This is a genomic window from Jeotgalibacillus marinus, assembly GCF_040801915.1.
GTDB classification, from domain to species: Bacteria; Bacillota; Bacilli; order Bacillales; family Jeotgalibacillaceae; genus Jeotgalibacillus; species Jeotgalibacillus marinus.
Genome location: NZ_JBFMIA010000002.1, coordinates 346030 through 403700, shown reverse-complemented (window position 1 = coordinate 403700; position 57671 = coordinate 346030). Strand labels below are relative to the sequence as shown.

Here is a 57671-nt window from a genome sequence, read left to right as displayed (position 1 = left end):
TTTCGTTAAGTGACTATCACGGAAAAAAAATCATGTTGAATTTCTGGGCTTCATGGTGCGGACCTTGTATAGCTGAAATGCCGCATATGCAGGAATACTACGAGGACGAAGCCGATAAGGACAACGTTGAGATTTTGGCTGTGAATTTAACGAGTGTAGAAAATGGCATCGGTCGAGTTGAGTCGTTTGTAGAAGATTTTGGCCTAACATTTCCTATCCTTATGGACGACGAAACTGGCCAGCTGGGTAACCAGTTTCAAGCCTTCGCTATACCAACAACCTATATTCTGGATGAAGATGGAATAATCATGAAAAAAATCATTGGTGAGATGGATCGAGAGATGATTTCGAATTTGATGAAGGAGTAGTGGCGACAACTGTCCCTCTAAAATTGAAACAAAAAAGTAAGGTAATTTCACTTGACCTCAACATTTGACGTAGAAAAGACCACAATCTAATTAGTAGAATGTGGTTTTTTGTGTGTTGGAATTGAATTTTTTGTGAAAATGAGCGTTTGTGTACGTTATGCTTGCGAAATATGATTATGATAGAGGGTGAGATTATATAGATTAATATTTTGAATCACGTTTTCTATAACGAAAGGGGATGTAACCATGATTAAACGAATTCTCGCGCTCATTTTAGTTGTAGGGTTAATAATTACTTTAATCGTAAATGTTGTAAACGATAAACAAGAGAGACAAGAGGAATTAGCGCGCCAACAGGAATATGCAGTGATGCCATCTGACAATTCCTCGGCTCAAGTTGTTACCTCTGGAGGAGCACTCAAAGAGGGTCAAGCAGCACCAGACTTTCAAACAACAACTTTGGATGGAAGCATTGTTTCATTAAGTGATTATCGCGGAAAAAAAATTATCTTGAATTTATGGGCTACGTGGTGTGGCCCTTGTATAGAAGAGATGCCGCATATACAGGAATATTATGAGGAAGAAGCTGATAAGGATAACGTTGAGGTGTTGGCGGTGAATTTAACGAATATGGACAACGGTATTGACCGAGTTGAATCGTTTGTAGAAGATTATGGCCTAACATTTCCTATCCTTATGGACGAATCTGGCCAGCTAGGTGATCAGTTTCAAGCCATCGCTATACCAACCACCTATATCCTGGATGAAGACGGCCTGATCACAAAAAAACTTATGGGTCCGATGGATCGAGAGATGATTTCGAGTATGATGAAGGAGTAGTGAGGACAGCGAGAGAGGGGACGATTTAAGATCTGAAAAGGATGGTTAGCCCTATCATCCAAACCTGGAAAAAAGATCGCTGTGGACGGTCTTTTTTTCAATCAACTTATTAAAAAATACTAAAATCCCATTCAGTAGAAATTTGTCGTAATAACATTGTGCCTGCAGTGCTGTTCCCATTCGCATCAATTGCCGGACCAAACACTGCAATGCCGCATCCTTTACGAAATGCTTTTTCATCAGAATGCCATTTAGGTGGAACGGCAGCAATAATTCCACCAGATACGCCACTTTTTGCTGGTATCCCAACGTGCGCTGCGAATTTGCCTGATGAATTGTACATGCCGCATGTTACCATCAAGACTTTTGCGATGCGAGCCACATCATTGCTGAATATTTGTCTTTCGGTAATTGGGTCGTAACCGTCGTGTGCAATGACAAGACCAATTTTTGCTAAATCCTCTAATCCAATGCAAATTGAACATTGGCGAATGTAAATATCAAGCGCCTCTTCCACATCCAAATCAAGTAGGTTTGACTCTTTTAAGTAATAAGCTAGTGCTCGATTTCGGTGAGCTGTTTTCCACTCCGACTGGTATACGTCCTCATCTAAATGCAGTCGATGACCAATCATGCCTTCAACAAAGGCAATGAATCGCTCGTATTTTTCATCAACAGTATCACCAGGTAACATAGAGGACACCGTAATTGCACCGGCATTGATGAGCGGATTAAATGGTTTACCAGGACGATGAATTTCAAATGGGATAATTGAATTAAACGATTCACCCGTAGGCTCCACATCCACTTTATCCAACACAAAATCCAATCCTTTAAAATGGCATAACGCGATAAAACTGATGATCTTCGAAATGCTTTGAAGTGTAAAAGTAACTTCGGTATCGCCCGCTTTATACGTATCTCCATCAAAATCCATAATACAGATTCCAAGTTGGTTCTTATCTTGTTCGGCGAGAGCCGGAATGTATTTTGCTGTTTCACCAAGCATCGTGTGGGAGTGGTTTTCCTCAACCCACTGCTGTAAACATTCCAATACCTCTTCAATTTTCATATCGTACGCTCTCCTTTTACTTCAATAAGTTGCCTCCATCATGGAGGGTTAGTGAGGAGTTGTCAAGGGAGAGACGTTAAGAGGGGAATAAAAAGCACTGATCATAAAATATGATCAGTGCATACTGGTTACTTGTTTGAAATGATTATGACCGCACCACAATGAGAGATGGGGTGAAATTCGCATAGGCAGACGTCTTTCAATGCAGAATATAGTTCATTAAATGCAAAATAAAACTCGTCATCATCCCAATAAGAAATGTTCTTTTCCCTACATAAATCAAGATCGTCACGTGTTAAAAAAGCAATATCTCCTATAAAAATTTTCCCTGTTTCTGAAAGAAAGGGGAGTAAATATTGGATAAAAGATATTTTTTCTCTATCAGTGAGATGATGCAGTGCATACGTACTTACAATAGAGTCATATTTTTTGGAATGAACATTACTTGGAAGATCGTTTGTAAAATCCCATTCAATTAGTTGAGCATTAGGCATTTTAGCCTGTGCGATGGCAATCATTTGTGTCGAAAAATCAACCCCATCTAGTCGATGTCCATGTTCATATAGCTTTGTAGTTAAAATCCCCGTGCCGAATCCAATATCTAGAACAGTTGATTTCTTTTTTTGCATCACTTCATTAAAAATCGTATTTAAAATCGTTTTGTAACCAGCAAACGGATATAAATCATTTTCTGCATTTACCTGAACCGTTTGATCGTAATCATTTGCCCATAAATCGAATCCTTGTTTGTTTAGCATGAATGCCCTCCTAATTGTCAAACGAGCGATCGAGCATTCAGCTTAATAAGTTGAATCGCTCGATTAGCTGTTCTTTATTTCTCCACTGTTTTTGAAATGGATGATGTTAACGTTTTTCATCTCAAATCGCCACCTTTCATAAGTATATTAATTATAGCATGAATTTTCTGTATAATAGATTGAAAAGATAACCTTAATCGACAAATGGATAAAAATTTCTTTGTAATTTTAATTGTTTTTCATCTAATTTTCATCTTGGGTCCTTATACTATGAACTATAGAAAATCGTAAAAGAAAGGATGATAAATAAATGGGTTATTACGACGATCATGAAGAAAGAGAAACGAGATCAAAAAAAGGTAGCAAGGGAGGGTATTTCGTATCAAGTTTATCTGGTCTTATCATTGGTGCGCTTGTAGTTGTGCTGGCATTACCGATGATTTCAGATTACATTTTTACTCCATCAAATAATGATACATTAGGCCAAATGGACGAAAACGGATCACTGCCACAAACTGAAAATGTTTCGTATGATGTCACATCTGATGTCACACAAGCAGTTGAACGAGCGGGTGACGCAGTGGTTGGCATTACCAACCTCCAAAGTGGTGGTAACATGTTTAACCAAGACCAAGAGTCACGAGAAGCTGGAACTGGCTCTGGTGTCATTTATAAAAAAGAAGGTGGCAGTGCATTTATCGTGACGAACAATCATGTCATTGAAGGTGCGGAGGAAGTAGAAGTTACACTTACTGATGGTACGAAGCTTCAAGCGGAAGTTCGCGGAGGCGACCCTTTGACAGACCTAGCTGTACTAGAAGTTGATGGAACTGATATTGAAACGGTTGCTGAATTCGGTACTTCTTCTTCATTAACACCAGGTGAACCGGCTATTGCAATTGGGAATCCACTTGGACTGCAATTCTCAGGATCTGTTACAACAGGTGTCATATCAGGTGTTGAACGTACAATTCCAGTGGACAGTAACCAAGACGGTCAAGTCGATTGGCAAACAGAAGTTATCCAAACAGATGCTGCAATTAACCCTGGTAATAGTGGGGGTGCACTTGTAAATATCGAAGGACAGGTTATTGGCATTAACTCCATGAAAATTGCTGAATCATCCGTAGAAGGAATTGGACTTGCCATCCCAATTGACATGGCAGTGCCAGTCATAGAAGACCTTGAGACAAAAGGTGAGCTACAACGTCCAACAATGGGAGTACAGCTCATTGACCTTGCAAATGTACCAACTATGTATCGGGGAGCCGAGCAATTGAAACTACCTGAAGAAGTGACATCAGGTGTTGTTGTCGATAATGTCGTACAAAACTCGTCTGCAGACAAAGCAGGTCTTCAAAGCATGGATGTGATCGTCGAAATGGATGGTCAAAAAATCGATAACATGATCGAACTACGTAAGCACCTTTACACTGAAAAAAATGTCGGAGATGACATGCAAGTGAAAGTGTACAGAAACGGTGAATTGCAAGAGTACACCCTCACCCTTATAGATGATGCACAATTGTAAAGGGTGAGTTCACATATATTGCAGGCAGGAACCTTAATGGATTCCTGTCTCTTTTTTTGATTAAAGGATCCTGTGGCTCCAGGGAACAAAAAAACCGTACGTACACGATTACGTTCGATTAGAAATAAAGAGGGTGAATTAACGAAAAAGTAAAATATGCTACAATAAATGAAATTTAAAAATGAAGGAGCTAGTAAAGATGAAGATTTATTGTTGCAAGGAACATATTGAACTTGCAATCGATGTGTTTGTGGATGAGCAAGAAACATTTCCTATTTTAAATACAGTGGATAACTTGCAGGTTTTGTCCACAACTTGTGAATATTGTCGAAAGCAACCGGTATATCTTGTGGCGAACGAATGATCTCATACGACATGTGGATAGAGAATGTGGATATGTGCATAACTTTTGTGGATAAAGTGTTTATAGGAGTGGAATAACTTTTTTCGACAAACCTTGAAATAGATAAGATTCTTGTGAATAATGCACCTGAAAAAGACAGAAAGCGGATGGCAACAAGTATAATTAAGCCTTTCTTCGACAAAAAAATGATATCGCTTTCAATAATGTAGTGCTATATCAGACGGAATTCGATATCCACAATGTGAATAACAAAAGCAGGGTGGCAAAGTATAAGACGACCACGGCATAAGTTTGCATGAGTGTGTTTCAGGTCAATGCCCACTGAACGAGCGAAAAAGCCAAGTGATACCATCGCTTGGCTTTTCGTATACCCATCATTTTGTATTCTTCTAGATAGAACAAATCGTTTTGCGATGTGCCTCGTTATCTGGACGACAGAATGGACCCGTTTGTCGTTGTTAATTTAATCAAGTGGGGACAAGATCTTGTAATTGAGGAGGTGGTTCTTAGACTTTTTGATACGAAAAAATGATCAAAATCCCTCAGTGACTCCCGTTTCCTGTACAATAAACACATACCAAACACGGAGGACACACCATGAAAATATCTATCATTACAGTCGGCAAACTCAAAGAAAAATACCTAAAACAAGGCATCGCCGAATACACTAAACGCCTCGGCGCATACGCCACCATCGACCTTATCGAAGTCCCAGACGAAAAAGCACCTGAAAACTTGAGCGAAGCCGACATGACCATCGTTAAACAAAAAGAAGGCGAACGGATTCTATCCAAAATCAGCCCAGACACCCACGTCATCACCCTCGAAATAGGAGGAAAACAGCTCACCTCCGAGCAACTTGCCAAACAACTTGACCAGCTCGCCACCTACGGAAAAAGTAAAATTGCTTTTGTCATTGGAGGATCACTAGGGTTAAGTGAAAGAGTAATGAAGCGAAGCGACTTTGCATTGTCATTTTCAAAAATGACCTTTCCTCATCAATTGATGAAGTTGGTGTTGTTGGAGCAAGTTTATCGGGCGTTTCGGATTAATAGGGGTGAACCGTACCATAAGTAAGTGAGGTTTTTTATAATTTTTCTACCATAATGGTAATTAGGATAGTATGTAGCAGATAGACGCTAAATACTATCCTTTTTTATTTAGCGACTACAGGCTCAATATGTTATTCAAAAAAACATCAGAAATAGAGTTGGTAGTAAAAATCTACATTAAGAGAATAGGAATACAAAGCTATCAAACTCCATTACTGGGAAGTATACGTCATTAAAAGAAAAAGGGCATGTGTAAAAAATGGAGGGGTCAGTATGTACAATTATAACGTAGATGATTTTAGAGTTTTTATGTTAACGCAATACGGCATTGAAATTGACGAGAAATTGGTAGGAGAAGAATCGGTTCTTTTACATAAAGATGAGTTGGACGACAACCTTGTGTCAGAGCAGCTGTTGGATGCTACATCTGAGAAGGTTGTAGTTAATACCTGTGTATATGAAACAGAAGAAAATGAGTGGATGTTTTGTGTGGCGTTAGACGCTGATACGAATCATCTACTCTTTTTAATTTGCCTGAAAGATGGGGAAAGGGTGTATGGGGAGATATTAAAAGATGGTGTGCCTCTTTTAAAGAGCAGGAGTCAGAGGATATAAAGTAAATCAACCAAACCAATTATAAAAGGATATAGATGTTTAACTACCGACATCAATATCCTTTTTCTATTTTCAAAAGGGTGTTGATTTCATGACATTTAGTTTATTGGGACTAGGATTTGATGAGCTTTCTAAATTAACGTTGACCTAAAGTGTTTAATAGTTCTTCAGCGTCTTTCCCTTTGCGTAGGTAGATGATCAATGTGTCACCATCCACTTGTACATGAGATACTACTGCAGCATAGCCTTGTTTAAGGTGATGAGCAATTTCTGATGATTTTCCATCTTGCACTTTAATATGATGAACCGACAGGTCATTGTCAAAAGACGTTACATGATCCTGAACCAATTCTGTTGCTTTGTTTTGATGGATTTGTTTTTTTGTGCGACTGACGTATTTGTACACTCCTTCTCTTTTCTCAATACCCAAATATTTAAAATCTCGTGTCAAGGTGGCTTGACTTAAATTCAGTTGATGTTCTCTTTCTAAAATGTCCTTTAACTGATCCATATTCACAAAGTTGTTTTCTTCAATCAAAGTGAATAAGGAACTAGATATGAATAAAGACAATAGCTGTAACAGCTATTGTCTTTTTTTAGTTCACTTTTAAGGTAAGGGGGTAAGTATGGATAAAATAAAAATTAGTTTCAAGGGTTTTAAAGCTATTTTAATAGAGAATAATTGAAATATGAATAAAAAATACTATCAAAATGGAGTGATCTTTATGTTAACAGGGTGGACAGAACGGGCAAATGCAATAGATCAATATATCGATAATGGTGGAAAATCCTCTATTAGTTCAAAGCAAATGCTTTTGTTTATGGGACAACCACAGGAATTGCCGGTATACAAGATCCCGATTTCCTTACTCAGCTTCAATGTTGATAATGGACGCTTTGCCGCAGAGAAACGCTTGAAGGAGCAGGAGATCGGTTTCGAATTAGATAATCGTAACCCTGCCCATGAATCTTATTTTATAGACCTTTTGATTCCTAAGAATGCCAAATCCGAACGTCTTTTAAATGACTTGGAGAGTTACGGTCAGCTAAGTCCTGGCGTTATAACGCAAGATGGCTTTCTGGTGGACGCAAATCGTCGATTAGCCTGTATGAAACGTCTCAACGAAAAATCCCCACGTTCATGCTATCAGTATTTGCTGGTTCACCGGCTTCCGGCGAATGTGCCTGCAAAAGAAATCTATAAGTTGGAAGTCCAATTCCAGATTAAAACTGATTTAAAGGAAGAATATAACCCTATAAATGATTTATTAAAGATTAAAGAAGGATTGGAGCACATGAGTGAGCAGGAGCTACTTGAAACACTGGACTGGAAACCTAAAAAACTTAAAGAATATCAAGACCGCCTTGATTTAGTCGATGGTTTTTTGCATTCTATCGACCAGCCGGAGAACTATACGATCTTACTGAATTTAAACGAGCATTTTGTTGAGATTCAAAAGGAAATCGCCGCGCTGAAGAAGCTTGGGTTCAATCCTTTCGAAAATGAGAAAGTGATTGACATTATGTACCGTATACTTGAAGTGAATTTAGATAAAGACTTTGACAAAACGATTACCCAACGTGACCATATCCGGAATCTCAGAGAGGCATTCGTCGACGACAAGATATTTAAGGTGCTTACGAAAAATATGTTCAAACAGGACAATGCTACTTCTGAAGAAATTTTCAACGACGTAACAGCTGCTGCGGAAATGTCTAGAATGCAGCGTAACAACGATCGTTCAGAAGAACTACTAAAGAAAGCAATCAATCTACTGACACAGATTCAGGACGATAGCGATGCTTTTGCTAAGAAGGATTTTAAAGTCTTATTTGAGGAGCTAGATGAACTAGTTTCCACAATAAAGGAAAAAGTGAAGGAGTAATTTTCAATGGTGAAAATCGAATACGACTGGAATTTGCTAACTGTTGATGTAACCAGGTGCCCTGAGTTGTATGTTGGTCAATATTCACTTATGTTTCGGGAGCAAGGATTTGTGAAAAGTGAGTTTTCGAAAAATTATGTTATGGATGACCTAATTAAAATTAGAAGTACTGTTGAAGATCTAAAGTCATTCTTTAGGAGAAAAAAAATCCCTTTTCAGGTCAGCGGAAATGTTGATCTTCTTAGCAAAAAGATTGGTGATGAAAAGCAGATCTTTGAAGATGCATCCAAACTGGGACTAGCTGTGAAAGAGGAAACGGGTGATGTTGAAGCACTTATTTTACCTGGGTTTAAGAGGGAATTAAAATCCTATCAAAAGAAAGCGGTTCGTCATATGCTAGCTGTTAAGAATACCGCCAACTTTTCTGTACCGGGTAGCGGGAAAACAACGATGCTATATGCTGGTTTTTCGGTTTGGCAAGAGAAGGGTGAAATAGAGAAAATTCTAGTGATAGGTCCTCCGAGTGCTTTTATGGCATGGGAAGAAGAATTTGCTGCATGCTTCGGTAGATCAGTAGTAAGTTACCGCCTTTTAGGAACGGATCGAGAGAAGAAATACAAAAATCCTGATCGTGCCGACCTTTTTCTGACAACCTTTCAAACGGCTGCTATAGACGCAGTTAAGCTGATTGAACTAATGAAGCGGTATCGAATAATGCTCGTTGTTGATGAGTCCCATTACATTAAACGTTTTGAGAATGGAACATGGGCGAATGCACTTTTAAAGTTGGCGCCATACGCCCAACGAAGAGCAATAAGTACAGGAACTCCGATGCCAAACGGATTGTTAGACCTTTATTCACAAATGACGTTTCTGTGGCCAGGGAAATTTTTATTGGGTGAGCAAAATCATTATAAAGCTGAAGTGAAACGTAATAAAGATGATGTTGAGTGGATTCAGAAAAAAATCAGTCCTTTCTTCTTCCGAATTAATAAGAAGGATCTGGATCTTCCTCCCTTTGTGGTTGAAAGGATTACCGTGCCGATGTCGTTGTTACAGCAGAAGGTTTACGATATAATAGTCGCCCGTACTATTGAAGAATTAAAAGAGTTTTCATCACGTGAGATTACTCAAATGGCTCGATTCAGGCGTGCAAAAATTATCCGACTCCTGCAAACTGCTTCAAATCCGGCCCTTTTGGGTGACTTCTCACAAGAGTTTGAGATACCACCACTTACTTACGATGGGGGAGATATGGTAAAACTCATTGAGAATTATCCACTATATGAAAAGCCAAACAAGATACAGAAAACAATTGAACTGGCGAAAAAATTAATTAATCAAGGTCATAAAGTGCTATTGTGGAGTACATTTGTTAACAATATTTTTCAATTAAGAAAGGATTTTATACAGCTTGGAATCACGACCTACCTTATCTATGGTGGCGTACCGAAAAGTGATGAAGATGATGAGGCGTTCAATCGAGAGCAGCAGATCCGTCAATTCAAACAATCAGACAAGCCGTGTATTCTTATTGCGAATCCTGCTGCATGCGCGGAGTCTATTTCCTTACACAAAGATTGTCACCATGCTATTTATCTAGACAGGAGTTTCAATTGCGGTCAATATCTCCAGTCTCTCGATCGCATTCATCGGATCGGATTGTCGGACGAACAAACTACAACTTACTATATTATTGAGAGTGAAGCAACGATCGACGAGGTAATTCATCAGCGTTTGCAGGAAAAAGCATTGTTAATGCGTAGTGTTTTAGATATAGACATGCCTATCGGTACGTTGGATTTGGTTCAGGAAGGTTGGGGTCAGGATAATGAGCTTCAAAAAGATTTTGATACGGTAATTCAACATATCCAGAGCATGAAGCCATGAAGAAGTTTTGTGATTTACTATGGGTAATTCGCACTGTAAAGGAATTCGAAAATAAGTATCAATGCCAGATAACTCAAAGTTATCTTTTTCGATTATTGGAAAGTTCTTTTCTTGGAGGTAGAAAAACAAAAGCGTCGAAACCAGTATTAGAACTTCTTCTTTTTTTAAAGTTGCTTGGAATTGATGATAAACATCAATTGTTCATAAAGCCGAGAGGCCATCGTTTATGCGATTCAGGGAGTGAAGGTTGCTATGATCTGAACATCAAGCAGAAAAAGCTGATGGCGTCGTGGTATGTTTCGTTAGAAGATGCGACAAACAAGCAGTGGATGAATTATTTTTGTTTTAATGATTCAGGTAAAAGACAGGCTATGCGTTCAACGATCTCTAAATCTCTCCAACAGTGGACAGAAGAGATGATTTATCTGGGTGTTGCAGTTCAGTCTGATGATCAATTGGAATTGTTGGGTGAACATGCATGGGTACGAGATCATCAGCCACCTATTACAAAGGAAGAGTTACATGCTATTTTGGAACTACAGGCGCGAAAGGGTAGAGAAGCGGAAGAGTATGTTCTTTGTTATGAAAAACGACGGCTTCAGGAACAGGGGCTTATTGCGGAGGCTGATCGTGTAGAATGCATATCGGACAGTTTTGTAAACGCCGGTTATGATATTTTATCATTCTCTACTTCAGGGTTAGAGCCAAATCGTTTTATTGAAGTGAAGAGCGTTAATCCAGACGGTCCCTTCTATTTGTCTGATCATGAATTGAAAATTGCTAAGGTATTAGGCAGTCTATACTATTTGTACCTTGTAGATCAGACTAATCAGATTGAGCCAATCAAAATAATCAAGAATCCCTATTCCTTCCTTTCTTATCATGCAAATTTGGAGCCAATCCAATATAAAGTGTCATTTGAGGGAGGTAGTAATAAAAACAGGTGAAAAATGTATAGGTAAAATTACGAAATTGAACAAAAAAAGAGGGGCTTAGTGCTCCTCTTTTTTATATGGACAAAGTGGATCTGGTGCCAATGGGAGAAATTGAGTTTGCGATTCTAAATCTTGTGACGCTGTACTAACCCTTGCGTATCCATATTTCACGATTTTCACCCTCCATTTATGACCCTAACATATGACACCTTCATAGGTCTTGATATTACTACACCTTGAAAGTAGTATCAAATCTTTTAAGTTATGGAACCAAACAGTGTAAAAAAATGGAATAACCACAACAAAGTTGGTGGTACCCCTTGTATCACGTCTTTAAACATCTCTTTTAACATTTCTTGTGCGTCCTTGGCTGTTTTGAGATCCTTCTCTTAAATTAATTCTCTTATTTGTTTTTTGACAAAATAACTATAGAAAAATCCTCCTCAGTTTCTTGTTTATTTAATCTTCTACCAGAATCGGTTATAGGAATGTCTCTGACAGAACAATTTTTGCACCAGAAGGGTCCATAAAAATATATTAACTACAGACATTCATCTATCCACCATAATCCAATGAAGCATAGAGTATATAGAGTGCTTAAGTGCATCTTAATTTACTTGTTGGGGGGGTGAAATGTATGAGTGGTAGTAGTGGCGGTTATGTATACGGCGGTGGCGGTGGTTCTGACTCTGGATGCAGCTGTTTTATCTTAATTGTTGTGCTTTTTATTCTATTAATTATCGTGGGTTGCGCATGTTTAGGTCATTAGTAGAAAAAAATAACTCAGTTCAAGGTAGTATAAACTATTTTGTGTATAGAGAATGACACAGGATGTTAGTCCTTCTCATAAATCCTTCAATTTATTTTAGCTATATAGTTCCTCTAATCCGTAATACCTCCTTCCTTCTAGGGGTACCGCCAACATTTTAACGGAAATATACGCTAAGACAATATTTGGAGTAAAAAAGCCGAATTTCCCTACGCTAAGGGAAATTCGGCTTTAGTTATGTTCAATGACGGTAAAGACTGTAAACTAGTTTTACTAATGTAAATCGAACTTGTATTCACCAAGGAAATTAATATGTTCCCATGCCAGAGGTGATACATGAGGTAACAATTCTCATCTAACGCCCCATTTTGTTTTAAATGATTAGTGGCTTCAGTGAGATAAACGGTATTCCAAGCTTGGCACGGTTTAAACGGGGCTGATCATAGACCTTCACCACTACAATTTTTGGTAGAGTGAGACTAAAAAAAATATGGTAGTTAAACTACCTGCTGCAATCAGCGTCATCATTTTACCTGTATTTTTTTCTTTATCTTTTGACTCACGTATAGATTCTCGGGAAACCATGACCCATATGGCCATAGACACTACCGTTAAAATAAAAAGCATAGTTGAATTCATCTAATACCTCCCAATATTGTAATCCCCTAAATTATAACATCAAATATTGGTTATTTTCTTTAGGAACATAAATCGTTTTTTTCCACTGTTCACTAGCAAATGAAAGATCAAAACCTATTTGTAGATTTTCAATTTACAAAACATTTAGGGATGCTGTTTGATGAATCCCACTTCACATCAAGTAATACGCAATTCACATCGATAGTCCACAAAACGTTTTACTGTTGCATTTAACACACTTTGAATTAAAGACGGTTTTATGGACAACATAAATGGCTTTTCCTTAGGTTTTCATGATCGTTTAAAAAAGTCCATAATACGATCGTTTTATGCACAATTATTTTCATAAAAAAAATAGAATAACCACAATAAAGTCATACCGGTTGAAAAAAAGTTGCACCGTTTTTACTCCTTTAGATATGATTGTCTAAAGGGGTGTTTTAATGTCCAAAAGAAAAAGAACATCTAAAATTGAGAAGTGGATTAAAGAAGGTCGTGTCTCTGGTATTGGTGTGGAATATAAACCATGGTTAAAGATTTAAGATGTATCTTCGTTAGGTCGTTCTACTCGCTTGAGAGGAATAAAGACAAACAATAGTTGATTTATTAAACTCTAAATCTATGGAGGCTTTTTAAAATGGATATTGATATTTTTGATTCTATGTCTGATTGGAAAATATACATTCCCGAAAAGAATATATACATAATGAAAGACCATTCATGGGCTTTTGCAGCTTGGGAATTAGAAAGATTAAAAGGTACTATAAAAGAAAATTCATTTCTCTTTCACATTGACAATCACTTAGATGATGTGCCAGATGGGTTAGATGTAGATGGCGTTATGACTGCAAATTCAAAAGAAGAATTATTCAAAATAACAAGAACTAAGAAAGAATTATATACCGGTGAGGAATTGGAACCAAAAATATATATAGACAATTTTATATGGCCCTCTTTCGCTAGGGGTACTATCGACTCTATGTTTGTCGTAGCTCAGCAAGATCAGATAGATTTTGCTACTTGCATATTGACAGATTCTAGCGAACTTTATGGGGGTATTGTTGACAATAAACAAATAGTTGAGTTAATTCCTCTTGAGAAATTTAAAAAAGTGCGGAGATTTCACCGACATTTGGCACTCTAACAGTTTGGTAATATAGTCGATGCTGTGGAAAACCAGTTTGATGGTAAGTAACTATCACAGTACCGTCCCATGAAGTTGTTAAGGAAGGATTATGACCTTTTTCAAAATCAACAGGTCTTGTCCAATACATCTTACCATCAAGATACTCTCCTAATTGAAAACCTAAATCACCCAAACGGTCTTTAACAGCTAATACTAATCCATTTTGTAGTACCGTTATTGCAGAATCTTCTCCCCAAGCATAATTATTGTCTGGATCTACTTCGTCAATATTTAAGTATTTTAATTCTGGGATTTCAATTGGTATTTCAATATTCCAATCAATTTTTCCGTCAGTATATTCACCTACGTCATAATAAAGAAGTCCATCCTCTTCTCTTACTGCTGCTATATGTCCATTATCAAGAACCGTTACAGAAGGGTTTTCACCCACGCTATAGTGAATCGGTTTATCAGACCAATTTATAACACCCTCTTCAAACTCTCCTAATTGATAATAGATATTATTACTCGTTTGATCTTCGTACACGTTTACTAGTTGACCGTCATCAAGAACCGTCAATGAAGGATTATTCCCATCAGCGTATTTCGTCCATGACCGATCAAACCATTCAAGTGTTCTTCCGCCATTGTAAGTTCCTACTACATAATAGAGTTCACCCGAAGCACTTTCTTGAGAGATTAATATTCCCCCATCATCCATAACGGTCACAGATCGATTAACTGCCATCTCTTCATGTGGATTACTACTTACGCTACTTATCGCAGTAAGTCTACCATCTTTGTATTCATCTAAATTATAGGTAAGACGGTCTGTGGTATCTGATATATATACCGTTAATACCACTCCATCATCCAGCGCAACAATAGATGGTTTTTCACCATTAGAATGATATGAATTATTTACACTATACCAATCAATTTCTCCATCTTCATAACGACCTAAATTATAAGTAAAATAATCATTCGATATATTTTCATGCATTTCTATTATATCTCCATTATCAAGTACAGTTACAGTTGGACTTGCTCCTCCTGTCCCGTATTTAATCGGATCACTATACCAATCGATATCATTGTCTATTTATTGACCTAATCGATACAATAGATCATCGCTTGTTTGATCTTCATACACGTTTAAAATATGACCATTATCAAGTGTGGTTACGGAGGGATTACTTCCGTCAGAGTAGGAATGATTGGAAGTTCCTTGTATGTCCTCCATATCCTGTGTAGATGCAGACGCTTGATATGGAGCAACCACACCAATAAACATGATCATACTTAGAATAATCTTAGAAAACGCTTTCATTTTTAATCCTCCGTTTCATTATGTATGCAACCAACCGCAATGTGGTCAGCTGCATTGTTTTCTTTGGTGCTGGTTGATATACTTACTTTTCCTATGTGGTTATTTTTCAACCGGAGCCTTTGTTGTTAGCGCAACATAGGCTCTTTTTCTTTCTTCTGATATTTCTACCTCCGCTCTCATCCAAAGCGTAAATTGTTTAACCCTCCAAACATGTAAACACTCCTAAAATTTTAAGATTTCCCACCAAACAACCTCGACCAAAAACCACCCTTTTTTTCCTCAGCAGCCACAGCAATCTGTTTTCGTGTCTCTTGAGATTCTTTCAACGATTCCGACAAAGTGTCCTTCCTTCGTTTTTTCTTGGTGCTGGTAGGTTCACTTTTCCAGTTGTCGAAGAAAGGTTAAACATTATTCAACTAACAGTAGAAGCTACTTTTATTATTTTAGTTAGAGTATGTTTTATTTATAGTAGCTTAGTAATTTAGCCTTAGTTAGCTCAATGTCACAGTCTTTTAGCCTTTTAATTCTACTATTATATAATTTTTCAATTAATGACTTTATGTCTGTGGATGTAGCATGGTGTAGTTTTTTATGACAGCCTACACATAAAGAAACTATATTTGCCTCTACATCAATGCTGTTAGTAAAATCATCTTGATATTCTACTGGAATCAGATGATGTGCCTCAACATAGTTTTTGCCTGTGACTCTTGAAATAAAGTCCTTATGGATAGCATCAATTTCACATTTATATTTTGCTGTAACAATTGCTGTCTTGGATATTCTTGAGTCCCTTTTATATGAGCTAGTACCATTTCCTAATGTTATTGATGGTTTATTTTTAGGTATGTCTTCTACTGTTACATCATCAGGCACATTCTCTTGTTCTGCCTGATATTGAAAGTTTGTCTCTGAGTTGCTAAGAATTTCAATTAATAATTTTTCCAGTTTTTCATCAATATTTACTAAGAAAACAGAGCTAGAATTTTTAATTGAAAGTATCTCTTTTCCGTTACTCATAAGTTTGATATTGTCTAAATAGTTGGAGTCTACTTTAAAGAAGGTAGTAACATCCACAAATAAATTATTGTCATCAGCAGAAGTACCAACTCTTGAAGCATAATAGCTAGGAATAAAATTTGTTAAAGGACTATCAGCAGATATTTCTCCCTTATCATAGATGTTAACCATTTTGCCAACGTACAATTCTCTCTGATTGTTGTTGTTAGCTAAAAAGAAAGTATATGTATTAATATCTTTTTTTATCTGTTTCTTAATTATTTCCCTGTTATTTTCAGCAACACCACTTGATTTTCTTTGTGAGCCTTGTCCCCATATCAATCTGTTTTATGACTCACATAACTGTTTATGTTCTATGATTGTATTGGTTTCTTTACCACCAACATCAAGTAACTTATTTGGAAACTTAAGAATTAGGTGCAATGGTTTAGCCATATTATTCATCCCCCGTATTTTCTAGTTAATTTTTTTTGTAAATGTAACTACCAACTAAATGAGTTAATTAGAATAATTTGAGCAGATTCGGTAGGGTTGAACATAGCCTGGTACTTCCTTGGAGCATCATAAGTATATCTTATGAGTAGAATAAAATAAAAGTTATAAAAAACCGCACTTACACCCAATACGGTGAACCGTATCATAAGTAAGTGCGGTTTTTTCTTCTTCATGGGGCCCTTTCCCCGTAAAGAAACCCCCGCTTCTTTCGACCTTCTGGCCAAATGAAAGTGAGGGGTTTTTACTATGATTTATCGGATGGTTGAATGGTCTCGGTGTATTCCATCGATGGGGCGGGTCCTGTTGGTTCTGTAGGTTCACCTGGTGGGTCATAGGTCACGTAAGTTCCAGCGACCAAGTCGTGAATTGAGCGTTTATCTTTGCGCGCTCCAACCATAATTGCGCTAATTAACGCGACCGCAAATGACCCAAGCACACCAAAAAAGAGCAGCAAAAGAGCAATCAAAGCAGAATCACTATCGACACCGATTTGTTCGTCGATTTGTTCTATATATCCCTCGAAAGTCCAAGAGTTGAACTCTTCAATATTCCCCCACAAGATTAAAATTGAAATGATTAAAGCAAAAAGAAATGGCCCTCCATATATTAGGGTGCCAAAAATATGACGTTTAATCATGGTCCAAAGGGTCACATTTTCTCCATTTACTTTCACTATGCGTATCTGACACGCGTATTTTCCGATCGTGTATCCGCCCCATAAGACCGGAAGTAACAGCGGGTATAAAAATCCAATCACATCGAAAATACCCAGAATAAATCCAAACGAAATAATACCAAAAATAAAATACAACGCGATAAACATAATAGACTCAATGAGGTGTGCGCCTATTCGAATCCAAAAACCTGCTGGATTCCGAACCATGTACTCACTTCCCTTCTGTATGTACTTTCTTATATGAAATATCAGACCCTACCGCTTTATCCAAAAGCTTTGAAAGGGGATGAGACAAAATATACCTTTGTTATTACGTGAATCGAACTCTATCATCCCATAGAAACTAAATGCCATCAAGAAAAAAATGAATGTTTTGGAAAAATAGGATTTATATTGTTTTTTGGAATGAAGGATGTCTCTCGTCTTCAAAATGTATGAAAAGAGATGAAGGATTAGAAGAGTTTGTTGTGTCAACATCTGTCAGTTTGCATACTGGATTTAAAATAAGGAGAAAAGTTGTGGCATTATTCAATAATATGAAAGGAAGATACCAAATTAGTGCCAAATCCATTGGCTTGCTTTATTGTAAAAGAAAAAAAGTAACTCCTTCGAAAATGTCAGAATATAAAGTTGGGGTTTAGTCAAAATAGACGCAAACACTTCCTAAATAAAAGTAATAATAGAATAACCGTACAACTTTAATTAAGTTTGAATTTTAAAAGTGCCTGTTATAAAACGAAATTGTCTTACCATTATAGAATTCGAAAATGACAGGCACTTTTTTACTGTAAACCTTATTTAGCTACACTAATGTGAACCGTATCAAATAAGGTTTTTTTGTAAAACGTTCCACGTTCTAATCGAAGGTAATAAAGCCAAAACCATTATGTTCCATTGAAGGATTTTCAGTGTATCTCGCTTACAGTCAAAAACAAAGGACTAAGGGGAATTATCCACTTCCTTTGTTTTTAATTAGTTTGGATAGTAATATGAATCTACTTCATGATCAGATGGACGTAAATTCAGGGTACAATCATCCATTTCATTATCATTAATGATAATAGGATTAACTGACACAGCATCAATCGTTTTAATTGCCATTAGTGTTTGGTGATTAGTACTGAAAGTATTTCTAGCAATAACAAGTCTAGTCCCATTAAAACTTGAGGGTACATCAATCAATGGAGATACGGCATAATAGTTCATATCATTACCTTGAAGAAGATTATCCTGAATGATTCCATTATCTATGTCCTCAATCTTAATAGCATACCTGCTTTTTCCACTAATAGTAAACTCATTATCAATTATTTTTACATTGGTTGCATTTTTAATTTTTAACCCACCATTAGTAGCTAGGTTTTTAAACATACAATTCTTTACAACAAGTTCACCTCTTTGCCCTTGATTATAAACATTTCCCTCTAAATCAAAGAATTTACAGTTTTCATATGTTCCATTAGGTAACGCCAATCCCTTGGTTTTATGGAAAATAACTCCGTCAAAAATGTATCCGCTTCCAACATCGTTCATGACATGAGTAGGGCTTAAAATTTCATCTGTCCCTGTAAATACACAATCTTTCATAATGACTGCTTCGCCTAGGAATCTAATTTTGTAATACATGTTTAATAGCTTGGCATTATTATTTGTGGTAAAACGACAATTTGAAATAGTAGAAGTGTACGGAGTATCAATGTCTAGTACAAGCCAGGAATTTTCAAATATACAATTTGAAATCAACTTCTCTTTCCCTTTAGTTAGTTGGAGATAGGAGCCATAAAAATAGTTAGCGTTCATAATCATTTCACCAGCAGCCAGCATGCGACTATCTTGGAGGAATTTGTTACCTGTCCAATAGCTATGCTGAACATTATTATTTGTTGTACAAGTTGAACTAAATACGTTATCTTTGACTGTAATGTACACTCCAGAAAATAAAATTAAATCATAAAACCCGTTATGGTGGCATACGTTTCTTTCAAAGTGATAGTGCTGATTTGTCCAGTTACCATCTTCAACATCAATGGCACATTCTGGAGCAGCCCCTGATACATGATGGATCTCATTGTTTTCAACAATTACTTGTCTACAATATCCCAGAGCCATTCCTGTTCTTCTTGTGTGATGAATATTATTGTTGCGAATGACAGTAAATTCAACATTCGATTGTGTTCTAAATTCTGCAAATCTGTCACCCTCTATTGAATCTAGGTCGGGCATAGGTTGATTGATTGAAAAATATACATGATCTGCATTTTTAGGAAAGTATATTGGCGTATTCCATATTACGTTTTCCTCCACTGAAATAAAGTTACCATCAATGTCATAAAAATAAGCATTGTAGTGTTTAACTTCAAAGTACCATTTTCCGTAACCATTTCCATATAGTGCAATATAACCGTTTGATTGAATTTGTGAATCTGTTAAACTGTAACTTCTATTGGTTCTAATCCACTCATCTGATGTTTCTATAGTACCAGTATCAGTGTTAATAAATCCTTCTACAATATTAGTTTTATAGACAACGCCTTTTTGATTATAAGCTCCACTAGTAATAATTCCATCACCAGTCGTTTCATAAATCTCGCAGTTTTCAATAACTGTAAATCTGCACAACCCTTTTAATTCTATACCGGCTCCCCATTCATGAGTACCACTGTGAACAGCTGTCCAAATAACGGAACCATCATTGACGGTATTCCCATCTTTTATAGGCTCTGATTCCCATATAGGTTCTGTTGTGCTTGATAGGCCAGAAGACGTACATTCGAAGTAGTATTGCGCTATACCATGAGTTGTTTCTCCGCCTATTTGACCTACTGGAATAACTTTGTCACCGATAGAATAAACGGTATTACTTTTCCACTGTACAGCCCCCTCATAATAATCGTGAGAGTACCTATCACCTTGTAAAATACCATTTTTTATCGTTGTATATTCTGTATCTGTAGGTTCAAAAATAGCATATTTTTCAATTTTATTGTCTTGGATTCTAAATTTTGCCCCATTTAGGTCATAAATCGTTCTACTCTGAGGGAGAATAGGTATATCTTCATGAATCAAGTATTCTCCCTTAGGGAAGATTACATTCGTATATCCGTTTTCATATGCCCACTGAATGGCACTATTAATACCTGTAGATGTATCGAACGCGTTAGTTAAGTTATTGGAAATGCCCCATCTATCTAATTCGATTAGATATGTGTCTGTTTCAGATACAACGGCTTCAACGATGCTATTTATTGCAGAAGAAATCTTTTGAGAAGACCAAGTATTACTTTTAATATCCAACGATGGTAAATTAATATCCGTTGGTACGACATGTTTCGTCATAGTTATTCACCTCCCTTCTTATATTTAGATATACTATATTATATGAAAAGAAAGTTGACAGTGCTTGTACGAATAACTATTTTTTGTCTATCTATGTTGTTATTCACTTAAAAGGGACGTTTGCCGCATAAGGGAGGGTATTAATGAGGGTTAATCAAAAAGAATTTCACATTAGCGATTTACGATATATTGTAAGGAGTGCAATAGAGAAAGATGCAAAAAACTTATCTGAAGTTAGAATACAGATAGATGGCGAAACAGAAAATTTAGATAGAGAAAAAGGCGAGTCTTACATAGATGAATCAGGTTTTAAACAGATAATTAAAAATGATACAGAGAGTATTAGTAACCTATTTTTAGTTGTTGAAGTTAATGAAAGAATTGTAGGTTTTTCAAGATGTGAAGGTAACAATTTAAAAAGAACTTCTCATAAAGTAGAATTTGGAGTCTGTGTATTAAAAGAATATTGGGGATATGGTATAGGAAAAAACCTTTTAAAAGAATCAGTTTTTTGGGCAGACTCAAATGAAATTAAGAAAATAACTTTGAATGTTCTCGAAACCAATGATAAAGCTATAGAGCTTTATAAAAAATATGGTTTTGAAGTGGAAGGTATTTTAAAAAAGGACAAAATTCTATCTGACGGGAACTACTATAATACCGTATTGATGGGAAGGTTTAATGGATAAGTATTAGGGAACAATCCGAACAATTCAATTTCAAAATTAATGTATAAATAGAGAAAAAATTGTAAGTTCGATCGTTTTGTGTAACAAAACACACGACTGCCCGTAGCACACAAAAAAGAGCCAAGTTTGGCTCTTAATTCGGACAATCCACATTACCACCTAATGATGTTCCGCACTTGTTTCCTTCGAAGAAATTATCGTCATCATCTCGAATATCAATCAGGACATTCTTGAATGCTCGATTGAACAGGACACGGTTGTCGGTGGAATTAACATCTAGTAAAATACCGTTCGCTTCATTACCGTTAATCTTATTTTTTTGAATGGTATTATCGATGCTTTCTTCAAAAATAATCCCATCACCTTTGTTTCGTACAATAGAATTTTTGGTAATCACATTTTTTTGGGCTAAAGTTGGAGCCTGTGGGCTAAGGGAAATTCCTACTCCATTTTTATCAATTTTGTTATTTTGAATGGTGTTGCCGGTAGCGCCTTCAAAGAAAACCCCTGCACCTACATTTCTAACAATTTTATTTCTAACAATGTTATTTTCTTGGTCAAAAGTGGAGTCATTATTTCGAATGAAAATGCCCCTTGCATTTCCAATCACCGTATTTCCTTTGAACGTGTTATTATGGGTCAGATCCCCTATACTGATCCCATCTTCTTTATTTCCAATAAACACATTTCCCATCACAATGTTATCAAAAGCCTCATCATCTACTAGTATTCCATCCTGTAAATTGTTAATGGATTGATTTCCGATCACAACGTTATTGTGTTGATTATCATCAATTATAAAACCAGCTTCAGTATTTTCTATTGCTTTGTTTCCAATCACAATGTTGAAATTTCCATCTAAATTAAAAGCATCATCGATATTTCGAACAAGCGTATTTCCTACTAGAATATTACGGTCACCATCTACATCGAAATTGTCATTACCGCTATTTTCAACAAGCTCATTTCCAATGAAAATTGTTTTGTCCTCAACATCGATCCCGCCACCTTCATTTCCAATCGCTTTATTTCCAATACCCAAGCTATTCGGAGAGTTTATTAAAATTCCAAAAGCGGCATTCTCAATACTTTTATTTCCTATAAGAACGTCATTCTGGGAAATATCTGATCGTATCCCGTGATCACCGCTCGAGGTCACCTCATTTTTTAACAAGGTATTTCTCGTAGACTCAAATGCAAGAAAACCTTCACCTTCATTGTCCCTCAGTTTATTTTTTACAAAGAGATTGTTGTTAGAAGAATTTTCTACAAGAATACCACCACCAGTGAAACCATTAAATCTGTATTTTTGTATCGTTAACCCTTGTATTCTTATCCGAGATGAATTTGAAATCGTTATTCCATTAGTCCCAGGAGCAAGCGTTGATCCATCTAAAACAGGTTTACCTAATCCTATAATTTTCAGTTGATTCTTGTTTGTGATGTTCACATCATCCTCGTATGGACTTAAGGAGGATGTCACTAAAATAATATCTCCTGGATTTGACGCATCGACAGCATCTTGAATATTCGTAAATTGAAATCCATCACCAACAATGAGGACTTTAAATTGAACAAAGAGAACCCCAACTAAGAGAAGGACACTGAAAAAGGCAAAAGATACCACCGAAATTAAAAAAGGTTTCTTTTTCACATTTTCACCACTTTTCTATTAAAAAGGGGAAGGAATGCTCTTCCCATTAAATAATATGAATTTAGGATTAACAATGTTTCCCTCGACGTTTGGACACACAATCATTCACTAATTTCCAAATCATAAACAAGACGATGAGTACCAAAAAAGCACTGATGATTAAGACCACAATGGCCGTTATACTCCAAAGTAATGCGGATAGGACCAATGCGGTGGATATCACTAAAAAGAGACCTAGCGAAAAGAGTCCTAACGCAATTCCAGCACCGTTACAAGCACAACAGGTCGTTGATTTAGTGTGTTCTTCTCCCATTTTATAACCTCTCTTCAAACAAATTTTTTCTATACAATATATGAAGTATAGCCACATTTATGTCGGTGGATTTAAGTAGGTACCCCTAACTAAAAGTGAAGTCTACTGTACAACCTAAGTCTTCGTGATTTGGTGGAAATGATGGAGGAATGGGGTTTATCTATTTCTCATAGACCAATTATGCGTTGGGTACATCAATATGGTCCTGAATTAGACGAAAGAGTACGAAGTCATCTTAAAACAACCAATGACCCTTGGAGAGTGGATGAACATATGTAAAAGAAAAAGGTCAATGGATGTATCTTCAAAGACACAATTCAATAATAGTTCGAATAACCTAAGGGGAGCATATGGAGGAGGGTTATGTATGTATCCTGTTTATCCGAACTATGGCTATATGAAGCAAACAAAGCTTGTTCCTATCGCATTTCCACCTCAGCATCAAGATATTCATCCGGGTTATGAATATGTAATGGTGCCAAGACCTATATCCGAATCGCCTTACTATAGGGGATCGGGGAAATTACAAGGGAAAGTAGCTATTATTACTGGTGGGGATAGCGGGATTGGGCGAGCGGTTGCTTATCATTTTGTGAAAGAAGGAGCTAAGGTTGTTATCGTTTATTTAAATGAGCATCGTGATGCAAAAGAAACCGAAGAGCGTATTAAGCAGCTTAGAGGAGAATGCATCTTAATTGCAGGGGATTTGCAAGATGAAAAAATGTCAAATTTCGTCGTGGACAAAGCCCTCCAAGCTTTTGGGAAAATCGATATATTAGTCAATAATCACGGTGTTCAATACAATCAAAATAGTATTCTAGATATAACAAAAGAGCAGCTTGAACGGACATTTCGAACCAATATCTTCGCCTTTTTCTTTTTAACGAAAGCAGTCCTTCCCCACTTAAATTCAGGAAACACTATTATTAATACAGCCTCGATTGTTGCTGGTCAAGGTCTATCAAATTCAATCGATTATTCTGCCTCCAAAGGTGCGATCGTTACATTTACGAGGTCTTTGTCTTTATCGTTGGCTGACAAAGGCATTCGTGTAAACGCTGTTGCACCTGGACTCATTTGGACACCTTTTATACCATCTACGTTTTCTGCAAAAGATGTAATGGTTTATGGAACGAATACACCAATGAAAAGAGCTGGCCAACCGTTTGAACTTGCTCCTACTTATGTATATTTAGCATCGAATGATTCTCGTTATGTTAGTGGTCAAGTCTTACACGTGAATGGTGGTCAGATGGTTAGCTCTTGACCCTTTTAAGAAAATGATTAGTTACACAAAATTGGAGTATGTAGTAACTAAATTTAATAAAAAGAGCCAAATAACTTTGCACCATAGGAGGAAGGCAAGGTTATTTAGCGTGCCTATAAAATAATTAATATATTAGCATTAATAACCTTATTATTAATATGAATAAAAGAACCACGTACATATAAGATTTTAATAAAATAATTAATTCGTGTTAAACTAGTAGAATCAAAAGATATAGAAGGTGAACTGAATGGTAAGATGTATTGCAATTGATATGGATGGCACGCTTTTGAACTCAGCTCAACAAGTTTCAGATCAAAACTTGGAAGCGGTCGCTAAAGCACAATCTTTAGGGGTTGAAGTAGTCATTGCAACAGGGAGATCGTATAAAGAGGCACGTTATGTGCTCGATGAAGCAGGAGTTTCTTGTCCAGTTCTATGTGTGAATGGTGCAGAAGCAAGGTCGACAAAAGGTGATATTTTGGCTTCAAATCCATTAGATAAAGAGATTACTAAAACAGCGATGGGGATATTAAAGGACAAAGGAATTTACTTTGAAATCTATACAAATCACGGGACATATACAATAGATGATGATAAGGCTGTTACAGTTATTTCTGAAATTTACCATATTGATAATCCTGAGTTAAATATACAAGACATACTGAAAGTGGCAGAAGGTCGATTTCATAAAGGTCTAGTTCGAAAAATAGACGATTATGAAGAATTAATACGTAGCGATCAACATGAGGTATATAAATTATTGGCTTTTTCCTTTGATGAGGATCTTCGCTCAAATGCACAAAAACTTTTAGATAAGTTGCCTGGCACGGCAATTACTTCATCTGGACATGGAAATATTGAGGTTAACAGTGTAAATGCACAAAAAGGGAAAGCATTAGAGGCATTTGCTAAAGAAAAGCAGATCGATCTTGAAGATACGGTGGCAATTGGTGACAACTACAATGATATTTCAATGTTTGAAATAGCGGGGCGCTCTGTAGCGATGGGAAATGCAGCAGAGGACATAAAGAAAAACTGTGACTTTGTTACATTAACGAATAATGAAAGTGGCGTGGCAAAGGCTATATTAGAAGCGATTGAATAACAGGAAAAAGCGTTACGGGATAGTCACCCGTAACGCTTTTTTCACAAATCCTATTGTCATGCTTCTTTTGGTGCTAAACCATGCATTAAGATTTCCACCGTTCGATTAATTTCTACTTCGTCATCCCAATCCCCCTCTGGAGCGAGAATATAGCGAGCAATTAAATACCCGAATATGGTGGATATTGTCACTCGCATGACGGTGTAGGTGGGCATTTCGATAATTTGTCCTTTTTCTTGGTAATGATTAATTGTTTTTTCAAGCCGGTCGATGATTTTCTGTGCAACATGCTCTGTGAATTGTTCTTTAAGTTCAGGCTGAAAAGGTATCTCTTGTATTAAGATCCGAAATAGAGGAATATTCTCCTTCAGAAACAATGCTCGGTTTTTGATCATTGCTTTCATAAAGTCTTCATAGTGTTCATATTTTTGGTTTAATACTTTATTTAAATCTTTAATGACAAACGGAGCAAGGAACTTAGCCATTACGGGACTGGCAATCGCTAAAAGCAAGTCTTTTTTTGTTTTATAGTGTCTGAAAATGGTCCCCTCTGCGACCCCCGCTTTGTTTGCTATCTCACTCGTTGATGTGGCTGCGTATCCTTTTTCTGCAAAGGACTCAATAGCTGCAGCAATGATTTTTTTTTGTTTTTCTGTTAATTTTTTATTCTCATCAAAAAGCTCTTCGAATATTTTTGTGTCATCAGACATGTTAAGCTCCTTTACGATCCGTACTTACGCTATATTGTATATAATTCAGGAACAAGGGAAAGTTCGATCATCATCTATATTTTTCGATATTTTTTTAGTGCTAAAATGTTTAGCGTCATAAAAAGAAGAGGGAATCCTGCTAATATAAGTAATTCTGTATATATATCATTAAAACCGTATCCTCGTACCATTACATTTCGTAATGCATCAGCCGCATAATACAAAGGAGTAAGTGGTCCAATCCAACTAAGCCAATCCGAAATTGTATCTAAATTAAACAGGCCAGAGAAGAAAATTTGCGGAACAATTACTAATGGAATGAATTGCATCATTTGCAATTCGTTATTCGCAAATGAAGATAGTAGAATTCCTAAAGTTAATGCTGTGAGAGAAAGTAATAAGGTGATGATTAGAACATTGATAAAGGAACCTTCCATGAGCATCCCTAGAACATAAATGACATAAGAAGCAATAATAGTAGCTTGAATCGTTGTAAAGATTCCGAAGCTGAGCACATAGCCAAGGACGATTTCCCACCTTCTTAACGGACTAGACAAAAGTCGTTCAAGCGTTCCAGTTGTTCGTTCTCTAAGAAAAGAAACCCCAGCTATGAGAAAGACAAAGAAAAATACGAAAAAACCGAGCAGTACAGGACCGAAGTAATCGAATTGCCCCATATCACCAGACCCATGTAGGTATTCCGTACTAGGTTCAACCGACATAACATTGCCTTGAAGCGGCTGTAAAGCTTCTTGTAAACTCATCATCGTAGCCGCGTTTATACTTGGGTCACTTCCCTCTAGGACGATGTCGGGAGCATTATTTTCAAAAAATAAATAGCCATCTAGTTTTTGTGAAGCTAAATCATTCGTTGCTGCGTCTGTGTCGGAATATGTCTTAATATCTACATCTTTTAGGTCCAATTTTTCTAAGATAGGATCAGGTATATCGACAATCCCTATTGTTGGAACATAATCATCTCCATTAAAAACAAGGTGAAGCATCGTTAATACTAAGATAGGAGCAAAAATTAACAAAGCCATTGTTCGTTTGTCACGTATGAGTTGTCTCAATATTCTTATCACTAAAGCAAATACTCTCATTTTAAGCACCTCCATACACAAGAAATGCTTCTTCAATACTAGAGGATTTCGTTACTTGTTTTAGTTGTTCTGGTGTACCTACAGCAATTAATTCTCCGGTACGGATCATGCCTAAACGATCGCATTTCTCTGCTTCATCCATTACATGCGTTGTAACAATAATAGTGGTCCCTTTTTCTTTTAATGTGTAAAATGCACTCCAAATGCTCTTTCTTAAAACGGGATCGATCCCTACAGTTGGTTCATCTAGGATTAAAAGTTCAGGATCATGCAATAGCGCAATGGCTAAAGAAAGTCTTCTCTTCATCCCTCCAGAGTAATTAGAAACGAGTTTTTTCAGATGATCGGTTAATTGGACAATATCCATGACCTCTTTCATTCGTTCCTTCTTTTTGCTCCCTTTTAAACCATAAAGAGCTGCAAAAAATTCAAGATTTTCTTTCGCTGTTAGTTCTGTATAAAGAGCATCGGACTGGGCCATGTACCCTATTCTTTCGATCAGTTTTAATGAAGGTATCTCCTCTTTGAAAATAAAAATATCACCGGCTGAAGGGAGGTCCAAGCCGACTAATTGTTTTACAAGCGTTGTTTTTCCAGCTCCTGAAGGACCAAGTAAACCGAAAATTTCTCCCTTCATGATGTCTAGATCAATCTTTTTAAGAACATGTTCTTTCCCATAGCATTTTGAAACATTATGAATTCCTACAATCCCTTTTGATGATTCCACTAGCATTCACCCCTTTTATAAAGTGAGTAATCACTTACTAATAGTATAGTGGTTTTATTGGATTTAAAGAAGTGAGTAATCACTCATTTCGTTCGGTGTTTTCCGACAAAAAATCTTAAGGAGCTAGAGTTGGTGGAGGGGTTTTCTGTGAAAGGAGATATAAAAATGAGTAAACTAATGATATCATCAACAGACAAAGTGTTTACTGGGGTTTGTGGAGGAATAGCGGAGTTTTTTGGAATGTTGAGTACGAATGTACGAATTATCTTTTTGATTGGTTTGTTTATGCCTCTTACGATAGTTGTTTACTTCGTACTTAATTTTACATTGGAGGAGAAAATAACACTGTAGGAGGATCTTAATTTGAATAAAAAAAATATGTGGAAAGCATATATAACAGTCCCTTTGGGTGGATTTATAGGGATAATGATTCCTATTTTTTTCTTTCATGTTATTTTATCTGATGAACTAACATTCAACATGATCGTCATATATATCTTTTTGTATTTATACGGTATTATTATTACTCTTAGACATGTATATTGGCATGTATACAAGAAAGAAATGAGCGATAAAAGTAAAATAAAAGAAATGGTAGTCTGGGGGCTACTGTTTGTAGCGTTCATTTCTATCTGGATTTTTAATAAGTAAAATGGTTTTATTCTCATTCACTTATCTAGTACTGTTGCAAACCTCGAATGTTGATGGAAAAACCATTGAGGAAATCAATAAAATCGGGGGGATTCAAGGCATTGCTTTATCACATCCCCATTATTATTCAGCTCAAATAGAGTGGGCGGAAGCTTTTGACTGTAACGTTTACATACATGAAAGCGATCGTCAGTGGGTTCAGCGATCAGATCGTCGTATTGTGTTCTGGGAAGGTGAAACACTTTCCTTATCTGAAAACATTACTCTTTATCGATTAGGTGGACATTTTGAGTGTGGAACGCTTCTCTTCAAAGTAGGAAATGACAATGTTCTTTTGACAGGTGATATTATTCAAGTCGTTGCTGATCGTAATTGGGTTAGTTTTATGTATAGTTACCCAAATCTAATTCCTCTGCCTGCGAGTAAAGTAGGACAAATGGCGAGAATAGTAGAACCATTAAAGTTTGAGCGGCTATACAACGCTTTCCATCGAATTGTAAAAAACAATGCAGATGAAGTAGTACAACGTTCAGCCAAGCGGTATATAAAGGCATTAAGTGACCGTGACAAATGATTTTATGATTTGTTTAAAGAACGAGTAAATTAGTTAGTAGACAGGAGTCATCTTATGAACGAACACGCGTATGATCGCATGTTAAGAATCAAGACGTCTAGTGGGCTGCAGGCGTTGAGTGGATCGGTTCATCAAAATCGGTATGAGGCAACGCCATATGATGCACTGGAAGTACTAGTTGAGGAGTATGAACTGAAGTGGACAGATGATCTGGTGGATTACGGCTGCGGGAAAGGTAGGGTTTCTTTTTTTCTGCATCACCATTTTCAACTGACCGTGACAGGGGTGGACGTGAATGGTCACCTATACCAAGAGTCGTTAGAAAATCAGGCAAGCTATATGCAAAAGGTTAAGAAAACAACTGGGAGCGTCCTTTTTGAACGATGCCTTGCGGAAGAGTATGGGGTAGAGAGAGCTCAAAATAAGTTTTATTTCTTTAATCCATTCTCGATTCAGATCTTCATGAAGGTAGTTAACAATATTTTGCGGTCGGTTGAACAAGAGCCACGTGCGGTAGATCTGATACTTTATTATCCAACCTCGGAATATTTGCAGTTTCTCCACGATCGAACGGCTTTTGAATTATTCATGGAAGTAAGGGTGCCGAAGCGATATGAACAAGATGAAAATGAGCGGTTTGTTATTTTTCGGTTGTTATAAATTCGTAGAAATCGATTTGTTCAGATCAACTAAATAAATTCCTAGAAAAGAAAGCCGCACTCACAGCGACTTTCTTTTTTTAATGGTATGAATCACACGATAAATAAGTGCTACGAAAAGAAGGGTAAAGCTTGCAAAAATGAACAGCCATTTTTGTAAGGTGAAAAAAGGAGTGAACAGGGCAATGACGTGAGTGGTAGAAGGAAAGCGCAGCATGACAATGGAAGCGGCGGTGTTTTCTAAGAAGTCGAATAGCATTCCTACGATCGGCAAGAGGTTGATGAGCTTCCATTTAGAGAACGTTAATGGCCTGAAGAAAAAGGACATTCCTGCTGTTAAGAAGAAGGTGAAGGCGAGAGGCCATACCACATCAAACGTATAGCGAGAGTGGACATAGGCAGCACGTCCTTCATCACCGTATTCTTCGGCAATGTCATATAGCTCTTCTGCTGAATAAAAAAGTGTGGTATCTGGAGAACGATTACTACTTGTTTTTGCTGCTAATGTTTCGGCTTCCGATGGTAAGATAATCGTGATGAAAATAGTAAATATGGCTAAAGCGCTCAGTAGGACATAGAGGTTTCCGTATTGGTAAAAACGTTGTGACCATCGCTGGAGCCCAGCCATCTCATTGCCTCCTATCGGTTTTATTTTCTACGGTGTAGTAGAGCAGTGAAAACGTGAAAGAGTTAATCAGTGAACAAATACTTTTATTTTTAAATCTATATAGTGAAATAGTGAATATTAGACTTGTTTTTACTGTTAAGCGGCTACTTATTCCTTTTTACAAGGAGGAGTGCGAAAATTAAATGAAATTAGTCTGAATGTTATGATAATATAGGTTTATTCAAAAATAGTCGAAAGGGGATGTGAAGATGTTAAAGCATCAAACCGTAGGAAGCGTAGTTCGAGAAATAGCGAAAAACTATCCTCAAACGGAAGCATATGTATATCCAGAACATAGGATCAGAAAAACGTATGAGGAATTTGATCATGAAACAGATCAATTAGCAAAAGCTTTTATGGGGATGGGGATTGCTAAAGGTGAACATGTAGCCATTTGGTCCGACAATAAAAAAGAATGGCTTCTTAGTCAATTTGCAACCGGGAAAATGGGTGCTGTGTTAGTGACCGTCAATACTAATTATCAAGAAAATGAATTGGCGTATTTGTTGGATCAATCAGATGCAACGACACTCATTTTAGGGGAAGAATTTAAAGGAACATCCTACATAGACATCATTAATTCGATATGCCCTGAAATAGCATCATCTAAAAAAGGTAATATTCGTTCGAAGAAATTTCCGCACTTTAAACGTGTGATTGTGATGAGTGAAAGCGAGTATGCGGGTATTTATACGTGGAGTCAGTTTGAATCCTTTGCTCATCACGTATCGGATGAACAACTGAATACTAGATTGAAAATGCTTCATCATGACGATGTCATCAACATTCAATATACATCTGGAACAACTGGGTTTCCAAAAGGAGTCATGTTGACGCACACAAATATTGTGAATAACGCTCAAATCATTGGCGATTTTATGAATTTAACACCAGAGGATCGATTATGCATCCCTGTTCCTTTTTTTCATTGTTTTGGTTGTGTGCTGGGCACGCTTGCAGCAGTGACGCATGGATCGACCATGGTATTAGTGGAGCAGTTTGAACCGAAGAGAGTTTTACAAGCTGTTCAAGATGAGAAATGTACAGGGCTTCACGGGGTTCCTACGATGTTTATTGCCGAGTTAAATCATCCTGACTACAGACAATTTGATACATCAACTTTACGTACAGGAATTATGGCGGGATCACCATGTCCAATTGAGGTGATGAAAAAAGTTATCGAGGACATGGGTGCACATGAAATTACCATTTGTTATGGGCAGACAGAAGCATCACCTGTCATTACACAAACGAAATCAAATGATCCGATTGAAAAGCGTGTCGCAACTGTTGGAAAATCTCATCCACATGTCGATGTGAAAATTATTGATCCAGTTACAGGTAATGAAGTTGAAACAGGTACACCAGGTGAACTGTGCACGCGCGGATATTTAATTATGAAAGGGTACTATAAAAACGAAGAAGCGACTCGTTCGGTAATCGATAGCGAAGGTTGGCTCCACACGGGTGACATCGCGATTTTAGATGACGATGGGTACATTGAAATCACTGGCCGAATGAAAGATATGATCATTCGTGGTGGAGAGAATGTGTATCCACGAGAAATTGAAGAATTTCTGTATCAGCATCCTTCTATTCAAGATGTTCAAGTTGTTGGCGTGCCGGATCCGAAATACGGAGAAGAGTTGATGGCGTGGATCATTTCAAAAGATGGGGAGCAACTCGATGCTGAATCCATTCGTAGTTTTTGCAAAGGGAAAATTTCTTATCATAAAATCCCTAAATATATTGAATTCATTGATTCCTATCCAATGACCGCTTCTGGGAAAATTCAAAAGTACCTCCTTCGAGAAATGTCAGCAAATAAAGTTGAAGCTTAGAAGGAAAATGGTGTCGGAAACGAGTTTGGGTGGGACTAAAACTAGAATCGTTCAGGGGAGTTTGGGCATTTGTTTTTCTAGTTTAAAGGATTTACGGTCTTACGTGAAACTGTGCATGGTACGAGTGTGTTCATGGTTACATTATGACTTTTGATTTTTACATATGTTCTTATTTCAGAAGGAATTCCAAAAATGATCTCAGATACATATAATAGCTGTTCGTCCTGTTTGGGCACTCTCGTAGTGTTGGCCGCGAGTAGGTTAGTAGCGGGAATGATCAAGAAATTGGAGGAGATATTTTGACTGATCTGCACCGTTATATTTGGAAAGATTGGCGCTTACATACAATCGTTTTTGGAATTGTGATGCTGACAGAACTTATCGGTACACATCAATTCTCATTAGGTCCAGGAGTCGTTCTGTTACTTCCGATGATTTATGCGCTATTGATAGGACTAGGTCTATTCTTTACACCGCTTATTAAAGAAAAGCAATCCAAAAACGCAGAACCACTTATCGTGTTGGGCGTGACATTACTCATTGCGAAAATTGGCGTGATTATTGGACCTACTCTGCCACAAATTATTGCAGCGGGACCTGCTCTGTTATTGCAGGAACTTGGAAATATAGGAACAATATTCATTGCCCTTCCGTTGGCTGTCGCGCTGGGTTTAAAGAGAGAGAGTATAGGCATGACTCATTCCGTAGCAAGGGAACCAAATGTAGGATTGATCATGGATAAGTATGGTTTTAATTCTCCAGAAGGAAGAGGAGTCATGGCCATCTATATTTTTGGAACCGTATTTGGTGCTGTATTTATGGGAGTGATTTCGGGTTTCCTGGCTACCCTGACCCCTCTTCATCCTCTTTCGTTTGCGATGGCATCAGGGATAGGAAGTGGAAGTATGATGGCGGCAGCAAGTGGGTCATTGATTACCACTTTTCCTCAGTTCGAAACGGATATTATCGCATTTGCAGGAGCTAGTAATCTATTATCACTCTCAACAGGGTTGTATATGAGTATGCTAATTGGTCTACCTTTAACAGAAAAGTTCTATGCTACTTTGACAAAAAGAAGGAAGTATAAAGAGAATAGGGAGGGGTAAACAATGCTAAAAAATATTCAGGAATGGACGCTTCTTTTACTGATTTTTGGTATTGTTGCCATGGTTGGAAATTGGGTTGGTTATGATGTGTTACCTATGAAAGCGATTCCGGGTATTGTAACGCTTATCATTATTTGTTTGCTGGGGCTTATCATTCAAAAAGTCTTACCATATAAAATTCCAAGCGTCGCTTATATTGCAATTATTGGAATCATCATCTCGATGCCGGGGGTACCAGGTTCTTCTTATATTGTAACTTGGACGAACGAGGTTGATTTGCTTGCTCTGACTACACCGATTCTTGCCTATGCAGGAATTGCGATCGGCCGGTCCTGGACTGATTTTGTCAAGCTTGGTTGGAAAACCGTAATCGTTGCGATGTTTGTGCTATTAGGTTCATTTTTAGGTTCTGCCCTAATCGCGGAATTCGTTTTGCGAATGCAAGGAATTATTTAGTGTTGCATTGATAATTGCTGGAATAAAGAGTTAGAGCAAGTTGTTTACTATTTTTTGGTCACATAGATTTCGTTGACAAAATAAATCTAACCAGTATGATTTTTTGGTTATTAGAACCAGTTTTCCTGCGTGGCTTCACGTAGGGAACTGGTTTTTTGTTATATTTTCCTCCTAACTATTGAAGGCCACGTATTGTTGTGAATTAGGTTTAGGAATGCTTAGAATAATTCATGAGATAACGATGCCAGTTACCTATTGTACTTCAACATTACGAATGAATCGATGTACCTGGTTATCCCGTGACTTACACGATAAAAACATAAATAAATGCAAAAATCCCCTGACAAGGTCAGAGGATTTTTACATTTATTTAATACCCTTCATATACCCCTGAATCTTCGGAGCGAATAAGAAGAGAATGATACTTAGCACAATCGCCGTTCCACCAATCACTCCAAAGTAAACCATTTCAGTGGCAGGTGTGTAGAACTTAACGATCTGAGCGTTAATTCCTTGAGCTGCTGCGTTTGTTAGGAACCACAGGCTCATGGTTTGCGCTGAGAAGGCAGCTGGCGCTAGCTTTGTTGTTGCTGAAAGACCAACTGGCGACAGGCATAGTTCTCCAAGCACAACGATGAAGTAGCTTAAAACAAGCCATAACGGGTTGACTAATGACTCCGCGCCATTAAGATACCCTGGTACGAGTATGACAAGAAATGATAATCCAGCAAATAGTAAACCTAATGAGAATTTAACAGGGACGGTTGGCTGTCGATCGCCAATTTTTACCCAAACCCATGCAAAAACGGGTGCTAAAAGAATAATGAATAATGGATTTAATGATTGGAACCAAGCAGGTGAAATCGTAAATCCTAGAAATTCTAGATTTGCACGTTGGTCTGCATAGACAGCAAGAATGGTTGCTCCTTGCTCTTGAATGGCCCAGAACATGACAGAAGCGATAAAGAGCGGAATGTACGCGATAATGCGTGAACGCTCCACTGCAGTCGTTTTAGGACTTCGATACATGATAAAAAAGTAAATCGTCGGTGTTAAAATCCCGAAAACTCCTACAAGTGCAATAAAAACATCGAATGTAAGAAAGCCCATTGGAATACCGAGAGCAACAAACGCAGTGATCACAGCTGCACTTAAACCGAAAATCGTATAGGTTTTCTTTTTTTCGCTAGGCGTTAAGGGGTTTGGTACAGTGGTACCAGCAAGTCCTAAGTACTTTTTCTTTGTAACCACAAAAACGACTAACCCTATAAACATCCCGACAGCTGCAATACCAAATCCTAAATGAAAGCTTGTATCCATCGCTTTTCCGACAATTAACGGAGCAAGAAATCCACCAAGGTTAATCCCCATGTAGAAAATACTGAATCCTGCATCACGACGATTATCATTTTCACTGTAAATATCACCCACAACGGTTGTAACGTTCGGTTTTAGCAACCCGGTACCAAGGACAATGAGCACCATAGAAACAAAGAACATCGCTAAATTTCCTGGAAAGGCTAACACGATATGGCCAAGCATAATAAAGATTCCACCGTAGAATATAGCTTTTGATGATCCGAAGATCCTGTCAGCTAGCCAGCCGCCAATGATTCCAGACATATATACTAATGAACCGTAGATTGACATAATCGCTAAAGCGGTTGGTTGATCTAGCCCCAATCCACCTTGTGATACTTCGTAATACATATAAAAAACAAGGATGGCTCTCATGCCATAGTAAGAAAATCGCTCCCAAAATTCAGTAAAAAAAAGCGTCAATAATCCCTTAGGATGACCAAAAAAACCTGTCTGAGGAACACTGTCCACAATCTTCTGTTTATTCAAGTCTGACACAACCTCATCTCCTTCATTATTTGACTATAATAATATAAAAGGGAGTAGCTGTAAAATGAATTTTTTTAAAACGGGTAAAAAACTTAAATAAAAGAAAAATATAAATAATTAAAATTTTTATGTTTTTTTAGTATAGTTATTCAGTATCGTTTTTTGTTGATTTGGTAAAAACACGTAAGTCAATAAAAACTGATGGTCGGTGGGGTGGTACAATTAGCGTCCATTTATTAAATCTGAGTGATGACCACCCACCTATATTCCCCCATTGAAACATAATATAAACCATCTGTTTGTTCAGGGAGTTGGTGGAATTTATGGTAGAAGATTGTGCTATTATTGGCGGTGGACCTGCAGGGTTGAATGCTGCCCTTGTGTTGGGGAGGGCGAGAAGGCAGGTTCTCCTGTTTGACAACAATAAACCGAGAAATGGCGTAACGAATGAGTCACATGGGTTTATCACGAGAGATGGAGTTTCTCTAAAAGAGTTCAGACGAATAGCTCAACAAGAAATTTATTATTATCCATCGGTTGAATGTGTTAATGAACAAGTTATAGAAATTGAGCAAGAAAATAAAAAAATTTTAAGTTGATAACTGAAACAGGTACTGTTTTTTATAGTAGAAAAATTATTCTTGCAAGTGGAATAAAAGAAACATTGCCTGATGTAAATGAGATTAGTGAATATTATGGTAAAAGTTTATTTAGCTGTCCGTATTGTGATGGTTGGGAGCTGCGTGATCGTCCGCTTGTGTTGATCTCAGAAGATGAGTACGGGTTTGACATGGCTAAGATTATTTCCAACTGGAGTAAGGATTTGCTTATTTGTACAAATGGTCATCATTCTCTAACAGATGAGGAAAAAAGTGAATTAGCGAGAAAAGGTATTCAAGTGATTGAAAAGGTGATTGATCGTCTGGTTGGAAGAAAAGGGTACTTAAACAAGATTGTGTTCGAAGATGGTTCACATGTAAAAAGTTTGGGGGGATTCATCGCACCAGAATGGGAGCATGCGACGAGTTTTGGTGATTTGTTTGGATGTGAAATAAATGACATGGGAAGTTACGTAGTGGATGAATTTGGTCGAACGAGTGTGGATCAAATCTACGCTGCGGGTGATACCTCAATTGTTGCGCCTTCTCAACAGATTATCGCTGCTGCTGAGGGAAGTAGAGCGGCAATCGGGGTTAATATCGATTTGACATATGAGGATTTTTAACAATAAAAAGCCAATACCGTTGTATCGGTAAATGGCTTTTTATTGTTTGGTTTCTATTTTTCAGGTGACAGCTCAACAGCTTGTCTTAAGGCTTCTACTAAGCTTTTCTCATCCGCAATACCTTTTCCGGCGATATCAAAAGCTGTACCGTGGTCTACACTTGTGCGAATAATAGGAAGACCAACTGTGATGTTGACACCAGATTCTAACCCGAGTACTTTTACAGGTGCATGCCCTTGGTCATGATACATAGCCACGACAATATCAAAATCGCCACGAACTGTACGGAAGAATAAAGTATCAGCAGGAAGTGGGCCTTGAACATCAATGCCTTCTGCAATGGCTTTTTCTACGGCTGGAATAATTTTTTCCTCTTCTTCGCCATTGCCGAATAATCCATTTTCACCTGCATGAGGATTAATCCCGCAAACAGCTATTTTAGGGTTTTTAATGCCTGCTTTTGAAAGTGTCTCGTGTGCTAAGTGAATAACGTGCAGCACACGCTCAGGCGTGATCATGTTTACTGCATCGATAATTCCAACATGTGTAGTGACATGGATAACTTTCAGGTTTGGAGCAGATAACATCATAGAATAGTCTTTTGTGTCTGTTAAGTCAGCTAAAATTTCGGTGTGACCAGGATAATGGTGTCCACCTTTTTGAAGTGCTTCTTTATTTAGTGGCGCTGTACAAATTGCGTCAATTTCTTTGGCATTTGCGAGTGAAATAGCTTTAGCTAAATAGTGAAATGCTGCGTCTCCAGCTATGGGTGATACTTCACCTACGGCAAGGTCATTTGGTAGCATGTTCAAATCTAGACAATCAATAACATCGGATGTGAATAGTCCTTCTGATGGATGTTTGATCACATGAATTTCTTTTGTACTGCCCACAAATGATTTTGCGCGCTCTAGGATTTTTGCGTCTCCAATTATGAATGAGTTGCTCATTTTTGCCACACTGTCGTCGTTAAAGGCTTTTAAAATGATTTCTGGTCCGACTCCAGCAGCGTCCCCCATTGTGATGCCAATTACCGGTTTAGTTTGAGTCATGAGTGATTCGTTCTCCTTTCAAGAAATCTACTGCATTTGCTATGGAATTAGGAAAACCGAATCCACCAGCTTTGGTTATAGCAAATAGTTTATTATTGTTCCATTTGATTGAGCCTAATGGAAGTCCAGTCTCTGCTTCAAGTAATAGCTCCATATCGTGTATTTGTAACACGTTGCATATGTCTTTAGCGGTGTCACCGCCGGTCATAATGATCGCATCAAATACTTCATTTGTTAAGGCAAGTTCGGCTAAATGACCAAGTCCTTCTGAAAGTCTTTTTGCTGTTTCAGTAGGGGACCAGTTCTGTTCAGTTCTTACAAGACTTACACCATCTCTGTTTTCTTGCGTAGAAGCGACATAAATGACTAGACAATCAAAAGAATCTAACAATGTGCTCTTTTTCATTATGTCAGTTTGATAGGAAGGTTCAGTTAGTAGCTTCATAGGATCGATTTCCAGCATGTGGGTGTTAGGGCGATTACTCAAATGCTGAATCTGTTCACTTGTTGTGCTTGATAAGCTACCTGACACGACCAGTACTTGTTTGGCCTCTAGCTTTACTTCTTTATTTGTATCCACTTTATCATTCACTAACTTTAAATGATTAATCAGACCAGCAGATCCAGCCCAAGTGATCGAGTAATCTTCATGTTCATCTAGTTGGCTGAGAATGTGAAAATCTTCCTCTTTTTCGGTATCACACACGATCCATTTAATCCCGTTATTCAGCTGCTCTTGAACCCATTCATGTACATTACTTTGATACAAATGATGTCGAGTAAGAACAGCTGTTTTTTCTCTATACTCCCCTAGTAAATTAGGAATGAAGTTGTGTAGCACGGGTGTTTTTGGGTCTTTTGCAAATTCTGTTTCGGTGACTGGTATCCCGTTAACGTACAAGGATCCCTCGACAACAGTTCTACCCATCTTAGGGAAAGCGGGTGCGATAAACACTAGATCTGTATCGGCTACGTTTTGAACAGCGATCAATTCTCTCGCAATATTTCCACGTAAGGTTGAATCAATTTTTTTATAAAAGCGGTTGACGCCTTTGGTTTTTAAGCGATTCATTTCATGTAAAACCACATTAGAAGCATGGTCAGGCGCTAGGGAACGACTATTTGTGTCAATGATCCAGACGTCAATATCGTCTGCATGATCCGCTTCTAGTTTTTCATTTGAGGGTGACTGTTTAAGCATCACTCGTGTAGTTAGTCCTTTTTTTGCGAGATGAACACCTGTATCATTCGCTCCAGTAAAATCGTCAGCAATTATTCCTAAAATAGTTGTCATCTACATTCACGTCCTTATCCAGCTCGTCGTGCCGGCTCTCCATGATTAAAAGTAGTGCCTTTTCGTTCGAGTCGTTTAACTAAAAATGCAATGTACAGTGGTAGCAAAATGGAGGTCGTCACCGTTGAAGCCGCTACTTGAACAGTTGCAATATCAACTACAGATGAAAAGCTTGCACTTGCGGTAGCAATGGCAGCAGGTGTAGCAACGGCGTTCCCAGCAGTTGAGCCTTCAGCGGCTCCAACAATTGGATTCCATTTTAATGATTTAAAGACAAAATACCCAGCTGTTCCAGTGATAAACACAGTCATGAAGCCTAAAACAACTCCGCCAATGCCTCCAGTAATGATGGCAGAGAAATTAATCCCCATACCTAAAGAAAATGCGAAGAAAGGAATTAGCATATAACTTCCTTTATCTAAAAATGATCTCATTTCTTCATCCAAATTTCCAAGAATCATCCCAATAATAATGGGGAGTAGGACGGCAATGAATGAGACCATTGAGAACATCCCATTTACAAATCCCATCATTCCAAAAATACTTAATGCGACCATTGTTAAAAATGGTCCATCATTTAAAGCTAATAGAGAATACGCTGCACGGTCATCTTTGTTACCGTATTGCCCTACTAATGCCACAAATAAACCACCGTTACTATTGGTCATTGCTGCTATAACAGCGATTGGGGCTAATCCCATCCATAATCCGTTATCTCCTGCAAACATAAATGCAAGCAATCCGAATATTGCACCGACAATCCATTTCGTTGTTAACAGTGTAGCTCCTTTTGCAAGAGAAACACCAAATGTTTTCACATTAATTTGAGCTCCTGTACATAGAAGGAACAAAGCAATTAACGCATTTGCGCTGTCAACGAAAAGTGCTTGAGTAAAACCTCCAATTCTTAATAAATCGGGTGCTACTGTGTTAATCGTAGCAGCAAGTAATAGTGGAACAACCATCATGCCACCAGGAATTCGCTCAAGAGTCGCTTTAATTTTCATCTTCTTAACCCCTCTATCAATAAATTTCAAAAGAAGAAAACGTTTTCAATATAACTATAAGATATATGTTGATTTTTACAACATATTCTTTTGAGAAAAGTGTTTCTTTTTAAAAATAGTTTAAAAAAGCAACACTTTTTAACGAAAAAATGACGAAAACTCATTCTTTGAGTTTTCGCCAAAGGGTTGCACGGTTAATGCCTAAACGTTTTGCGGTTTTTGTTTGATTGAATTCTTCTTCTTTTAATACTTGTTCGATAATCTTTTTCTCGATATCTTTTAATGTTTCTTTTTTATCAATAGATGTTGGAATTGAGCCTTTTGTTTCTGTTGGGTAAAACGGATTTTTGGCAAGTGTGTTTGTATCGATCACGTACCCTTTTTCTGAAAGAGCTAGTCGTCTCATGTAGACTTTGAGGTCGCGAACGTTTGCAGGCCAATCCATTTTTAGTAAAGCGCGTATAGCATTGTCATGAATTTTAACGGGTTGTGTGCCTAGTGATTGGTGAAACTCCGCTAAAAAATGAACACTTAAGTTGTGTATATCATCCACTCTTTCTTTCAGAGTAGGAATCGTGAGGCGATAAGCCTTTTTCCATTCCTCGTCATCCGGTATTCGTATGTTCTGAGATTCTGTTGAAATGATTACTTGTGTCGACTGTGTTTTTGCCATGTGCAAAATATCATTTAATACAGACAGATGACTAGGATGAAGTTCTTGGTTTATTTGTACAAATACTGTAGACACATTATCAGGAAATCCTTTTGAGAAATTGTCTAGTAAGTGCTGATGGTCAATTTTCATAAACCAACCACTTTTTTGATGATAGGAATGGATGTATCTTGCAATTAGTTTTTTTCCTGTTCCTGAAGCTCCAGTTAATACGATCGCTTTGTGCGCAAATGAAGGGTGTTGGATCGTTTCATTTAAGTGAAGCATTGTGGAACTTTTAGCCACCAAAGCAGGAGGATATTTTACTTGTTCGAATTGAATATTCATTGATTCAGCAGACGTTGAAGGAAATGATTGAATGAATACGGTAACGACCTTTTCTTCAAATTGAGTATTTAGGTAAGTATCTACCTTTAGGGTTTCTTTATTATTGAGCATGATTCTAGAAAGACTTCTATGTTCCTGGATCGTTTGTCCAATTATAGAGAAAAGGTCGTGATCAGAAATGGGTCTCTTTTGAAATTTGGCCCAGTGTTCAAATAAAATCTGTCCACCTTGTTTTACGATGACAACATCTTGATCTCGTTGGGTCAATAAATCGCGCATAACATGTATAAGTTTTTGTGATTCAAACTGAGAATTAAAAGTGTGTTCTGCTTCTTCAAACGCTTCTAATATGGATTCCCTGCCTGATTGAATAAGAAGGCCGTCTAGCGCGAATTCCTTTGCCGCTGCAACGGTTACAACATCTCCTAGAATTCTTGTATAGCCGTCATTTTTCAATTGACCTAACAGCTGCTTTACTTCATTTGCATGCCCAATCGTAAAAACATCCATTTCAATATCTAATAAATCAATAATGGAAGAAGCGCCAATAGTAATATTCGAGTAACCGACTAATGCCTTTTTATAAGAAGAATGTTCGGCTAGCGTGATCGAACGCAGGAGGTCATATCCTGAAATGTGTACATCAATAACGGGCACATTGACTGCTTCTCGTATGAGTGTTGCTGTCCCCCCACGACTAATAATCATGTCAGCACCTTTTTTCTCTGCCTCTCTTGCAAAAACTACGCCATTTTCTAAATTTCCTACTTTAATTGTCACGCGAAATTGTGCGTGTTCTTTTTTTATTTCTTCAATCAATGGAACAATGGCTTGATAAGGAGTGATAAACCATAAATTAATCTTATTCATTTTTTCACCTACTGGGAGTCTTTTATGTTTATTTTACTTAAGTCTAATTTAGCATAAAAAATTTCTCCGATGATGAAAAAGTGTATTTCAGAAGAGAAATGAGAAATTCCCTTCTAGTTGTATATTTTTTATAAAAAAATCAGGTAATAAAGTCACGTTCGACAATAGTTAGGATAAAATAATAATAAACATAGTAATCTGAATAATCAGTTATTTTCAGGTTGGAGGGAACTGTGGTGTTATTAAAATGAAAATAAAGTGGGGCAAGAAAAGACTTATGGCGGGTGGTTTGATCGGTGTGTGCTTGTTGCTTCTCGTTGGGTATATGGGGCAATCGATCAAGAGGGTGGACTTAGAAGGGATGATTACGGTGGCACATCGAGGTGCTGCTAATTTCGCTCCAGAAAATACAATGTCAAGTTTTCAAAAAGGGTTAGATTTAGGAGCGGATTTTATTGAAGGAGATGTCCATTTATCAAAAGACGGTGAACTCATTGTCATTCATGATGAATCAGTGGATCGAACGACGAATGGTAAAGGCTTAGTAAAAAATTTCACACTGGATGAATTAAAGAAATTAGATGCTGGGACTAGTTTTCACAGTGACTTTGAAGGTGAGGCCATTATCACGCTTAATGAATTACTAGAAGAATTTTACGGTAAAATCGGCATTCTTATCGAGATCAAAAACCCATCACTTTATCCAGGTATAGAAGAAAAAGTGGTAGAGATCCTCGATCAGTATAATGACTTACAAAGTATTGTAGTGCAGTCGTTTAGTGAACATGCATTGAAAAAAATACATGAACTAAATCCGAAATTGCAAATTGCTGTTCTAATTGAAACATCTACTACTCCAATTTCAAGCAAAAAATTAAATGATCTTACTTCATTTGCTACCTATATCAATTTTAATATCTCTAACTTAAACAAGCGAATGGTAGATGAAATCCATCAACGCGAGGGTAAAGTTCTCGTTTGGTCGAAGACTGATCCAAAGTTAATACAGAAAGCCTTTCGATATGGCGTTGACGGCATCATAACTGATTTTTCGAGTTGGCCATATCTTCCTCCTGTATACGTAGCGGAAGAATAATGGAAGGCAAAGGTTAAAGAAGTTCATTCGTTTATTAAGGGCTACGTTCTAATACATAATTAGTAAAGAAAAAGTTAATCACATGAGTCGTTCACTTGAAGCAAGAAGTAAAGCAATTTGTCTTTTAAGGACCTATATATTCACATCTTAGATAACCCATATAAAAAGATCCCAATTAAAAAACTAATAAAAGATATAATTCCAGGTAGTAAGGCAAATAATCGGTTATTTCTTAATTCGAATAAAGATGTAATTAAACCTAAAATAGAAACAGAAAACCAAATAGGTAAGAAAATAACCTCACTAAGGTTAACGGGTAATTTAGAGTAAAAGTTTGTTAAAAATAACAACCAATTTAGGGTTAATAATCCCATAGCTATAAAGGATGAAGAGTAAGTTAGAGGTATATTTTTACTGTTTTTATACATTCTTAGTGTGTAAAAACCTCCTACTGAAACAATAGTTAAGATATAGAATAAAAATAAAGAAGTAAAAGTCATCTAATTCCCCCGTTCAATGGATTGCACTTGATATTTCGAACCTATTTAGGTAAGTTTTTAGTATCTTGACCAACATGAATATACTATAAGTTTCCTTTTGTGGAAAACAAATATTAACAGTAGCTAATTTAACTGAGTGCTGATTATCCGCTAGATACATCGTCTTATCCGCAGCTGTTTTGTGTTTATCGAAGGCTATGCGTCGGATATCCGCGGATACAGAACGTTTATCGAAGGTTACACTTCACTAATCCGCGGGTCATGCTAAATATCCTATTTTACATTCGAAGCATACACACAAAAAAGGAGATTAATTTGCATTTGTCGAAAGTGTAAGGGAGCGAAGAGTCCATAAATTAAAAGAAAAAGAGGATTGGTGTGACAGTGTTCGATAAAGTGGTTGCTATGTCGCCTGGGCCCATCAAATGAGTTGCGATTCGCTTTTGATCAATGCATACTAGTCTATGAATTAGAAAAAATTATTTACATGGAAAACAGAATCCTATTAAGAAGGAGCTAAAAAAATGAAAGCGGTTTTACACACGGAAAAAGAAGGATTTGAAGGACTTACATATGGTGAAATCGAAGAAAGAAGACCAGGTTCAAATGAGGTGCGCGTGAAGCTCAAAGTAGCGGGTTTGAACCACCGCGACCTTTTTGTATTAGCACGTCATAAACCAACAGACCCACCCCTTGTCATTGGATCAGATGGGGCTGGAGTGATTGAGGAAGTGGGGAGTGATGTAGCAGGCATACAAATTGGGGATGAAGTGATGATCAACCCAGGCCTTGGGTGGAAAGAACAGAGCGATGCGCCACCTAAAGGATTTGAAATTGTTGGCTTACCTGATCACGGGACCTTTGCTGAATCGATCGTTCTTCCGGTTGACAATATCGTGCCAAAACCGTCGCATTTAGATTGGGAAGAAGCAGGGGTGTTGTCATTGGCAGCGTTGACGGCTTACCGTGCCCTTTTTACTAGAGGAAAAATCAAACCTGACATGAAGGTGCTGATTCCAGGAATCGGTAGCGGGGTGGCGACCTTTTTACTACAGTTTGCTAAAGCGATGGGTGCTAATGTAACTGTCACGTCACGCTCTGAAGAAAAACGTGCAAAAGCGCTTGAAATGGGTGCTGATAGAGCCATCGACAGCAATGAAGACTGGAACGCAGCCCTTGAAGGAGACAAAATGGATCTCGTCATCGAATGTGTGGGTGCTGCAACCTTTAGTAAATCCCTCAAGCAGTTACGAACTGGCGGAACAATTGTTACGTTCGGAACGTCCACGGGAGATGAAGTAACAATCAACCTTCGCGAATTTTTTTATGGTCAACTTAACTTGCTTGGTACCACAATGGGGAGCGCTGAAGAATACATAGAGATGATTCAGTTCATCGAAAAACATCAAATTAAACCGGTCATTGACCATATTTATCCAATTAATCAATTTGATCAAGCATTCAATCGAATGCAAAATGCCCAACAGCTAGGGAAAATTGGATTCTTAATCGACTGAATAGGAAAATGAAAACAATCATTGAGAAACTTTTGACCTCTCAATGATTGTTTTTTGCTTTACTAGTTTGGTTGGAAATTTGGAATGAAAGTTGAAGTAAAAAAGTAGCCCTTCACCAGCAAAATTAATGTTGGAGAGGGGCTGCTTTCTTTCAAAGGACTTTCAAGATGTCTTCTTCGATGCTTTCAGGTTTAGTTGTCGGGGCATAGCGTTCAACTACCATGCCTTCACGATTGACTAAAAATTTAGTGAAATTCCATTTAATATTTTTTGAAAGTACGCCTTTTTTCTGCTCTTTAAGAAACGTGAAAAGGGGATCTGCTTTGTCGCCATTGACATCAATTTTAGCGAAAAGAGGAAATGTTACTCCGAAATTTATCTGACAAAATTCAGTTGTTTCTTCGATGTTCTCAAATTCTTGATTGTTGAATTGATCGCATGGAAAGCCTAAAATCGTAAATCCTTTTTCTGCATATTTCTCGTAAAGCTCCTGCAGGCCTTTAAACTGTGGGGTAAATCCGCACTTACTGGCAGTGTTAACGATGAGTAATGGTTTACTTTCGTATTCTCGAAGCGATTTAATGTCACCCTTCGTAGTAGTTACGTTAAAATCATAGACTGTTTGCATGGTGAAAACCTCCATCGGATTTTTCTGATTTTATAAGTGGCTGTTTATCAATTCACTGTTCAATTTTACGGTACAGAATTGATAGCAAATTGGCAAATAAATTGATCGGGTTGTTTAGTTGGTTAATAGTTCCCTACTACCCGGATGGTTTTTTATAAAAATTTGATTTTATAAAAATGTTTACTAAATTCGTTATTAAACATTGATATATCTTGGTATTTAACGTATTTATGAGAGGTAAAAAAACTATAATGATAGCGTTTTCATTCATTTTAGTCAATAAAAATTCAAGAAAAATTTTTATCTGAATTTTATGTTAAAGCATTTTTCATGATATACTAGTTCGAAATTGAAAGTGTACATGCAATGAAGTGCGTGAAGAACCCCTTCATAAAAGAATGAACATCTTTCAGCAGATTACTAGAGAGGGGACGTTGTCATGACAAAGAATGGATATCCTGCTCCGCAAGGTTTATACGATCCAGAGCAAGAGCACGAAGCATGTGGGATTGGAATGATCGCAAATATAAATGGTAAGAAAAGTCATAGTATCGTACAAAATGCGATTAACATCCTTTGCAATTTGGAGCATCGTGGTGGACAATCCGCTGATACAAGCACAGGTGATGGAGCTGGTATTTTAACGCAGATTCCACATCGTTTCTTTCAAAAGCAGTGTGAGAAAGAAAACATCTTTTTGCCCAGAGAAGGCGAATATGGTGTTGGAATGGTTTTTTTACCGAAAGATCACGACACTCGAATGAAAAGCAAAGAGATTTTCGAGCGAATCATTGCAGAAGAGGGTCAAACATTTCTTGGATGGCGACCTGTCCCGATCAATGATTCATTTGTTGGGAAAGTGGCTACAAAAACAAAACCAACGATTCGACAAGTATTTATTCAAGTAAATGATGACATAAAAGATAAAATGGATTTTGAACGAAAGCTTTACATTATCCGTAAACGAATTGAGAGAGAATTGGCAAGCGTGAAAGGGTACGAAGATGTGTACATCAGTAGTTTATCTACTCGTACGATTGTCTACAAAGGAATGCTGATCCCTGAACAACTCGATTCGTTTTATATCGATTTAAATCACCCTGACTTCAAATCCGCTTTAGCACTCGTGCATTCCCGCTTTAGCACGAACACCTTCCCAAGTTGGAAGCGATCACACCCGAATCGCTATACAATCCACAACGGAGAGTTTAATACGTTAAGAGGAAATGTAAACTGGATGCGCGCACGTCAACAGCTTTGCGAGTCAGAATTTTTCAATAGTGAGGATTTGCAAAAGGTTTTACCTGTCATCGATGCTGATGGCAGTGATTCTTCTATGTTTGATAACTGCTTTGAATTTTTACATCTCTCAGGACGTTCACTTGCTCACACAGCGATGATGATGGTACCTGAGCCATGGGCAAATGATGAGACAATCAAAGAAGAAAAACGTGATTTTTATGAGTATCATAGTACGTTAATGGAGCCGTGGGATGGTCCAGCTGCTCTTGTATTTACAGATGGAAACCAAATCGGTGCTTGTCTTGACCGTAATGGACTCAGACCTGCCCGTTATTATGTGACAAAAAACGGTATGATTGTCCTCGGCTCAGAAGTAGGTGCGTTGGATATTTTTGCGGATGATATTGAATATAAGGACAGACTTGCTCCGGGTAAAATTCTTCTAGTTGATTTGGAGAAGGGAACCATTATTCCGGATGAGGAAGTTAAGCTTCAAATTGCGTCAGAACAGCCGTATAAAGAGTGGCTTACAAATATGAAAAGTTTAGATGAACTACCAGAAGCAACGGAACAATCACCAGCTTATTTAGGTAACCACCTTTTAGAGCAACAGCTCGCGTTTGGTTATACAAGAGAAGAGTTAAATAAGATCATTAAGCCACTTGTTATTGATGGCAAAGATCCAGTCGGTTCAATGGGCTATGATTCTCCGCTCGCAGTGTTATCGAAAAAGCCACAACTACTTTACAACTATTTTAAACAGTTGTTTGCACAAGTAACGAACCCACCGATTGATGCGATTCGTGAGAGAATTATTACGATGGTTGATACGACGATAGGTGCTGAAGGAAACTTGGTTAATCCAGGTGCTGAAAGCTGTCATCATATCCGCTTGAAAACACCTATCTTAACAAATCAACAACTAGAAAAAATTCGCCAACAACAGCTTGATGGATTCAAAACGATGACATTCTCGACGTTGTTTGATGCAAATGAGGGCGAAAGTAATATGGAAAAAGCGCTTGATGCTATTTTTGAAAAAGCTGATCAGTCAGTAAAAGAAGGAACCACACTTCTGATTTTATCTGACCGAGGTGTGTCAGAAAATCAAGCCGCGATCCCGGCACTCCTTGCTGTTTCTGGATTGCATCATCATTTGATTCGCCAAGGGACTCGTACAAAAGTCGGCATTTTGATCGAGTCAGGCGAACCGAGAGAAGTGCATCATTTTGCCACACTGCTTGGTTACGGTGCTGAAGGGATTAATCCTTATCTAGCATATGATTCAGTACGAGATCTGATTGAGAAAGATGAAATTAATATTGATTCATTCGAAAAAGCAGTAGGCAAATATATTAACTCCGTAACAGACGGTGTCATTAAAATCCTCTCTAAAATGGGGATTTCGACGATCCAAAGTTATCGAGGTGCTCAAATTTTTGAAGCGGTTGGTATTCATACGGATGTGATCGAAAAGTATTTCACGCGAACATCTTCACGTTTAGGTGGAATTGGTATTGATATGATTGAAAAAGAAGTGTTAATGCGTCATGAAGTAGCATTTGGTGAAAATCGAGGTAGCAATCAATCGTTAGATGCGGGAGATGATTTCCAATACCGTGCAAATGGAGAAGATCATCAGTACAACCCAGGTACGATTCATACACTTCAACATGCTTGTCGTACAAATAACTATGACGTATTTAAGAAATATACGAAGATGTTGACGGATGAAACAACAAACTTGCAATCGTTACGTGGTCTCTTGAAATTTAAAGAAGGACATTCAGTGCCGATTGAAGAGGTGGAATCTGTCGAGGCTATTTGTCAACGCTTTAAAACTGGTGCGATGTCTTATGGTTCAATCTCTAAAGAGACGCATGAAGCATTAGCGGTGGCAATGAACCGTGTCGGTGGAAGAAGTAATTCAGGTGAGGGTGGCGAAGATATCGATCGTTTCACACCGGATCCAAATGGAGATTCTAGACGGAGTTCCATCAAGCAAGTGGCATCAGGTCGATTTGGCGTGACGAGTCATTACCTAGTTAATGCGGACGAGATTCAAATTAAAGTTGCTCAAGGTGCGAAACCTGGTGAAGGTGGACACCTACCTGGAAAAAAAGTTTACCCCTGGATTGCGGAAGTACGAGGTTCTACGACTGGTGTTGAACTAATTTCCCCACCACCGCATCATGATATTTATTCGATTGAAGATCTTGCTGAGCTGATTCATAATTTGAAAAATGCCAATCCAAGTGCACGCATTAGCGTTAAGCTCGTGTCCGCTGTTGGTGTTGGAACCATCGCAGCAGGTGTTGCTAAAGGTAGAGCAGACCTTGTATTGATTAGTGGATACGACGGTGGAACAGGCGCTGCACCTCGAACGAGTTTGAAACACACAGGATTACCTTGGGAAATTGGCTTAGCTGAAACTCACCAAACACTCTTATTAAATGGGCTTCGTGACCGAATCGTTGTTGAAACGGACGGAAAAATGATGACAGGAAGAGACGTAGTATTAGCGGCACTTTTAGGAGCAGAGGAGTATGGGTTCTCAACAGCGCCTCTTGTTGTGCTGGGCTGTGTCATGATGCGCGTTTGTCATTTAGATACGTGTCCAGTTGGTGTTGCGACTCAGAACCCTGAGCTACGTGAGAAATTCACAGGGGACGCGGAGCATGTAGCGAACTTTATGCGTTTTATTGCAACTGAAACGAGAGAATTAATGGCTGAACTAGGATTTAGAACAATTAATGAAATGATTGGACGTACAGATGCGCTTGAAGTAAATGAAGCAGTGGACCATTGGAAAGCGAAAGGTATTGACCTTTCTGCACTTCTTTATTCACCAGATCTACCAGCAAAAGTAGGCCGCTATCACTCAGTTGACCAAGATCATGGATTAGAGAAAACGCTTGACTTCCAAGAGCTGATTCCAAACTGTCGAAAAGCGATCGAAAACCAGGAACCTGTCGAATTTACAACTGCCATTCGCAATATTAACCGTGTAACGGGAACGATGCTTGGTAGTGAAATTACAAGACGTTACGGTGAAAAAGGGTTGCCTGAGGATACCATTCGTTTAACGCTTAAAGGGTCCGCTGGCCAAAGTTTTGGAGCATTTATTCCCCGGGGAATGACGCTTAGACTAGTCGGAGATTCAAATGACTTTGTTGGAAAAGGGCTGTCTGGAGGAAAAATCATTGTTCATCCAGATCCGATTGTCACATTCCCACCAGAGAAAAACATCATCATAGGAAACGTTTCTTTCTACGGTGCGTCAGCTGGTGAAGCGTACATCCAAGGTATTGCAGGAGAACGGTTCTGCGTACGTAATAGTGGGGCACATATCGTTGTTGAAGGTGTGGGAGACCACGGTTGTGAATACATGACTGGAGGGAAGGTAGTTGTTCTTGGTTCAACGGGACGCAATTTTGCTGCAGGAATGTCAGGTGGCGTCGCTTATGTATTTGATGAAGATGACACATTTCATTCAAAATGCAACCCTGAGCTTGTTCATATTCAACCTTTAGAAAACCACGAAGAATTGAACGACGTATACAACATGATTGAAAAGCACGTTGAGTACACAGATAGCGCACACGGGAAGCGAATTTTAGCTTACTGGGAAAAATACGCAGCCCAATTTGTTCGTGTTATTCCGAAATCCTATTTGAAAATAAATGATCGAATTAAAGCGCTCCAAGAAGGCGGTTTTAAAAAATTCGATGCACAAATGACTGCATTTGAAGAAAGTAAAAAAGAATTAGAACTAGAAACTGTAAAATAAAGCGAAAAGGAGGGGTTTGATGGGAAAGACGACTGGATTTATGGAGTATGAACGTCAATCACAGCGTGAACGTGATCCGTCTGAGAGAACGAAGGATTGGAACGATTACACGCTGCCGATGTCGGAGGAAGAAATCAAACAACAAGGGGCACGTTGCATGGATTGCGGCGTCCCTACGTGCCATACAGGAACAGAAATTAATGGTGTGACAACAGGTTGCCCAGTTTATCATTTGATACCTGAGTGGAATGACCTCGTCTATCAAGATCGGTGGAAGGAAGCGTTGAAGCGTGAACATGAAATGAATAACTTCCCTGAATTTACTGGTACAGCTTGTCCTGCACCATGCGAAGGTGCGTGCGTACTTGGTATTAACGAACCTCCCGTAGCCATCCGTACGGTTGAACGTGCCATTATTGAAAAAGGATTTGAAGAAGGCTGGATCGTACCTGAGCCTCCAGAAAAACGGACAGGTAAAAAAGTTGCGGTGATCGGGTCAGGACCTGCTGGACTCGCAGCAGCAGCACAGCTCAATAAAGCTGGTCACTGGGTAACCGTATTCGAACGGAACGATCGTGTAGGCGGCTTACTCACGTACGGAATTCCTGAAATGAAGCTGCCATACGAGATGGTTCAGCGTCGTGTTGATCTACTTGAGCAAGAGGGGATTACGTTCATTACAAATACAGAAGTTGGTAAGAACTATCCGGTTGAAAAACTGAAACGAGAGTTTGACTCAACTATTTTATGTGGTGGTGCGACGGTTCATCGAGACATTCAAGTGGAAGGTCGTGAACTAAAAGGCATTCATTACGCAATGGATTTCCTCCATGCAAACACCAAAAGTTTGCTTGATTCAAACCTTGAAGATGGCAGATACCTTTCAGCTGAAGCTAAAGATGTGATCGTCATCGGTGGTGGTGACACGGGAACAGATTGTCTTGCCACATCGATTCGTCATAACTGTAAGAGCTTAACGCAGTTTGATATTTACGATAAAAAAGGTTCGATTCGTGATGTACTAGGCAACCCATGGCCACAATATCCTGTGATCCATCGTGTTGAGTATGGTCAAAGGGAAGCGGCTAGTAAATACGGTGACGATCCGCGTGCGTTTGCAGTTCAAACAACAAGATTTGTTGGAGACGACAATGGTCATGTGAAAGAGGTGCACACGATTAATGTAAAACTTCGCATTGACGAAGATGGCATGCGTATCCGTGAAGAAATACCTGGTACTGAAAAAGTATGGCAAGCAAACCTTGTCTTGCTTGCCATTGGTTTTAGTGGTCCCGAACAAGGACTTCTTCAGCAGCTAAACATCGAGACAAACGCAAACTCAACGGTTAAAGCAGAATATGGTAAGTATGCAACGAATGTTGAAAGCATCTTTTCAGCTGGGGACATGCGTCGTGGACAAAGCTTGATCGTCTGGGCCATTAACGAAGGCCGTGAAGTAGCGAGAGAATGTGATCGCTATTTGATGGGGACAACGGTCTTGCCATAGGAAAAGTGGATGATATAAGCAGCCTTGTTGGTCAGTGTAAAGCTGATTAATGAGGTTGCTTTTTTGTGGTGGGGGAAGGGGGCATTAATAAGGTATGTTTATCATCAAAACAATGCATTTTTCATCATATTTTCCCCGTGACTCTTCAGTTATCTACTTTCATCAATTTGAAACACGATTCTGCTAGTACCTTCATACGCTATTGTGAAGAATATGGAGTGGAGGTGTAAGTATGGGAAATGAACCTAAAACAAAGACCTGTTGTGCTTGTGGTGGAGCTGGTATTGCATTAGGACTCTTTTCACTAGGGCTCTTTGTAGTGATAGCCACAGCATTGGTACTATCTGGATTATTTTGGAGTATATCTGCCATTGTGGTATTAGTTATTAGTGCGTTTTTGGTACTAATCGTTCTGTTTATGATTTGGAAACTCGTGCATGCTTGTGTGTCGAAACGTGGTGGAAAGCATTGTGATTAGTAAATCTGGGAATCGTACGTTGTTAAAATAGTATTGATCTCATAAATGAGAATAGAAAGGTGGTGATAATGTGCAAAAGAAACATTTCTTGATTTCGATTGTATCTATTGTCGTTTTCAGCGTCCTTCTCTTTATAACCCTTCTCATTTTTCATCAAAAAGTACTCATAGTCGGGGATGGATTTCAATATTCTAGTATTCAAGACGCTGTGGATGCAGCTGGTTCTGGGGATATCATCTTAGTGACCTCCTCCTTAAGTCCTTATGAGGAAGCTGTGTATATTACAGATAAAGTCGGAATTAAAATCATTGGAATAGGGAAGCCGATTTTAGATGGGTCAACATTAGACCCTGGGAGTAATGGTATAACCATCTCAAACTCATCTAAGATCAATATACAGGGTTTAATTATTCAACAATACCCGGAAGATTTCTTTTCAGGTGGTAAAGGTATTCTAGTCGAAGATTCATCGTCTAATAATATCTTTGTGAAAAATAAACTGATTCAAAATGAATTAGAGGGAATTTTAAATTTCGGTGGCAACAGTATCTTCCTAGGGAATGAGCTCGTTCAAAATGGAATTGAGGGAATTGACAGTCATGGAGGTAACAATATCTTCATAAAGAATGAGTTTGTAAAGAATGGATTCGCCGACGGGTCATTTACTGTTGATGCTTTTGACGTGCATGATGACCATAATATTCTTATAAGAAATAAGCTTATTAAGAATGCGGATGATGCTATTGATATCGACGATGATTTTAACATTATTATTGGAAATATAGCGATTGAAAATGGGGAGAGTGGCATCATTTTCGATGATGGCTCTAAAAATAACATTGTAATCAGAAATCGATGGGAAAATAATGTAGAAGACGGCATTCTATTGGATGATAGAACTGCCAATAACATCCTAATTAGTAATAAGATCATTGGAAATCAACGGGACGGTATTCGAGTAGGCGATCGTACTCGAGATAACATCATTAAAAACAATATAATCATGGAAAATGGACGTGGTATTTTTATTAGAAATGATGATTTCACTTTGGATCAAGGGAATAAAATTTTTAAAAATAGGATTGTTCAAAATGAAGGTGATGGTATTTTCTTTGAGGGCGCTACTGGTAACTTTGTAAAAAATAATAAAATTTTCGAAAATAACAGAGGGATTTTTCTTCGTCCACAGTCCGATTTGGAAACAACTTTTTCCCAAAGAAATATGATTACTGGTAATAAGGTGAAAAAAAATAAAGATGATGGAATAAACATTGAAGAAAGTTTCGCTAATACCATTCAAAAAAATAAGATTATTGGTAATGGGGATAATGGAATCTTCCTAGACATCAATTCGACCAACAACCGTGTCTTCTTCAATCGAGTATTTAACCATATCGTTACTGATATTCATGATGAAGCCGATAATCTTTACAATGGAAACAGCTGTGGAACATCGATAGGTGCTAATGTGGACTGTCCGAATTAAGGGACGAATTTGGCTCCAACAGGAAAACACGTTTCCCGACTCTCATAAAAGAGAACCCTATTAGGCTTCTCTTTTTTTTGCGCTGAAACAGTCAGCGCTGACTGTTTCAGCACTAGCCAGTTAGTTCGTTGTGTAGTTAAAGGGGCTAAATGGGAGTTAAACGGATGAATGTTTTTTCAGAAATTTATGCGCGAAATTGAGGTCAAACTTGGCGAAAGACGCGTTCAAATAAAGAAGCTAACACCTGAAAAATGACGAGACCTATTCGGCACAAAATTATCTTTGCCGAAACTTGTCTTGCATGTGCTCACGGCGTCGAAGAAGGACAAACGAGCCTAAATTCTTGTCGCAATTAAGAAATATTTGTAATAGCATAGGATGTGCTATTTTCCACAACATGTTATTCCCAGTTTTCTTAAAAAGACAGTGAACTGGTATAATGGATGACATCAGATTGAGTGAACGATTTTAAACCTCAGAAGGAGTTAACTATGACGAGATTAAGCTTTAAAGAATATCAAATAAGCGATGAGATTATCCGAGCGTTAGACAGTTTAGGCTATGAACGACCAACAGAGGTTCAGCAGGAAGTAGTACCTGTTGCACTGCAAAAAAAAGACCTATCGGTGAAATCGCAAACTGGTAGCGGGAAAACAGCTGCCTTTGGAATTCCTCTTTGTGAACTTGTTGAATGGGAAGAAAATAAACCTCAGGCGCTAGTCCTAACACCAACACGAGAGCTTGCGGACCAAGTGAAAGAAGACATTACGAATATTGGCCGATTTAAACGTGTAAAAGCGATTGCGATTTACGGAAAACAACCGTTCAATAGACAAAAAATAGAGTTAAAGCAAAAAAATCATGTCGTAGTAGGGACACCAGGACGTATACTTGATCACATTGAAAAAGGGACTTTAAACCTCCAAGAGATTAAATATCTCGTAATTGACGAAGCAGATGAAATGCTTAACATGGGGTTTATTGATCAAGTTAAGGCAATCATTCGTGAGCTTCCAACCGATCGTATGACAATGCTTTTTTCCGCCACGCTACCAGAGGATATTGAAAAGCTATGTCATGAGTATATGAAAAATCCAATTGATATAGAAATTCAAGCGACTGACAAGGTAAATGATCGCATTAATCACACACTTTTTGTTGTACCAGAAAATGAGAAACTCGAACTATTTAAAGATATAACTGTAATCGAAAACCCAGATAGCTGCATTGTTTTCTGTCGAACGAAAGATCGAGTGGACGAACTGGTTGACCAACTCGATCGAGAGGGATACACATGTGATAAAATCCACGGTGGCATGGTTCAAGAAGATCGCTTTGCTGTGATGAATGATTTTAAACGAGGGGAATTCCGTTATTTAATTGCTACAGATGTAGCAGCAAGAGGGATTGATATCGACAGCATTACTCATGTCATCAATTACGACATTCCGCTTGAAAAAGAAAGCTATGTGCATCGAACAGGGCGTACAGGTCGAGCGGGTAAAACGGGTAAAGCGATCCTGTTTGTAACAGAATATGAGGACCGTTTTTTAGCTGATATCGAAGCGTACATTGGCTTTGAGATACCAAGAAAAAATACTCCTACAAAAGATGAAGTTACACAAGCAAAGGAAGCGTTTGTAGATAAAATGGATGAGCTACCTGAACTGAAAATCGATAAAAGTGATCAAGTAAGTCAAGATATTATGAAGCTTTATTTTAATGGTGGGAAGAAAAAGAAAATCAGAGCCGTTGACTTCGTGGGTACGATCGCGAAAATTGAGGGCGTTACAGCCCAAGATATTGGTATTATCACCATCCAAGAAAACTTCTCTTATATCGATATTTTAAACGGCAAAGGACCACTTGTGTTGAGTGTGATGAAGAGTACGACAATCAAAGGTAAACAGTTAAAAGTGCATCGTGCGAAAGAAAGGTAGGAACTTTGCATAACTCTAAATACATCTTTTTTTAGAGTTAATTAAGAGTTGATTTTCCTGAAATCCACCCCTTTACTAATGTGAAAAATAGTAACTCAAGAATAAAAACTCATCCCAAAACACTGTGGGGTGAGTTTTTTTATCGCTTATCCTTCATTAAATCAATTAAAATTCTATTTAAATAGAACAAAGAATTTGACTAAGAAAGATGATAACAAAGAAACTAAAAAGAACCTTTTTAAGTATAATATTTAATAAAAAACTAAAGTTAAATTAATTTTTAGGATTTAAATCCCAATTAATTAAAACGATTTATTATTAATAAGGTATAAATAAACATTAAATTAATTTTAATTTTGACTCCTTTCTTTTTACATCGGATCTTCCGTTCGCATACACGCCAATAAACACTAATAGACCCCCTAGTAACTGAACCAAAGTAATCGATTTTCCCATCATTAAACTAATAGTTGTTGTGAAAACGGGAATTAAATAGAGGAAAATCCCTACACGAGAGGCATCAATATACCTTAATGAGACGTTCCAGAATATAAACGCTCCAACAGAAGGGAAAAGGCCCATATAAATAATTCCTATTGTGGCATGCGTACTCAATGAAGAAGGGAAACCCTGGATTAATACAATTGGGAGAGTGAACAATAACCCTATTACGACAGAAACAGCAGTGGCTGCTATAGGGGGGATAGTCGTCATTCGTCTCCCTAAAATAGAGTAAAGAGCCCATAGAATGACAGCTATCAACATGACTAGCTCGCCGTGGTTATATTGAATCGTGAATATCTGTTGTAATTGACCATTTGTTATAACAAGTAGAACGCCGCCCAATGAGATGAGTAACCCTGTTACATTCCATTTAGTAAGGTTTTCTCTCAATATCATTGACGATAAAACGACTATTAGTATAGGACTTATCGAATTTACTAATGATGCACTGATTGGTGTC

Annotated in this window: 50 protein-coding genes and 6 pseudogenes (2 of these 56 only partly in view); 31 read left to right on the top strand and 25 right to left on the bottom strand. The window is 37.9% G+C overall.

The annotated features are described in order from the left end of the window. Positions 1 to 368: the 3' portion of a TlpA disulfide reductase family protein gene (locus tag AB1471_RS04950; RefSeq protein ID WP_367778623.1), read on the top strand. It extends 220 nt beyond the left edge of the window; 368 of the gene's 588 nt are visible here — the last part of the coding sequence; its start codon lies beyond the left edge, outside the window; it ends in the stop codon at positions 366 to 368. 246 nt (positions 369 to 614) lie between these two features. Beyond that, the gene (locus tag AB1471_RS04945; RefSeq protein WP_367778622.1) at positions 615 to 1208 is read left to right on the top strand and encodes a TlpA family protein disulfide reductase; all 594 of its coding nucleotides are present in this window, start codon (positions 615 to 617) and stop codon (positions 1206 to 1208) included. A gap of 109 nt (positions 1209 to 1317) precedes the next feature. Here the strand turns inward: AB1471_RS04945 and AB1471_RS04940 are convergent, their stop codons facing one another. Together AB1471_RS04940 and AB1471_RS04935 are read right to left on the bottom strand one after the other, a co-directional pair. Further along, on the bottom strand, positions 1318 to 2280 hold the full coding sequence (locus tag AB1471_RS04940) for a glutaminase (protein ID WP_367778621.1): 963 nt from the start codon (positions 2278 to 2280) through the stop codon (positions 1318 to 1320). Between the two features lie 128 nt (positions 2281 to 2408). Beyond that, a complete protein-coding gene (locus AB1471_RS04935) occupies positions 2409 to 3038 on the bottom strand; it encodes a class I SAM-dependent methyltransferase (protein WP_367778620.1) in 630 nt (209 codons plus the stop codon). Between the two features lie 310 nt (positions 3039 to 3348). Between AB1471_RS04935 and AB1471_RS04930 the strand changes: the two genes are divergently transcribed. From AB1471_RS04930 to AB1471_RS04915, 4 genes are all read left to right on the top strand, one after another. Continuing rightward, a complete protein-coding gene (locus AB1471_RS04930) occupies positions 3349 to 4569 on the top strand; it encodes a S1C family serine protease (protein ID WP_367778619.1) in 1221 nt (406 codons plus the stop codon). Between the two features lie 199 nt (positions 4570 to 4768). Next, positions 4769 to 4933: a CxxH/CxxC protein gene (locus AB1471_RS04925; RefSeq protein ID WP_367778618.1), complete on the top strand. Its 165-nt coding sequence runs from the start codon at positions 4769 to 4771 to the stop codon at positions 4931 to 4933. Positions 4934 to 5530: 597 nt separating this feature from the next. Then, positions 5531 to 6010 (top strand): 23S rRNA (pseudouridine(1915)-N(3))-methyltransferase RlmH, encoded by a 480-nt coding sequence (rlmH, locus tag AB1471_RS04920; RefSeq protein WP_367778617.1) that lies wholly within the window; start codon positions 5531 to 5533, stop codon positions 6008 to 6010. Between the two features lie 248 nt (positions 6011 to 6258). Further along, positions 6259 to 6600, top strand: a complete 342-nt coding sequence (locus AB1471_RS04915; protein ID WP_367778616.1) for a hypothetical protein — start codon at positions 6259 to 6261, stop codon at positions 6598 to 6600. Between the two features lie 136 nt (positions 6601 to 6736). Here the strand turns inward: AB1471_RS04915 and AB1471_RS04910 are convergent, their stop codons facing one another. Further along, on the bottom strand, positions 6737 to 7171 hold the full coding sequence (locus AB1471_RS04910) for a hypothetical protein (protein ID WP_367778615.1): 435 nt from the start codon (positions 7169 to 7171) through the stop codon (positions 6737 to 6739). 154 nt (positions 7172 to 7325) lie between these two features. Here AB1471_RS04910 and AB1471_RS04905 point away from each other — a divergent pair, with 154 nt between their 5' ends. From AB1471_RS04905 to AB1471_RS04890, 4 genes are all read left to right on the top strand, one after another. Then, complete coding sequence (locus AB1471_RS04905) at positions 7326 to 8486, top strand: hypothetical protein (protein ID WP_367778614.1); 1161 nt, start codon at positions 7326 to 7328, stop codon at positions 8484 to 8486. A gap of 6 nt (positions 8487 to 8492) precedes the next feature. Next, entirely contained in the window at positions 8493 to 10376 is a 1884-nt protein-coding gene (locus AB1471_RS04900) for a DEAD/DEAH box helicase (protein ID WP_367778613.1), read from the top strand. A gap of 281 nt (positions 10377 to 10657) precedes the next feature. Further along, on the top strand, positions 10658 to 11323 hold the full coding sequence (locus tag AB1471_RS04895) for a protein NO VEIN domain-containing protein (protein ID WP_367778612.1): 666 nt from the start codon (positions 10658 to 10660) through the stop codon (positions 11321 to 11323). Between the two features lie 625 nt (positions 11324 to 11948). After that, positions 11949 to 12080 (top strand): YjcZ family sporulation protein, encoded by a 132-nt coding sequence (locus tag AB1471_RS04890; RefSeq protein ID WP_367778611.1) that lies wholly within the window; start codon positions 11949 to 11951, stop codon positions 12078 to 12080. A 209-nt stretch (positions 12081 to 12289) separates the two neighbouring features. Here the strand turns inward: AB1471_RS04890 and AB1471_RS18320 are convergent. Together AB1471_RS18320 and AB1471_RS04885 are read right to left on the bottom strand one after the other, a co-directional pair. Continuing rightward, a pseudogene (locus tag AB1471_RS18320) lies at positions 12290 to 12493 on the bottom strand (Tn3 family transposase); the annotation flags it as partial. Between the two features lie 43 nt (positions 12494 to 12536). After that, positions 12537 to 12719 carry a hypothetical protein gene (locus AB1471_RS04885; RefSeq protein WP_367778610.1) on the bottom strand — a complete coding sequence of 61 codons (183 nt, stop codon included), beginning with the start codon at positions 12717 to 12719 and terminating at the stop codon, positions 12537 to 12539. A 443-nt stretch (positions 12720 to 13162) separates the two neighbouring features. On the opposite strand from AB1471_RS04885, the pseudogene AB1471_RS04880 reads away from it, so the two are divergent. Beyond that, positions 13163 to 13258 (top strand): annotated as a pseudogene (locus AB1471_RS04880) (heteromeric transposase endonuclease subunit TnsA); the annotation flags it as partial. Between the two features lie 98 nt (positions 13259 to 13356). Then, positions 13357 to 13863 (top strand): peptide arginase family protein, encoded by a 507-nt coding sequence (locus tag AB1471_RS04875; protein ID WP_367778609.1) that lies wholly within the window; start codon positions 13357 to 13359, stop codon positions 13861 to 13863. Here the strand turns inward: AB1471_RS04875 and AB1471_RS04870 are convergent. The 6 genes and pseudogenes from AB1471_RS04870 to AB1471_RS04850 form a co-directional block, all read right to left on the bottom strand. Continuing rightward, entirely contained in the window at positions 13823 to 14848 is a 1026-nt protein-coding gene (locus AB1471_RS04870; RefSeq protein ID WP_367778608.1) for a hypothetical protein, read from the bottom strand. The genes AB1471_RS04875 and AB1471_RS04870 overlap by 41 nt on opposite strands. A gap of 99 nt (positions 14849 to 14947) precedes the next feature. After that, entirely contained in the window at positions 14948 to 15175 is a 228-nt protein-coding gene (locus AB1471_RS04865; RefSeq protein WP_367778607.1) for a hypothetical protein, read from the bottom strand. Positions 15176 to 15405: 230 nt separating this feature from the next. Beyond that, positions 15406 to 15519 (bottom strand): annotated as a pseudogene (locus AB1471_RS18510) (DUF3967 domain-containing protein); the annotation flags it as partial. A gap of 115 nt (positions 15520 to 15634) precedes the next feature. Further along, positions 15635 to 16516, bottom strand: coding sequence for an HNH endonuclease (locus tag AB1471_RS04860; protein ID WP_367778606.1), 882 nt, complete (start codon positions 16514 to 16516; stop codon positions 15635 to 15637). A gap of 418 nt (positions 16517 to 16934) precedes the next feature. Next, on the bottom strand, positions 16935 to 17573 hold the full coding sequence (locus AB1471_RS04855; RefSeq protein WP_367778605.1) for an RDD family protein: 639 nt from the start codon (positions 17571 to 17573) through the stop codon (positions 16935 to 16937). 765 nt (positions 17574 to 18338) lie between these two features. After that, complete coding sequence (locus AB1471_RS04850; RefSeq protein ID WP_367778604.1) at positions 18339 to 20702, bottom strand: right-handed parallel beta-helix repeat-containing protein; 2364 nt, start codon at positions 20700 to 20702, stop codon at positions 18339 to 18341. A 143-nt stretch (positions 20703 to 20845) separates the two neighbouring features. On the opposite strand from AB1471_RS04850, the gene AB1471_RS04845 reads away from it, so the two are divergent. After that, positions 20846 to 21391, top strand: a complete 546-nt coding sequence (locus AB1471_RS04845) for a GNAT family N-acetyltransferase (protein WP_367778603.1) — start codon at positions 20846 to 20848, stop codon at positions 21389 to 21391. A 133-nt stretch (positions 21392 to 21524) separates the two neighbouring features. Here AB1471_RS04845 and AB1471_RS04840 read toward each other — a convergent pair whose 3' ends face one another. Beyond that, on the bottom strand, positions 21525 to 23045 hold the full coding sequence (locus tag AB1471_RS04840) for a NosD domain-containing protein (protein WP_367778602.1): 1521 nt from the start codon (positions 23043 to 23045) through the stop codon (positions 21525 to 21527). Between the two features lie 67 nt (positions 23046 to 23112). Beyond that, on the bottom strand, positions 23113 to 23358 hold the full coding sequence (locus AB1471_RS04835; RefSeq protein ID WP_367778601.1) for a hypothetical protein: 246 nt from the start codon (positions 23356 to 23358) through the stop codon (positions 23113 to 23115). A gap of 102 nt (positions 23359 to 23460) precedes the next feature. Between AB1471_RS04835 and AB1471_RS04830 the strand changes: the two are divergent. From AB1471_RS04830 to AB1471_RS04820, 3 genes and pseudogenes are all read left to right on the top strand, one after another. Then, a pseudogene (locus AB1471_RS04830) lies at positions 23461 to 23669 on the top strand (IS6 family transposase); the annotation flags it as partial. 56 nt (positions 23670 to 23725) lie between these two features. Continuing rightward, positions 23726 to 24625: an SDR family oxidoreductase gene (locus tag AB1471_RS04825; protein WP_367778600.1), complete on the top strand. Its 900-nt coding sequence runs from the start codon at positions 23726 to 23728 to the stop codon at positions 24623 to 24625. Positions 24626 to 24875: 250 nt separating this feature from the next. Further along, positions 24876 to 25733 (top strand): HAD family hydrolase, encoded by an 858-nt coding sequence (locus AB1471_RS04820; RefSeq protein ID WP_367778599.1) that lies wholly within the window; start codon positions 24876 to 24878, stop codon positions 25731 to 25733. A 56-nt stretch (positions 25734 to 25789) separates the two neighbouring features. Here the strand turns inward: AB1471_RS04820 and AB1471_RS04815 are convergent, their stop codons facing one another. The 3 genes from AB1471_RS04815 to AB1471_RS04805 all read right to left on the bottom strand — a co-directional run bounded on the left by AB1471_RS04815 (position 25790) and on the right by AB1471_RS04805 (position 28279). After that, positions 25790 to 26443: a TetR/AcrR family transcriptional regulator gene (locus AB1471_RS04815; RefSeq protein WP_367778598.1), complete on the bottom strand. Its 654-nt coding sequence runs from the start codon at positions 26441 to 26443 to the stop codon at positions 25790 to 25792. 74 nt (positions 26444 to 26517) lie between these two features. Then, entirely contained in the window at positions 26518 to 27546 is a 1029-nt protein-coding gene (locus AB1471_RS04810) for an ABC transporter permease (RefSeq protein WP_367778597.1), read from the bottom strand. A 1-nt stretch (position 27547) separates the two neighbouring features. Further along, on the bottom strand, positions 27548 to 28279 hold the full coding sequence (locus AB1471_RS04805; RefSeq protein WP_367778596.1) for an ABC transporter ATP-binding protein: 732 nt from the start codon (positions 28277 to 28279) through the stop codon (positions 27548 to 27550). A 159-nt stretch (positions 28280 to 28438) separates the two neighbouring features. Between AB1471_RS04805 and AB1471_RS04800 the strand changes: the two genes are divergently transcribed. The 4 genes and pseudogenes from AB1471_RS04800 to AB1471_RS04785 all read left to right on the top strand — a co-directional run bounded on the left by AB1471_RS04800 (position 28439) and on the right by AB1471_RS04785 (position 30158). Then, complete coding sequence (locus AB1471_RS04800; RefSeq protein ID WP_367778595.1) at positions 28439 to 28624, top strand: PspC domain-containing protein; 186 nt, start codon at positions 28439 to 28441, stop codon at positions 28622 to 28624. A gap of 12 nt (positions 28625 to 28636) precedes the next feature. Further along, complete coding sequence (locus tag AB1471_RS04795) at positions 28637 to 28924, top strand: hypothetical protein (RefSeq protein WP_367778594.1); 288 nt, start codon at positions 28637 to 28639, stop codon at positions 28922 to 28924. Positions 28925 to 28973: 49 nt separating this feature from the next. Beyond that, positions 28974 to 29498, top strand: a pseudogene (locus tag AB1471_RS04790) (MBL fold metallo-hydrolase); the annotation flags it as partial. Between the two features lie 54 nt (positions 29499 to 29552). Continuing rightward, on the top strand, positions 29553 to 30158 hold the full coding sequence (locus AB1471_RS04785) for a class I SAM-dependent methyltransferase (RefSeq protein ID WP_367778593.1): 606 nt from the start codon (positions 29553 to 29555) through the stop codon (positions 30156 to 30158). Between the two features lie 60 nt (positions 30159 to 30218). Here AB1471_RS04785 and AB1471_RS04780 read toward each other — a convergent pair whose 3' ends face one another. Then, positions 30219 to 30785 (bottom strand): hypothetical protein, encoded by a 567-nt coding sequence (locus tag AB1471_RS04780; protein ID WP_367778592.1) that lies wholly within the window; start codon positions 30783 to 30785, stop codon positions 30219 to 30221. A gap of 248 nt (positions 30786 to 31033) precedes the next feature. On the opposite strand from AB1471_RS04780, the gene AB1471_RS04775 reads away from it, so the two are divergent. The 3 genes from AB1471_RS04775 (at position 31034) to AB1471_RS04765 (ending at position 34227) form a co-directional block, all read left to right on the top strand. Next, positions 31034 to 32665 carry an AMP-binding protein gene (locus tag AB1471_RS04775; protein ID WP_367778591.1) on the top strand — a complete coding sequence of 544 codons (1632 nt, stop codon included), beginning with the start codon at positions 31034 to 31036 and terminating at the stop codon, positions 32663 to 32665. Positions 32666 to 32964: 299 nt separating this feature from the next. Continuing rightward, positions 32965 to 33771 (top strand): DUF3100 domain-containing protein, encoded by an 807-nt coding sequence (locus tag AB1471_RS04770; protein ID WP_367778590.1) that lies wholly within the window; start codon positions 32965 to 32967, stop codon positions 33769 to 33771. Between the two features lie 3 nt (positions 33772 to 33774). After that, positions 33775 to 34227 (top strand): hypothetical protein, encoded by a 453-nt coding sequence (locus AB1471_RS04765; RefSeq protein WP_367778589.1) that lies wholly within the window; start codon positions 33775 to 33777, stop codon positions 34225 to 34227. 366 nt (positions 34228 to 34593) lie between these two features. On the opposite strand, the gene AB1471_RS04760 is transcribed toward AB1471_RS04765, so the two are convergent. Next, positions 34594 to 36084 carry a peptide MFS transporter gene (locus tag AB1471_RS04760; protein ID WP_367778588.1) on the bottom strand — a complete coding sequence of 497 codons (1491 nt, stop codon included), beginning with the start codon at positions 36082 to 36084 and terminating at the stop codon, positions 34594 to 34596. A 314-nt stretch (positions 36085 to 36398) separates the two neighbouring features. Here AB1471_RS04760 and AB1471_RS04750 point away from each other — a divergent pair. Further along, positions 36399 to 37300: pseudogene (locus AB1471_RS04750) on the top strand (NAD(P)/FAD-dependent oxidoreductase). A gap of 53 nt (positions 37301 to 37353) precedes the next feature. Here AB1471_RS04750 and pdxA read toward each other — a convergent pair. From pdxA to AB1471_RS04730, 4 genes are all read right to left on the bottom strand, one after another. Then, the gene (pdxA, locus tag AB1471_RS04745; protein ID WP_367778458.1) at positions 37354 to 38352 is read right to left on the bottom strand and encodes a 4-hydroxythreonine-4-phosphate dehydrogenase PdxA; all 999 of its coding nucleotides are present in this window, start codon (positions 38350 to 38352) and stop codon (positions 37354 to 37356) included. Continuing rightward, on the bottom strand, positions 38339 to 39646 hold the full coding sequence (locus AB1471_RS04740) for a four-carbon acid sugar kinase family protein (RefSeq protein ID WP_367778457.1): 1308 nt from the start codon (positions 39644 to 39646) through the stop codon (positions 38339 to 38341). The genes pdxA and AB1471_RS04740 overlap by 14 nt, the downstream gene beginning before the upstream one ends. 14 nt (positions 39647 to 39660) lie before the next feature. Continuing rightward, on the bottom strand, positions 39661 to 40653 hold the full coding sequence (locus AB1471_RS04735; RefSeq protein ID WP_367778456.1) for a 2-keto-3-deoxygluconate permease: 993 nt from the start codon (positions 40651 to 40653) through the stop codon (positions 39661 to 39663). Between the two features lie 160 nt (positions 40654 to 40813). Then, positions 40814 to 42523 (bottom strand): sigma-54-dependent transcriptional regulator, encoded by a 1710-nt coding sequence (locus AB1471_RS04730; protein WP_367778455.1) that lies wholly within the window; start codon positions 42521 to 42523, stop codon positions 40814 to 40816. 247 nt (positions 42524 to 42770) lie between these two features. On the opposite strand from AB1471_RS04730, the gene AB1471_RS04725 reads away from it, so the two are divergent. Beyond that, positions 42771 to 43619 carry a glycerophosphodiester phosphodiesterase gene (locus AB1471_RS04725; RefSeq protein ID WP_367778454.1) on the top strand — a complete coding sequence of 283 codons (849 nt, stop codon included), beginning with the start codon at positions 42771 to 42773 and terminating at the stop codon, positions 43617 to 43619. Between the two features lie 140 nt (positions 43620 to 43759). Here AB1471_RS04725 and AB1471_RS04720 read toward each other — a convergent pair whose 3' ends face one another. After that, a complete protein-coding gene (locus tag AB1471_RS04720; RefSeq protein WP_367778452.1) occupies positions 43760 to 44119 on the bottom strand; it encodes a hypothetical protein in 360 nt (119 codons plus the stop codon). Positions 44120 to 44643: 524 nt separating this feature from the next. Here AB1471_RS04720 and AB1471_RS04715 point away from each other — a divergent pair. Continuing rightward, positions 44644 to 45636, top strand: a complete 993-nt coding sequence (locus AB1471_RS04715; RefSeq protein ID WP_367778451.1) for a zinc-binding dehydrogenase — start codon at positions 44644 to 44646, stop codon at positions 45634 to 45636. A gap of 151 nt (positions 45637 to 45787) precedes the next feature. On the opposite strand, the gene AB1471_RS04710 is transcribed toward AB1471_RS04715, so the two are convergent. Further along, complete coding sequence (locus tag AB1471_RS04710; RefSeq protein ID WP_367778450.1) at positions 45788 to 46264, bottom strand: glutathione peroxidase; 477 nt, start codon at positions 46262 to 46264, stop codon at positions 45788 to 45790. A gap of 439 nt (positions 46265 to 46703) precedes the next feature. On the opposite strand from AB1471_RS04710, the gene gltB reads away from it, so the two are divergent. The 5 genes from gltB (at position 46704) to AB1471_RS04685 (ending at position 56707) form a co-directional block, all read left to right on the top strand. Next, on the top strand, positions 46704 to 51296 hold the full coding sequence (gene gltB, locus AB1471_RS04705; protein ID WP_367778449.1) for a glutamate synthase large subunit: 4593 nt from the start codon (positions 46704 to 46706) through the stop codon (positions 51294 to 51296). A 19-nt stretch (positions 51297 to 51315) separates the two neighbouring features. After that, entirely contained in the window at positions 51316 to 52803 is a 1488-nt protein-coding gene (locus AB1471_RS04700) for a glutamate synthase subunit beta (RefSeq protein ID WP_367778448.1), read from the top strand. Positions 52804 to 53035: 232 nt separating this feature from the next. Beyond that, the gene (locus tag AB1471_RS04695) at positions 53036 to 53281 is read left to right on the top strand and encodes a hypothetical protein (RefSeq protein ID WP_367778447.1); all 246 of its coding nucleotides are present in this window, start codon (positions 53036 to 53038) and stop codon (positions 53279 to 53281) included. Between the two features lie 70 nt (positions 53282 to 53351). Further along, the gene (locus AB1471_RS04690; protein ID WP_367778445.1) at positions 53352 to 54767 is read left to right on the top strand and encodes a right-handed parallel beta-helix repeat-containing protein; all 1416 of its coding nucleotides are present in this window, start codon (positions 53352 to 53354) and stop codon (positions 54765 to 54767) included. A gap of 491 nt (positions 54768 to 55258) precedes the next feature. Further along, positions 55259 to 56707, top strand: coding sequence for a DEAD/DEAH box helicase (locus AB1471_RS04685; RefSeq protein WP_367778443.1), 1449 nt, complete (start codon positions 55259 to 55261; stop codon positions 56705 to 56707). 339 nt (positions 56708 to 57046) lie between these two features. On the opposite strand, the gene AB1471_RS04680 is transcribed toward AB1471_RS04685, so the two are convergent. After that, positions 57047 to 57671, bottom strand: the 3' portion of a protein-coding gene (locus AB1471_RS04680) for a DMT family transporter (protein ID WP_367778441.1). Its footprint extends 275 nt past the window's final position; 625 of the gene's 900 nt are visible here — the last part of the coding sequence; its start codon lies beyond the right edge, outside the window; the stop codon is at positions 57047 to 57049.

Coding starts and splice junctions, on each gene's coding strand:
- rlmH (WP_367778617.1), top strand. CDS start 5,531: ATGAAAATATCTATCATTACAGTCGGCAAACTCAAAGAAAAATACCTA.
- AB1471_RS04940 (WP_367778621.1), bottom strand. CDS start 2,280: ATGAAAATTGAAGAGGTATTGGAATGTTTACAGCAGTGGGTTGAGGAA.
- gltB (WP_367778449.1), top strand. CDS start 46,704: ATGACAAAGAATGGATATCCTGCTCCGCAAGGTTTATACGATCCAGAG.
- AB1471_RS04715 (WP_367778451.1), top strand. CDS start 44,644: ATGAAAGCGGTTTTACACACGGAAAAAGAAGGATTTGAAGGACTTACA.
- AB1471_RS04800 (WP_367778595.1), top strand. CDS start 28,439: ATGAGTAAACTAATGATATCATCAACAGACAAAGTGTTTACTGGGGTT.
- AB1471_RS04835 (WP_367778601.1), bottom strand. CDS start 23,358: ATGGGAGAAGAACACACTAAATCAACGACCTGTTGTGCTTGTAACGGT.
- AB1471_RS04780 (WP_367778592.1), bottom strand. CDS start 30,785: ATGGCTGGGCTCCAGCGATGGTCACAACGTTTTTACCAATACGGAAAC.
- AB1471_RS04930 (WP_367778619.1), top strand. CDS start 3,349: ATGGGTTATTACGACGATCATGAAGAAAGAGAAACGAGATCAAAAAAA.
- AB1471_RS04695 (WP_367778447.1), top strand. CDS start 53,036: ATGGGAAATGAACCTAAAACAAAGACCTGTTGTGCTTGTGGTGGAGCT.
- AB1471_RS04825 (WP_367778600.1), top strand. CDS start 23,726: ATGTATCCTGTTTATCCGAACTATGGCTATATGAAGCAAACAAAGCTT.
- AB1471_RS04685 (WP_367778443.1), top strand. CDS start 55,259: ATGACGAGATTAAGCTTTAAAGAATATCAAATAAGCGATGAGATTATC.
- AB1471_RS04820 (WP_367778599.1), top strand. CDS start 24,876: ATGGTAAGATGTATTGCAATTGATATGGATGGCACGCTTTTGAACTCA.
- AB1471_RS04865 (WP_367778607.1), bottom strand. CDS start 15,175: ATGAAAGCGTTTTCTAAGATTATTCTAAGTATGATCATGTTTATTGGT.
- AB1471_RS04700 (WP_367778448.1), top strand. CDS start 51,316: ATGGGAAAGACGACTGGATTTATGGAGTATGAACGTCAATCACAGCGT.
- AB1471_RS04935 (WP_367778620.1), bottom strand. CDS start 3,038: ATGCTAAACAAACAAGGATTCGATTTATGGGCAAATGATTACGATCAA.
- AB1471_RS04875 (WP_367778609.1), top strand. CDS start 13,357: ATGGATATTGATATTTTTGATTCTATGTCTGATTGGAAAATATACATT.
- AB1471_RS04915 (WP_367778616.1), top strand. CDS start 6,259: ATGTACAATTATAACGTAGATGATTTTAGAGTTTTTATGTTAACGCAA.
- AB1471_RS04945 (WP_367778622.1), top strand. CDS start 615: ATGATTAAACGAATTCTCGCGCTCATTTTAGTTGTAGGGTTAATAATT.
- AB1471_RS04900 (WP_367778613.1), top strand. CDS start 8,493: ATGGTGAAAATCGAATACGACTGGAATTTGCTAACTGTTGATGTAACC.
- AB1471_RS04710 (WP_367778450.1), bottom strand. CDS start 46,264: ATGCAAACAGTCTATGATTTTAACGTAACTACTACGAAGGGTGACATT.
- AB1471_RS04895 (WP_367778612.1), top strand. CDS start 10,658: ATGGCGTCGTGGTATGTTTCGTTAGAAGATGCGACAAACAAGCAGTGG.
- AB1471_RS04850 (WP_367778604.1), bottom strand. CDS start 20,702: ATGACGAAACATGTCGTACCAACGGATATTAATTTACCATCGTTGGAT.
- AB1471_RS04775 (WP_367778591.1), top strand. CDS start 31,034: ATGTTAAAGCATCAAACCGTAGGAAGCGTAGTTCGAGAAATAGCGAAA.
- AB1471_RS04740 (WP_367778457.1), bottom strand. CDS start 39,646: ATGACAACTATTTTAGGAATAATTGCTGACGATTTTACTGGAGCGAAT.
- AB1471_RS04845 (WP_367778603.1), top strand. CDS start 20,846: ATGAGGGTTAATCAAAAAGAATTTCACATTAGCGATTTACGATATATT.
- AB1471_RS04885 (WP_367778610.1), bottom strand. CDS start 12,719: ATGAATTCAACTATGCTTTTTATTTTAACGGTAGTGTCTATGGCCATA.
- pdxA (WP_367778458.1), bottom strand. CDS start 38,352: ATGACTCAAACTAAACCGGTAATTGGCATCACAATGGGGGACGCTGCT.
- AB1471_RS04725 (WP_367778454.1), top strand. CDS start 42,771: ATGAAAATAAAGTGGGGCAAGAAAAGACTTATGGCGGGTGGTTTGATC.
- AB1471_RS04855 (WP_367778605.1), bottom strand. CDS start 17,573: ATGGTTCGGAATCCAGCAGGTTTTTGGATTCGAATAGGCGCACACCTC.
- AB1471_RS04805 (WP_367778596.1), bottom strand. CDS start 28,279: ATGCTAGTGGAATCATCAAAAGGGATTGTAGGAATTCATAATGTTTCA.
- AB1471_RS04765 (WP_367778589.1), top strand. CDS start 33,775: ATGCTAAAAAATATTCAGGAATGGACGCTTCTTTTACTGATTTTTGGT.
- AB1471_RS04720 (WP_367778452.1), bottom strand. CDS start 44,119: ATGACTTTTACTTCTTTATTTTTATTCTATATCTTAACTATTGTTTCA.
- AB1471_RS04870 (WP_367778608.1), bottom strand. CDS start 14,848: ATGCATGAAAATATATCGAATGATTATTTTACTTATAATTTAGGTCGT.
- AB1471_RS04815 (WP_367778598.1), bottom strand. CDS start 26,443: ATGTCTGATGACACAAAAATATTCGAAGAGCTTTTTGATGAGAATAAA.
- AB1471_RS04925 (WP_367778618.1), top strand. CDS start 4,769: ATGAAGATTTATTGTTGCAAGGAACATATTGAACTTGCAATCGATGTG.
- AB1471_RS04785 (WP_367778593.1), top strand. CDS start 29,553: ATGAACGAACACGCGTATGATCGCATGTTAAGAATCAAGACGTCTAGT.
- AB1471_RS04735 (WP_367778456.1), bottom strand. CDS start 40,653: ATGAAAATTAAAGCGACTCTTGAGCGAATTCCTGGTGGCATGATGGTT.
- AB1471_RS04810 (WP_367778597.1), bottom strand. CDS start 27,546: ATGAGAGTATTTGCTTTAGTGATAAGAATATTGAGACAACTCATACGT.
- AB1471_RS04905 (WP_367778614.1), top strand. CDS start 7,326: ATGTTAACAGGGTGGACAGAACGGGCAAATGCAATAGATCAATATATC.
- AB1471_RS04730 (WP_367778455.1), bottom strand. CDS start 42,523: ATGAATAAGATTAATTTATGGTTTATCACTCCTTATCAAGCCATTGTT.
- AB1471_RS04890 (WP_367778611.1), top strand. CDS start 11,949: ATGAGTGGTAGTAGTGGCGGTTATGTATACGGCGGTGGCGGTGGTTCT.